58 protein-coding genes (1 of these 58 cut by a window edge) are annotated in these 56,232 nt (G+C 61.9%); 48 read left to right on the forward strand and 10 right to left on the reverse strand.

All coding sequences use genetic code 11. From position 1 onward, the window contains the following. The 20 genes from HU767_RS04270 to flhB form a co-directional block, all read left to right on the forward strand. Positions 1–959 carry the 3' portion of an ATP-binding protein gene (locus tag HU767_RS04270; RefSeq protein ID WP_186728655.1) on the forward strand. Its footprint begins 232 nt before the window's first position, so 959 of the gene's 1,191 nt are visible here — the last part of the coding sequence; its start codon lies off the left edge, out of view; it ends in the stop codon at positions 957–959. Between the two features lie 5 nt (positions 960–964). Beyond that, a complete protein-coding gene (gene fleR, locus HU767_RS04275) occupies positions 965–2,359 on the forward strand; it encodes a sigma-54-dependent response regulator transcription factor FleR (protein WP_186728617.1) in 1,395 nt (464 codons plus the stop codon). A gap of 215 nt (positions 2,360–2,574) precedes the next feature. Continuing rightward, a complete protein-coding gene (fliE, locus tag HU767_RS04280; protein ID WP_003199082.1) occupies positions 2,575–2,901 on the forward strand; it encodes a flagellar hook-basal body complex protein FliE in 327 nt (108 codons plus the stop codon). A 15-nt stretch (positions 2,902–2,916) separates the two neighbouring features. Further along, the gene (fliF, locus tag HU767_RS04285; protein ID WP_186704666.1) at positions 2,917–4,701 is read left to right on the forward strand and encodes a flagellar basal-body MS-ring/collar protein FliF; all 1,785 of its coding nucleotides are present in this window, start codon (positions 2,917–2,919) and stop codon (positions 4,699–4,701) included. Beyond that, the gene (fliG, locus tag HU767_RS04290) at positions 4,694–5,713 is read left to right on the forward strand and encodes a flagellar motor switch protein FliG (RefSeq protein WP_003184041.1); all 1,020 of its coding nucleotides are present in this window, start codon (positions 4,694–4,696) and stop codon (positions 5,711–5,713) included. Before fliF ends, fliG begins: the two co-directional genes overlap by 8 nt. Positions 5,714–5,720: 7 nt before the next feature. Beyond that, entirely contained in the window at positions 5,721–6,560 is an 840-nt protein-coding gene (fliH, locus tag HU767_RS04295; protein ID WP_186728618.1) for a flagellar assembly protein FliH, read from the forward strand. Further along, positions 6,550–7,908 carry a flagellar protein export ATPase FliI gene (fliI, locus tag HU767_RS04300; protein WP_186704668.1) on the forward strand — a complete coding sequence of 453 codons (1,359 nt, stop codon included), beginning with the start codon at positions 6,550–6,552 and terminating at the stop codon, positions 7,906–7,908. Before fliH ends, fliI begins: the two co-directional genes overlap by 11 nt. A gap of 6 nt (positions 7,909–7,914) precedes the next feature. Next, positions 7,915–8,364: a flagellar export protein FliJ gene (gene fliJ, locus HU767_RS04305; protein ID WP_186704669.1), complete on the forward strand. Its 450-nt coding sequence runs from the start codon at positions 7,915–7,917 to the stop codon at positions 8,362–8,364. A 102-nt stretch (positions 8,365–8,466) separates the two neighbouring features. Next, positions 8,467–8,772: an STAS domain-containing protein gene (locus HU767_RS04310; protein ID WP_186704670.1), complete on the forward strand. Its 306-nt coding sequence runs from the start codon at positions 8,467–8,469 to the stop codon at positions 8,770–8,772. A 5-nt stretch (positions 8,773–8,777) separates the two neighbouring features. Then, a complete protein-coding gene (locus HU767_RS04315) occupies positions 8,778–10,484 on the forward strand; it encodes a fused response regulator/phosphatase (protein ID WP_186704671.1) in 1,707 nt (568 codons plus the stop codon). 31 nt (positions 10,485–10,515) lie between these two features. Beyond that, positions 10,516–10,860, forward strand: a complete 345-nt coding sequence (locus HU767_RS04320; protein ID WP_186728619.1) for an Hpt domain-containing protein — start codon at positions 10,516–10,518, stop codon at positions 10,858–10,860. A gap of 89 nt (positions 10,861–10,949) precedes the next feature. After that, positions 10,950–12,323: a flagellar hook-length control protein FliK gene (locus HU767_RS04325; protein ID WP_186728620.1), complete on the forward strand. Its 1,374-nt coding sequence runs from the start codon at positions 10,950–10,952 to the stop codon at positions 12,321–12,323. A 234-nt stretch (positions 12,324–12,557) separates the two neighbouring features. Next, on the forward strand, positions 12,558–13,064 hold the full coding sequence (gene fliL / locus HU767_RS04330; protein ID WP_186704674.1) for a flagellar basal body-associated protein FliL: 507 nt from the start codon (positions 12,558–12,560) through the stop codon (positions 13,062–13,064). A gap of 9 nt (positions 13,065–13,073) precedes the next feature. Beyond that, positions 13,074–14,042 carry a flagellar motor switch protein FliM gene (fliM, locus tag HU767_RS04335; RefSeq protein ID WP_186704675.1) on the forward strand — a complete coding sequence of 323 codons (969 nt, stop codon included), beginning with the start codon at positions 13,074–13,076 and terminating at the stop codon, positions 14,040–14,042. Between the two features lie 59 nt (positions 14,043–14,101). After that, positions 14,102–14,560 (forward strand): flagellar motor switch protein FliN, encoded by a 459-nt coding sequence (fliN, locus tag HU767_RS04340; protein ID WP_053120289.1) that lies wholly within the window; start codon positions 14,102–14,104, stop codon positions 14,558–14,560. Continuing rightward, the gene (fliO, locus tag HU767_RS04345; protein WP_186728621.1) at positions 14,561–14,998 is read left to right on the forward strand and encodes a flagellar biosynthetic protein FliO; all 438 of its coding nucleotides are present in this window, start codon (positions 14,561–14,563) and stop codon (positions 14,996–14,998) included. It abuts the gene before it with no gap. Then, positions 14,998–15,747 (forward strand): flagellar type III secretion system pore protein FliP, encoded by a 750-nt coding sequence (fliP, locus tag HU767_RS04350; protein WP_186704677.1) that lies wholly within the window; start codon positions 14,998–15,000, stop codon positions 15,745–15,747. Before fliO ends, fliP begins: the two co-directional genes overlap by 1 nt. Before the next feature lie 23 nt (positions 15,748–15,770). After that, complete coding sequence (gene fliQ, locus HU767_RS04355) at positions 15,771–16,040, forward strand: flagellar biosynthesis protein FliQ (protein WP_038858957.1); 270 nt, start codon at positions 15,771–15,773, stop codon at positions 16,038–16,040. A gap of 4 nt (positions 16,041–16,044) precedes the next feature. Next, complete coding sequence (gene fliR, locus HU767_RS04360; protein WP_186704678.1) at positions 16,045–16,827, forward strand: flagellar biosynthetic protein FliR; 783 nt, start codon at positions 16,045–16,047, stop codon at positions 16,825–16,827. Positions 16,828–16,830: 3 nt separating this feature from the next. After that, positions 16,831–17,967, forward strand: a complete 1,137-nt coding sequence (flhB, locus tag HU767_RS04365; protein ID WP_186728622.1) for a flagellar biosynthesis protein FlhB — start codon at positions 16,831–16,833, stop codon at positions 17,965–17,967. Positions 17,968–18,028: 61 nt separating this feature from the next. On the opposite strand, the gene HU767_RS04370 is transcribed toward flhB, so the two are convergent. Next, the gene (locus tag HU767_RS04370; RefSeq protein WP_186728623.1) at positions 18,029–19,090 is read right to left on the reverse strand and encodes an RHS repeat-associated core domain-containing protein; all 1,062 of its coding nucleotides are present in this window, start codon (positions 19,088–19,090) and stop codon (positions 18,029–18,031) included. Positions 19,091–19,569: 479 nt separating this feature from the next. Between HU767_RS04370 and flhA the strand changes: the two genes are divergently transcribed. The 14 genes from flhA to HU767_RS04440 all read left to right on the forward strand — a co-directional run bounded on the left by flhA (position 19,570) and on the right by HU767_RS04440 (position 33,964). Beyond that, entirely contained in the window at positions 19,570–21,699 is a 2,130-nt protein-coding gene (gene flhA / locus HU767_RS04375) for a flagellar biosynthesis protein FlhA (protein ID WP_186704681.1), read from the forward strand. A gap of 11 nt (positions 21,700–21,710) precedes the next feature. Beyond that, on the forward strand, positions 21,711–23,060 hold the full coding sequence (gene flhF, locus HU767_RS04380; RefSeq protein ID WP_186704682.1) for a flagellar biosynthesis protein FlhF: 1,350 nt from the start codon (positions 21,711–21,713) through the stop codon (positions 23,058–23,060). 115 nt (positions 23,061–23,175) lie between these two features. Next, complete coding sequence (gene fleN, locus HU767_RS04385; protein ID WP_003184001.1) at positions 23,176–24,006, forward strand: flagellar synthesis regulator FleN; 831 nt, start codon at positions 23,176–23,178, stop codon at positions 24,004–24,006. Next, a complete protein-coding gene (gene fliA / locus HU767_RS04390; protein WP_014337177.1) occupies positions 24,003–24,746 on the forward strand; it encodes an RNA polymerase sigma factor FliA in 744 nt (247 codons plus the stop codon). Before fleN ends, fliA begins: the two co-directional genes overlap by 4 nt. Positions 24,747–24,913: 167 nt before the next feature. After that, entirely contained in the window at positions 24,914–25,285 is a 372-nt protein-coding gene (locus HU767_RS04395; protein WP_064378627.1) for a chemotaxis response regulator CheY, read from the forward strand. Positions 25,286–25,303: 18 nt separating this feature from the next. Then, the gene (locus HU767_RS04400) at positions 25,304–26,089 is read left to right on the forward strand and encodes a protein phosphatase CheZ (protein ID WP_186728624.1); all 786 of its coding nucleotides are present in this window, start codon (positions 25,304–25,306) and stop codon (positions 26,087–26,089) included. Positions 26,090–26,117: 28 nt separating this feature from the next. Then, positions 26,118–28,376, forward strand: a complete 2,259-nt coding sequence (locus tag HU767_RS04405) for a chemotaxis protein CheA (RefSeq protein ID WP_186704684.1) — start codon at positions 26,118–26,120, stop codon at positions 28,374–28,376. A gap of 48 nt (positions 28,377–28,424) precedes the next feature. After that, positions 28,425–29,558: a chemotaxis response regulator protein-glutamate methylesterase gene (locus HU767_RS04410; protein ID WP_186728625.1), complete on the forward strand. Its 1,134-nt coding sequence runs from the start codon at positions 28,425–28,427 to the stop codon at positions 29,556–29,558. Continuing rightward, positions 29,558–30,298: a flagellar motor protein gene (locus tag HU767_RS04415; protein WP_186728626.1), complete on the forward strand. Its 741-nt coding sequence runs from the start codon at positions 29,558–29,560 to the stop codon at positions 30,296–30,298. The genes HU767_RS04410 and HU767_RS04415 overlap by 1 nt, the downstream gene beginning before the upstream one ends. A gap of 15 nt (positions 30,299–30,313) precedes the next feature. Beyond that, positions 30,314–31,198, forward strand: a complete 885-nt coding sequence (gene motD / locus HU767_RS04420; protein ID WP_186704687.1) for a flagellar motor protein MotD — start codon at positions 30,314–30,316, stop codon at positions 31,196–31,198. 49 nt (positions 31,199–31,247) lie between these two features. Then, positions 31,248–32,039: a ParA family protein gene (locus tag HU767_RS04425; RefSeq protein ID WP_053120309.1), complete on the forward strand. Its 792-nt coding sequence runs from the start codon at positions 31,248–31,250 to the stop codon at positions 32,037–32,039. Between the two features lie 96 nt (positions 32,040–32,135). Next, positions 32,136–33,011, forward strand: coding sequence for a CheW domain-containing protein (locus tag HU767_RS04430; protein ID WP_186728627.1), 876 nt, complete (start codon positions 32,136–32,138; stop codon positions 33,009–33,011). A 70-nt stretch (positions 33,012–33,081) separates the two neighbouring features. Further along, positions 33,082–33,567: a chemotaxis protein CheW gene (locus HU767_RS04435; protein WP_003199144.1), complete on the forward strand. Its 486-nt coding sequence runs from the start codon at positions 33,082–33,084 to the stop codon at positions 33,565–33,567. A 1-nt stretch (position 33,568) separates the two neighbouring features. Next, complete coding sequence (locus tag HU767_RS04440; RefSeq protein ID WP_186728628.1) at positions 33,569–33,964, forward strand: DUF2802 domain-containing protein; 396 nt, start codon at positions 33,569–33,571, stop codon at positions 33,962–33,964. 246 nt (positions 33,965–34,210) lie between these two features. On the opposite strand, the gene HU767_RS04445 is transcribed toward HU767_RS04440, so the two are convergent. Both HU767_RS04445 and HU767_RS04450 read right to left on the reverse strand, forming a co-directional pair. Further along, positions 34,211–34,540 (reverse strand): EscU/YscU/HrcU family type III secretion system export apparatus switch protein, encoded by a 330-nt coding sequence (locus HU767_RS04445; RefSeq protein WP_186704689.1) that lies wholly within the window; start codon positions 34,538–34,540, stop codon positions 34,211–34,213. Continuing rightward, a complete protein-coding gene (locus HU767_RS04450) occupies positions 34,537–36,108 on the reverse strand; it encodes a flagellar hook-length control protein FliK (RefSeq protein ID WP_186728629.1) in 1,572 nt (523 codons plus the stop codon). The genes HU767_RS04445 and HU767_RS04450 overlap by 4 nt, the downstream gene beginning before the upstream one ends. Before the next feature lie 200 nt (positions 36,109–36,308). On the opposite strand from HU767_RS04450, the gene ccmA reads away from it, so the two are divergent. From ccmA to HU767_RS04500, 10 genes are all read left to right on the forward strand, one after another. Beyond that, positions 36,309–36,944: a cytochrome c biogenesis heme-transporting ATPase CcmA gene (gene ccmA / locus HU767_RS04455; RefSeq protein ID WP_186704691.1), complete on the forward strand. Its 636-nt coding sequence runs from the start codon at positions 36,309–36,311 to the stop codon at positions 36,942–36,944. Then, positions 36,941–37,609, forward strand: coding sequence for a heme exporter protein CcmB (gene ccmB / locus HU767_RS04460; protein WP_003183957.1), 669 nt, complete (start codon positions 36,941–36,943; stop codon positions 37,607–37,609). Before ccmA ends, ccmB begins: the two co-directional genes overlap by 4 nt. 94 nt (positions 37,610–37,703) lie before the next feature. After that, on the forward strand, positions 37,704–38,459 hold the full coding sequence (locus HU767_RS04465; RefSeq protein WP_081352495.1) for a heme ABC transporter permease: 756 nt from the start codon (positions 37,704–37,706) through the stop codon (positions 38,457–38,459). Continuing rightward, positions 38,456–38,632, forward strand: a complete 177-nt coding sequence (gene ccmD / locus HU767_RS04470; protein ID WP_003199159.1) for a heme exporter protein CcmD — start codon at positions 38,456–38,458, stop codon at positions 38,630–38,632. Before HU767_RS04465 ends, ccmD begins: the two co-directional genes overlap by 4 nt. Further along, positions 38,629–39,084, forward strand: coding sequence for a cytochrome c maturation protein CcmE (gene ccmE, locus HU767_RS04475; protein ID WP_186704692.1), 456 nt, complete (start codon positions 38,629–38,631; stop codon positions 39,082–39,084). Before ccmD ends, ccmE begins: the two co-directional genes overlap by 4 nt. A gap of 3 nt (positions 39,085–39,087) precedes the next feature. Continuing rightward, a complete protein-coding gene (locus HU767_RS04480; protein WP_186728630.1) occupies positions 39,088–41,076 on the forward strand; it encodes a heme lyase CcmF/NrfE family subunit in 1,989 nt (662 codons plus the stop codon). After that, positions 41,073–41,609 carry a DsbE family thiol:disulfide interchange protein gene (locus HU767_RS04485; RefSeq protein WP_186728631.1) on the forward strand — a complete coding sequence of 179 codons (537 nt, stop codon included), beginning with the start codon at positions 41,073–41,075 and terminating at the stop codon, positions 41,607–41,609. The genes HU767_RS04480 and HU767_RS04485 overlap by 4 nt, the downstream gene beginning before the upstream one ends. Next, positions 41,606–42,079, forward strand: a complete 474-nt coding sequence (locus HU767_RS04490) for a cytochrome c-type biogenesis protein (RefSeq protein WP_186704695.1) — start codon at positions 41,606–41,608, stop codon at positions 42,077–42,079. Before HU767_RS04485 ends, HU767_RS04490 begins: the two co-directional genes overlap by 4 nt. After that, positions 42,072–43,274, forward strand: a complete 1,203-nt coding sequence (gene ccmI / locus HU767_RS04495; RefSeq protein WP_186728632.1) for a c-type cytochrome biogenesis protein CcmI — start codon at positions 42,072–42,074, stop codon at positions 43,272–43,274. The genes HU767_RS04490 and ccmI overlap by 8 nt, the downstream gene beginning before the upstream one ends. Before the next feature lie 14 nt (positions 43,275–43,288). Continuing rightward, entirely contained in the window at positions 43,289–43,696 is a 408-nt protein-coding gene (locus HU767_RS04500) for a hypothetical protein (RefSeq protein WP_186728633.1), read from the forward strand. Between the two features lie 104 nt (positions 43,697–43,800). On the opposite strand, the gene HU767_RS04505 is transcribed toward HU767_RS04500, so the two are convergent. After that, positions 43,801–44,022, reverse strand: a complete 222-nt coding sequence (locus tag HU767_RS04505; protein WP_186728634.1) for a hypothetical protein — start codon at positions 44,020–44,022, stop codon at positions 43,801–43,803. A 118-nt stretch (positions 44,023–44,140) separates the two neighbouring features. Here HU767_RS04505 and HU767_RS04510 point away from each other — a divergent pair, with 118 nt between their 5' ends. Next, a complete protein-coding gene (locus HU767_RS04510) occupies positions 44,141–46,234 on the forward strand; it encodes an LTA synthase family protein (protein ID WP_186728635.1) in 2,094 nt (697 codons plus the stop codon). A gap of 63 nt (positions 46,235–46,297) precedes the next feature. Here HU767_RS04510 and HU767_RS04515 read toward each other — a convergent pair whose 3' ends face one another. Next, positions 46,298–46,450 (reverse strand): DUF3309 family protein, encoded by a 153-nt coding sequence (locus tag HU767_RS04515; RefSeq protein ID WP_003183939.1) that lies wholly within the window; start codon positions 46,448–46,450, stop codon positions 46,298–46,300. Between the two features lie 345 nt (positions 46,451–46,795). Here HU767_RS04515 and HU767_RS04520 point away from each other — a divergent pair, with 345 nt between their 5' ends. The 3 genes from HU767_RS04520 (at position 46,796) to csrA (ending at position 48,353) form a co-directional block, all read left to right on the forward strand. Then, complete coding sequence (locus HU767_RS04520; protein WP_186704699.1) at positions 46,796–47,611, forward strand: SDR family oxidoreductase; 816 nt, start codon at positions 46,796–46,798, stop codon at positions 47,609–47,611. A gap of 57 nt (positions 47,612–47,668) precedes the next feature. After that, positions 47,669–48,001, forward strand: a complete 333-nt coding sequence (locus HU767_RS04525; protein ID WP_186728636.1) for a YnfA family protein — start codon at positions 47,669–47,671, stop codon at positions 47,999–48,001. A 151-nt stretch (positions 48,002–48,152) separates the two neighbouring features. Beyond that, entirely contained in the window at positions 48,153–48,353 is a 201-nt protein-coding gene (csrA, locus tag HU767_RS04530; RefSeq protein ID WP_053120338.1) for a carbon storage regulator CsrA, read from the forward strand. Here the strand turns inward: csrA and HU767_RS04535 are convergent. The 5 genes from HU767_RS04535 to mnmC form a co-directional block, all read right to left on the reverse strand. Further along, complete coding sequence (locus tag HU767_RS04535; RefSeq protein WP_003199186.1) at positions 48,342–48,569, reverse strand: YheU family protein; 228 nt, start codon at positions 48,567–48,569, stop codon at positions 48,342–48,344. The two genes, csrA and HU767_RS04535, sit on opposite strands and share 12 nt — an antisense overlap. 229 nt (positions 48,570–48,798) lie before the next feature. After that, a complete protein-coding gene (locus tag HU767_RS04540; protein ID WP_162277323.1) occupies positions 48,799–49,986 on the reverse strand; it encodes an osmoprotectant NAGGN system M42 family peptidase in 1,188 nt (395 codons plus the stop codon). A 182-nt stretch (positions 49,987–50,168) separates the two neighbouring features. Further along, a complete protein-coding gene (gene ngg / locus HU767_RS04545) occupies positions 50,169–51,914 on the reverse strand; it encodes an N-acetylglutaminylglutamine synthetase (RefSeq protein ID WP_186704700.1) in 1,746 nt (581 codons plus the stop codon). Between the two features lie 3 nt (positions 51,915–51,917). Continuing rightward, positions 51,918–53,690, reverse strand: coding sequence for an N-acetylglutaminylglutamine amidotransferase (locus HU767_RS04550; protein WP_186728637.1), 1,773 nt, complete (start codon positions 53,688–53,690; stop codon positions 51,918–51,920). Positions 53,691–54,113: 423 nt separating this feature from the next. After that, positions 54,114–56,096, reverse strand: coding sequence for a bifunctional tRNA (5-methylaminomethyl-2-thiouridine)(34)-methyltransferase MnmD/FAD-dependent 5-carboxymethylaminomethyl-2-thiouridine(34) oxidoreductase MnmC (mnmC, locus tag HU767_RS04555; protein WP_186728638.1), 1,983 nt, complete (start codon positions 56,094–56,096; stop codon positions 54,114–54,116). Between the last annotated feature and the right edge of the window lie 136 nt (positions 56,097–56,232).

Here is a 56,232-nt window from a genome sequence, read left to right on the forward strand (position 1 = left end):
TCGACCTCTTGCCGGGTGGCGTCATCGTCATCGATGCCCACGGTTTCGTGCGCGAAGCCAACCCGGCGGCCTGCGAATTGCTCGGCCTGCCGTTGGAAGGCGAGCTGTGGCGGCACGTTATCGCCCGCTGCTTTGCGCCACGGGAAGACGATGGCCATGAAGTGTCCCTCAAGGACGGTCGGCGCCTGTCCATCTCGACGCGCTCGCTGGATGCCGAGCCTGGACAGTTGGTACTGCTCAACGACTTGACTGAAACCCGTCACCTGCAAGACCAATTGGCGCGCCATGAGCGCCTGTCCTCCCTGGGGCGGATGGTGGCCTCGCTGGCCCACCAGATTCGTACCCCGCTTTCCGCCGCGCTGCTTTACGCCAGTCATCTGACCGAGCAGCAATTGCCAGTGGAAACCCAGCAACGCTTTGCTGGGCGCTTGAAAGAGCGCCTGCACGAGCTGGAACACCAAGTGCGCGACATGCTGGTGTTCGCCCGCGGCGAGCTGCCGTTGACTGACCGCGTCAGCCCCAAGGCCTTGCTGCAATCGCTGCAAGCCGCGGCATTGACCCATGTGCAGCAATTGCCGATCCGCTGGCAGTGCGACAGCCATGCCGGCGAAGTGTTGTGCAATCGCGACACGCTGGTGGGTGCGGTGTTGAACCTGATCGAAAACGCGATCCAGGCCAGCGGCGGCGACGTCCGGCTGAAAGTGCACTTATACACACGAGACAACACCTTGCGCCTGTCGGTCAGCGACAACGGCAGCGGTATCGAGCCGGCCGTGCTGGCGCGCCTGGGCGAGCCATTCTTTACCACCAAGACCACCGGCACTGGCCTGGGCCTGACCGTGGTCAAGGCCGTGGCCCGTGCCCACCAGGGCGAATTGCAGCTGCGCTCGCGGCTGGGCCGTGGCACCTGCGCAACGGTGTGCTTGCCGCTGTTTTCCAGCGGGCCGGGGGTGGAGTAAACGCAATGGCGATCAAGGTGTTGCTGGTTGAGGATGATCGGGCCCTGCGCGAGGCGCTGGCCGATACGCTGGTGCTGGCCGGGCACGATTACGCCGCCGTCGGTTCGGCGGAAGAAGCGTTGCTGGCGGTCGGCCGGGAAGCGTTCAGCCTGGTGGTCAGTGACGTCAACATGCCGGGCATGGATGGTCATCAGTTGCTGGGTCTGTTGCGCGCCCGTCAGCCGCAACTGCCAGTCTTGCTGATGACGGCCCACGGGGCCGTCGAGCGGGCGGTGGATGCCATGCGCCAGGGCGCGGCGGATTACCTGGTCAAGCCGTTCGAGCCCAAGGCGCTGCTGGATCTGGTCGCACGTCATGCCTTGGGCAGCCTGGCGGTGGAGGGCGAAGGCCCGGTGGCCATCGAGCCGGCCAGTGCGCAGCTGCTGGAATTGGCCGCGCGGGTGGCTCGCAGCGATTCGACGGTGCTGATTTCCGGCGAATCCGGTACGGGCAAGGAAGTACTGGCCCGCTACATCCATCAACAATCCCGGCGTGCCGGGGAACCGTTCATCGCCATCAATTGCGCGGCGATTCCTGACAACATGCTCGAGGCGACGCTGTTCGGCCACGAAAAGGGGTCGTTTACCGGCGCCATTGCCGCCCAGGCCGGCAAGTTCGAGCAGGCCGACGGCGGCACGATCCTGCTCGATGAAATTTCCGAAATGCCCTTGGGCCTGCAAGCCAAGCTGTTGCGGGTGTTGCAGGAGCGGGAAGTGGAGCGGGTCGGTGCCCGCAAGCCCATCAGCCTGGACATCCGCGTGGTGGCGACCACCAACCGCGACCTGGCTGGCGAAGTGGCGGCGGGGCGTTTCCGTGAAGACCTCTATTACCGCCTGTCGGTATTTCCGCTGGCCTGGCGTCCATTGCGCGAGCGCACCGCCGATATCCTGCCGCTGGCCGAGCGCCTGCTGAACAAACACGTCAATAAAATGAAGCACGCGGCGGCCCGGCTTTCAGCCGAGGCCCGGGCCTGTCTGATTGCCTACCCGTGGCCGGGCAATGTCCGAGAGCTGGATAACGCCATTCAGCGGGCCCTGATCCTGCAGCAGGGCGGTTTGATCCAACCGGAGGATTTCTGCCTGGCCGGGCCGGTGGCCTGTGCGCCATTGCCGGCACTGGCACCGGTCCCCGCCGCAACCATTGCGCCGCCAGTGGATATGGAGGGCGATTCGGTGGGTGCTTTGGGAGACGACCTGCGGCGCCGCGAGTTCCAGATGATCATCGATACCCTGCGCGCCGAACGCGGTCGTCGCAAGGAGGCGGCCGAACGCCTGGGCATCAGCCCACGCACCCTGCGCTACAAGCTGGCGCAAATGCGCGACGCCGGCATGGATGTCGAGGCTTATCTGTTCGCCAGTTGAATGATGTACACCGAATATCCCTTGTGGGAGCGGGCTTGCTCGCGAAAGCGCTTTATCAGTCACCGTTGCATTGACTGAACCACCGCCTTCGCGAGCAAGCCCGCTCCCACATGCATTTGTTTTTTATCGCCATGGAGCTGGCACCCTTGTTGCTAATACCTACGTACCCGCTGAGTAAGTGTCAAAAAAACGCGGGCCGCCAGAGAGAGTAGACCATGAGCCAAGGTATTGAATTTAATCGGTTGATGCTGGACATGCGGGCCATGCAGATGGACGCCATGGCCCAGCCTAAATCGGTCGCGGTCCCCCAGGTGGGTGGCAGCAGCTTTTCCGACATGCTCGGTCAGGCCGTCAATAAAGTGAACGATACCCAGCAGGCTTCGAACCAGTTGGCCAGTGCTTTCGAGATTGGCAAAAGTGGCGTCGACCTGACGGACGTAATGATCTCCTCGCAGAAAGCCAGTGTCTCGTTTCAGGCGCTGACCCAGGTTCGCAACAAACTGGTTCAGGCCTACCAAGACATCATGCAGATGCCGGTTTAAGGAAATTATTGAGTCATGGCAGAAGCAGCCGTTGATAACGTTCCAGCCAAGGCCACTCCGGTAGACGGCAAACCGCCGTTGTTCGGCCTGTCTTTCCTGGAAAATCTCTCCGAGATGACCATGCTGCGTCAGGTCGGCCTGTTGGTCGGCCTGGCTGCCAGCGTGGCGATTGGTTTCGCCGTGGTGTTGTGGTCCCAGCAGCCAGACTACCGTCCGTTGTACGGTAGCCTGGAGGGCATGGATGCCAAGCAAGTCATGGAGACCCTGGCTTCTGCCGACATTCCTTACACCGTCGAACCTAACTCTGGCGCCTTGCTGGTCAAGGCCGACGATGTCGCGCGTGCGCGCCTCAAGCTCGCCGCCGCTGGCGTGACGCCGACCGATGGCAACATCGGTTTCGAGATCCTCGACAAGGACCAGGGCCTGGGCACCAGCCAGTTCATGGAAGCGACCCGTTATCGTCGCGGCCTGGAAGGTGAGCTGGCGCGGACCATTTCCAGCCTGAACAACGTCAAGGGTGCGCGTGTGCACCTGGCGATTCCGAAAAGCTCGGTGTTCGTGCGCGATGAGCGCAAGCCGAGTGCTTCGGTATTGGTCGAACTGTATTCCGGCCGCTCCCTTGAGCCAGGCCAGGTCGTTGCCATTATCAATCTGGTGGCGACCAGCGTACCCGAGCTGAGCAAGTCGCAGATCACTGTGGTCGACCAGAAGGGCAACCTGCTGTCCGACCAGGCGGAAAATTCCGAACTGACCATGGCCGGCAAGCAATACGACTACAGCCGTCGCATGGAAGGCATGTTCACCCAGCGGGTACATAACATTCTGCAACCCATCCTCGGCAATGGTCGCTACAAGGCCGAAGTCTCCGCGGATGTGGATTTCAGCGCCGTCGAATCGACTTCCGAGCAGTTCAACCCGGATCAACCGGCGTTGCGCAGCGAGCAGTCGGTGAACGAGCAGCGTACCGCCAGCAATGGCCCGCAGGGCGTGCCCGGTGCCCTGAGCAACCAGCCGCCGTCGCCGGCCAGCGCGCCGCAAACCACCGGTGGTGCTACGGCGGCCGCCGGCATGGTGCAGCCAGGCCAGCCGCTGATCGATGCCAATGGCCAGCAAATCATGGATCCGGCCACCGGCCAGCCGATGCTCGCGCCGTACCCGGCCGACAAGCGCCAGCAATCGACCAAGAACTTCGAGCTCGACCGTTCCATCAGCCACACCAAGCAGCAGCAGGGCCGTTTGAATCGCCTGTCGGTCGCCGTGGTGGTGGACGACCAGGTCAAGGTCAACCCGGCCAACGGCGAAACCAGCCGTGCGCCGTGGACCGCCGACGAATTGGCGCGCTTCACTCGCCTGGTGCAGGACGCGGTCGGTTTCGACGCCAGCCGTGGCGACAGCGTCAGTGTGATCAACGTGCCGTTCTCCCTGGAGCGCGGTGAAGAAATCGCTGACATTCCGTTTTATTCGCAACCCTGGTTCTGGGATGTGGTCAAGCAAGTATTGGGTGTGTTGTTCATCCTGATACTGGTCTTCGGTGTGTTGCGTCCGGTGCTGAACAACATCACCGGTGGCGGCAAGAACAAGCAGTTGGCAGGCTTGGGCGATGTCGAGCTGGGAGGCATGGGCGGCCTGGATGGCGAATTGGCCAACGATCGCGTCAGCCTCGGCGGGCCGCAGAGCATCCTGCTGCCAAGCCCGAGCGAAGGCTACGACGCTCAGTTGAACGCCATCAAGAGTCTGGTGGCAGAAGACCCGGGTCGTGTGGCCCAGGTCGTGAAAGAGTGGATTAACGCAGATGAGTGATAATCGAGCCGCTGTTGCCAAATTGTCCCGGGTCGACAAAGCCGCGATCCTGCTGCTGTCCCTGGGTTCGACCGACGCCGCCCAAGTGCTGCGTCACATGGGCCCCAAAGAGGTCCAACGCGTGGGCGTGGCCATGGCGCAAATGGGCAACGTGCACCGTGAGCAGGTCGAGCAGGTGATGAGCGAATTCGTCGACATCGTCGGCGATCAGACCAGCCTGGGCGTCGGTTCCGACGACTACGTGCGCAAGATGCTGACCCAGGCACTGGGCGAGGACAAGGCCAACGGCCTCATCGACCGGATCCTGTTGGGTGGCAATACCAGCGGCCTGGACAGCCTCAAGTGGATGGAGCCGCGGGCGGTTGCCGACGTGATCCGTTACGAGCACCCGCAGATCCAGGCGATCGTGGTGGCTTACCTCGACCCCGACCAGGCTGGTGAAGTGCTCGGCAACTTCGATCACAAGGTGCGCCTGGACATCATCCTGCGGGTGTCGTCGCTCAACACCGTGCAGCCGGCGGCCCTGAAAGAATTGAACCAGATTCTCGAGAAGCAGTTCTCGGGCAACTCCAATGCCTCGCGCACCACCTTGGGTGGCATCAAGCGCGCGGCGGACATCATGAACTTCCTCGACAGTTCGATCGAAGGTCAGTTGATGGACTCGATCCGCGAAGTCGACGAAGACCTGTCCGGTCAGATCGAAGACCTCATGTTCGTGTTCAACAACCTGTCCGATGTCGACGACCGTGGCATCCAGGCGCTGTTGCGCGAAGTGTCGTCCGACGTGCTGGTGCTGGCCCTCAAGGGTTCGGACGAAGGCGTCAAGGAAAAGATCTTCAAGAACATGTCCAAACGAGCGGCCGAACTGTTGCGCGACGACCTCGAGGCCAAGGGCCCGGTGCGCGTCAGCGACGTGGAAACCGCACAGAAGGAAATCCTCACCATCGCCCGCCGCATGGCCGAAGCCGGGGAGATTGTTCTCGGTGGCAAGGGCGGCGAAGAGATGATCTAAGGTCGTTATGTCTGCCAAGAGTGATGAAGCACCCAGCGACCTGATCCGCGGCCGAGACGTCAGTAATTTCGACGTCTGGTCGCTGCCCAGCTTCGACCCCCACGTGCCCGAGCCTGAGCCGGAGCCCGTGGAGGAACTGCCGGAGATGGAGGAGGTGCCGCTGGAAGAAGTCCAGCCGCTGACCCTCGAGGAAGTCGAGAGCATTCGCCAGGAAGCCTATAACGAAGGCTTCGCCGTGGGCGAAAAGGAGGGCTTCCACAGCACCACGCTCAAGGTCCGCCAGGAAGCCGATGTGGCGTTGACGGCCAAGCTTCGTGCGTTGGAATCGCTGATGCTCAACCTGTTCGACCCGATTGCCGAGCAGGACACCCAGATCGAGAAATCCCTGGTGGGTTTGGTGCAACACATCGCCAAACAAGTGATCCAGCGCGAGCTGGCCATCGATTCGACCCAGATCGAAGAGGTGATGCGTGAAGCGCTCAAGCTGTTGCCGTTGGGCGTGGGCAACGTGCGGCTGTACATCAATCCCCAGGATTTCGAACTGGTCAAGGCCCTGCGCGAGCGCCATGAGGAAACCTGGCGCATCGTCGAGGATGCGACACTGCTGCCGGGCGGTTGTCGGGTGGAAACCGAACACAGCCGCATCGACGCCACGGTTGAAACACGCATCAGCCAGATCATGGCCAAATTGTTCGACCAGCTACACGAACAGGCCCTGCACCCGGCCGCCGCCGACCTGAGCCTGGAGTTGCCGGACGAACTCCAGGGTGACGTGGCGACGGTCGAGGAGGAATTGGACGTGCCTGAATTGGATACTTCTGTACTGGACAGCCGCGATGCGCCTTGAGCGAACCAGCTTCGGCAAGCGCCTGGGCAGCTACGCCGAGGCCAGTGAGCTGGCCGGCCAGCCGATCCTGGAAGGTCGCTTGCTGCGCATGGTTGGCCTGACCCTCGAAGCCGAGGGCCTGCGTGCCGCCATGGGCAGCCGCTGCATGGTGATCAACGACGACAGCTACCACCCGGTGCAGGTCGAAGCCGAAGTCATGGGTTTTTCCGGCAGCAAGGTCTTCTTGATGCCGGTGGGCAGTGTCGCCGGCATCGCCCCCGGCGCGCGCGTGGTGCCCCTGGCCGACAACGGTCGCCTGCCCATGGGCATGAGCATGCTCGGGCGCGTTCTGGACGGGGCCGGACGGGCCTTGGACGGCAAGGGCGGCATGAAAGCCGAAGACTGGGTGCCGATGGACGGCCCGACGATCAACCCTCTCAAGCGTGACCCCATCAGCGTGCCGCTGGACGTGGGCATCCGTTGCATCAACGGTTTGTTGACGGTCGGTCGCGGCCAGCGCCTGGGCCTGTTTGCCGGTACCGGCGTAGGTAAGAGTGTGCTGCTGGGCATGATGACCCGCTTCACCGAAGCCGACATTATCGTGGTGGGGCTGATCGGCGAGCGGGGCCGTGAGGTCAAGGAATTCATCGAGCACATCCTCGGCGAGGAAGGGCTCAAGCGTTCGGTCGTGGTGGCTTCGCCTGCGGACGATGCACCGCTGATGCGTATGCGGGCGGCGATGTATTGCACCCGTATCGCCGAGTATTTCCGCGACAAGGGCAAGAACGTCCTGCTGCTGATGGATTCGCTCACTCGTTTCGCCCAGGCCCAGCGGGAAATCGCCCTGGCCATCGGCGAGCCGCCGGCCACCAAGGGTTATCCGCCTTCGGTGTTCGCCAAGCTGCCGAAGCTGGTCGAGCGCGCCGGCAATGCGGAAAAGGGCGGCGGTTCCATCACCGCGTTCTATACCGTGCTGTCCGAAGGTGACGACCAGCAAGACCCCATCGCCGACTCGGCCCGAGGCGTACTCGACGGCCACATCGTGCTGTCCAGGCGCCTGGCCGAAGAAGGGCATTACCCGGCCATCGACATCGAGGCGTCCATCAGCCGGGTCATGCCGTCGGTGATCAGTGCCGAGCATATGAGGCGTGCCCAGCAGTTCAAGCAATATTGGTCGCGCTACCAGCAAAGCCGTGACCTGATCAGCGTCGGCGCCTATGTACCTGGTGGCGACCGCGAAACCGACACCGCCATCAGCCTTTACCCGGCGATGGCTGTTTATCTGCGCCAGAGCCTGAACGACAATATCGGCATGGGGGCCAGCGAGGCGCACCTGCAGACCATTTTCGCTCCGGTCGCTGGCGGATAACCGACCATGGCCACGAGTCGTGCGGCACGCCTGGCACCCGTGGTGGACATGGCGGAAAAGGCCGAGAAGACCGCCGTCCAGCGCCTGGCGTATTTCCAGGGGCAAGTGGCCGTTGCCGAGAGCAAGCTGGCAGACCTCGAGAACTTTCGACTCGAATATCAAGAACAGTGGATCGCCCGTGGCGCCCACGGGGTGTCGGGGCAGTGGTTGTTGGGTTACCAAGGATTTCTTGCGCAACTGGGCACTGCCATCGATCAGCAGCGCCAGAGCCTGGTCTGGCACCAGAACAACCTGGAGAAGGCCCGCCAGAGCTGGCAAGAAGCATTCGCCCGAGTCGAAGGGCTGCGCAAACTGGTGCAGCGCTATATCGATGAGGCGCGGCAACTGGAAGACAAGCGCGAACAGAAATTGCTCGATGAATTGTCCCAGCGCCTGCCGCGGCAGAATCCCTACTGATGGGAAACGAGGATTTTGTCGGATGAACGAGGCAAAACCTTGCTCAGACCTTTACCAGATGCTACACCTTGTACACGTATGTCCATGACAAGGAAGCCGATCATGTCAGTCGTTACCGAAGTATCCCCCGATGGGCATAAGCTGACGATCTCGATCAAGGGTCGATTCGATTTCGGGCGGCATCAGGAGTTTCGTGAGTCCTATGAGCGGCTCCACAAGAAACCTGACTCCATCGTGGTGGATTTGAAAGAAGCCACCTACCTCGACAGTTCCGCCTTGGGCATGCTCCTGCTGTTGCGCGATCATGCCGGTGGCGACCAGTCGGATATCCGCGTCGTCAACAGCAGCAGCGACGTCAAGAAAATCCTCGCGATCTCCAATTTCGACAAGCTGTTCGACATCAGTTGATCGCCATGCAATCGTCGTCGGAGCCACTGACGGTCCTGATTGCCGAAGACAGCGCCGCTGATCGACTGCTGCTGTCGACCATTGTCCGCCGCCAGGGCCACCATGTGCTCACGGCGGCCGATGGCGCCGAAGCGGTCGATGTCTATCTGGAGCAGCGTCCGCACCTGGTGCTGATGGACGCAATGATGCCGGTGATGGACGGCTTCGAAGCGGCGCAGAAAATCAAACAGTTGGCCGGGGACCAGTTGGTCCCGATCATTTTCCTCACCTCGCTGACTGAGAGCGAAGCCCTGGCCCGTTGCCTGGAAGCAGGTGGCGACGATTTCCTGGCCAAACCCTACAACCAAGTGATCCTGACGGCCAAGATCAAGGCCATGGACCGCTTGCGCCGGTTGCAGGCCACGGTGGTGGAACAGCGCGACCAGATCGCCCGGCACCATGATTATCTGCTCAACGAACAACGGGTCGCCAAGGCCGTGTTCGACAAGATCGCCCACTCCGGTTGCCTGAGCGCGCCGAACATCCGTTATTTGCAATCCCCCTACGCCTTGTTCAACGGCGACCTGCTGCTGGCCGCGTTCAACCCGGCCGGCGACATGCACATCCTGTTGGGGGATTTCACCGGGCACGGCTTGCCGGCGGCGGTCGGCGCGATGCCCCTGGCGGAAGTGTTCTACGGGATGACGGCCAAGGGCTATGGGCTGGCGCAAATCCTGCGGGAGATGAATGCCAAGCTCAAACGCATCCTGCCAGTGGATATGTTCTGCTGCGCGACGCTGTTATGCCTGAGCTTCCAGCGTTGCACGGTGGAGATCTGGAACGGCGGCATGCCCGATGGTTACCTGCATGACAGCCTCAGTGGCGTGCGCACGCCCTTACCGGCGCGACACCTGCCATTGGGCGTGCTCACCCCGCAGCTGTTCGATGACCGCACCGAAGTGCATCCGATGTCGCTGGGGGACCGGGTGTTCCTGCTGTCCGATGGCGTCATCGAGACCAGTGACCGCGACGACCAGCCGTTTGGCGTGGAGCGGTTGCAGCAGGTGTTTTCGGCCAACCGTGAGCCCGACCGTCTTTTCGAGGATATCCAGCAGGCGCTGCTGGATTTTCGTGGTGAGGCCCGTGACGACTTCAGCATGGTCGAGGTGCGGCTGGTCGCTCCGACGCAACTCAATCCGCCACCACCGGTCTATTCCGATAGCGGCCAGTCCAGCCCGCTGGATTGGTCGGTGAGCTTCGAGTTCCGTGCGCAGACCCTCAAGCGCTTCAACCCGATGCCCTACCTGTTGCAGTTGCTGCTGGAGGTGCATGGGCTCAGGGCGCAGAGTGGCGCCCTTTACAGCGTCATGTCGGAGCTCTACTCCAATGCCCTGGATCACGGGGTGCTGGGCCTCGATTCGAGTCTCAAGCGTGATGCGGCGGGTTTCGCCCGCTACTACAGGGAGCGCAATACGCGCCTGGATGAGTTGAGCGACGGTTACGTGCGGGTGCACTTGCACGTTTCGCCAAACGGCGAGGGCGGACGCCTGGCCATCGAAGTCGAGGACAGTGGCGAAGGGTTCGATGTCGCCCGGGTGCTGGCACGGCCCGTGGACAGTGATCGATTGTCGGGGCGCGGCGTGAGCCTGGTTCGCCAACTGAGCCATCAGGCCAGTTGGTCAGACGATGGTCGTAGTGCGCGCGTGGAGTTTTTCTGGGAGGCTCTGGCATAATTGGGGCCATTCTTGATCAGGGAGCGAACAAGTGAACGAGATTCATCTGGACCGCGACGTGCTTAGCACGTTGAAGGAAGTCATGGAGGAGGGGTATCCGGAGTTGCTGGATACGTTTCTCAACGACTCCGAGGCTCGCCTGCGCGTGCTGCACGAAGCACGGGACGCTGAAAAACTGAGCGCTACCGCCCACAGTTTCAAGGGCAGCAGCAGCAACATGGGCGCCATTCGCCTGGCCGAGCTGTGCGGCGAGCTGGAGCAGCGTGCCAAGCAGCCGTCCTTGGGCGGCATCGAAAACCTGGTCAACGAAATCGACAGCGAATTCGCCCATGTCCGCAAGCTGTGCCGGGAAGAGCGTGAAGGTTTCCACTGCTGAGATTTGACGGTCGGGTAAAGCGTTGGCCCGTGCCTTGCATTACCTAGTCTCGACTGTACCTATGATTCCAGTACAGCGGAGACCTTTTTATGCCCGTCACCCCTAATTCATTGCTTCAGGCCTCCGTCCAGGCCAAGCCCCAGGCCGCCGTCAATTCACCGGCAGCGGCCCCGGACCTCGGGGATAGAGCCTCCAGCTTCGCTCAAGTCTTCGCCAAGCAGGCACCTGCCAAAGCCGCGGCGGCCCCTGAGCCCGTGGTGAAACCGGCGCGCGACAAGGCCGCTGACAACACCGTCAAAAAAGACGCCGGCAACGAAACCCCTGCCGCCCCGGAACCGACGGTTGCCGATAGCGGCAAACCCTTGCCCGCGGACAAACCCCCGAGCACCGACGACAAAGCGGCCAGCGATAACGATGCCGACGCGGCTGAAGCGCCGGTGGCGGATGCGGCACCGGTCGATCCGAGCCTCGACCCAGGCGCGCTGGCGGACATGGCGGTGCCGGTCGCGACAGCCCCGGCCGAACCTGCCCCCGTAGTGGTTACGGCTGAGGCTCAGGTAACGACTGCGGTCGCGGCACCGGTTGTCCCATTGGCCGCACCGGCCCAGCCTGCGGTTCCGGTCGTCGATCCAGCCTTCGACCCACAAGCCGATCCGCTCGACGCATTGCCCGCCTTGCGCTTGGCGATGGAGCAGAGCGGTCATGTTTCCGCCAGCAGCCAGGCGCAGCCCAAGAGCGCTGCCCCGGCGTCGCTCGACGGCGAGCCGACTTCAGCGCAGACCTTCGCCGCCGGCATGGCCAGCATGCTCGGCGTGCAAGCCGACCAGAACAGCACGGAGTCCGGCAGCCAGGGCGGTGACAAGGCCTTCGGCGGCTTGATCAGCGAGGGCCTCAAGGATTTGGGCGCCGCGTCCAGTGACACCCGCGTAGACGATTTCGCCAACCGCCTGGCTGCACTGACCCAGGCCGCCACGCCCAAAACCGCCAACGCGGTGCCGATCAACCAACCTATCGCGATGAACCAGAGCGGTTGGACCGAAGAGGTGGTGAACCGGGTGATGTACCTGTCCAGCGTCAATCTCAAGGCGGCCGACATCCAATTGCAGCCCGCCGAACTCGGACGCCTGGATATCCGGGTGAACATGGTGCCGGACCAGCAGACCCAGGTCACCTTCATGAGCGCCCACTCCGGCGTTCGCGAAGCCCTCGAAGGCCAGATGCATCGCCTGCGGGACAGTTTTGCCCAGCAGGGCATGGGCCAGGTCGACGTCAGCGTGTCGGACCAATCCCGTGGTTCGCAGAACCAGGAGCAGCAAGCCCAGCAGCAGGCCCGGGCGGGGCGTTCGACCTCTTCCGGTGGACCGGTGGAAGCCGGGGATGAAGCCACTGCGGCCAGCATCGCTGAAGTGGCCGCCAGCACGACCAGCGTCATCGGCACCAGCGCGGTCGACTACTACGCCTGATCCAATGACGTTTTCCCCCTGTGGGAGCGGGCTTGCTCGCGAAGGCGGTGTGTCAGTCGACATAGTTGTTAACTGACACACCGCCTTCGCGAGCAAGCCCGCTCCCACACTGGTTTATGGGGGGTCTGAAGATCGTATCTGCCCGTCATCCCAAGTGCCGACACTTCTGGCATAACACTTGCTCCAGCCTTGCCGTGCAACAGTGAAAACCCCGATTAGTGACGGATTATTGGCATGGCGAAGAGCGAAGCAGCAGCTGTAAAAGACCCTGCAACCAAAGGCAAACTCAAGCTGATCATCATGATCGTGGTGGGTTTGCTCCTGGCGATCGGCGTGTCCGTGGGGGCAACCTGGTATTTCATGCACAGCGCTCAAAGCAAACCGGCGGCGGCAGCGGCCGAAGTCGCGCCAGTGGGCAAGCAGCCGGCGATTTTCGAACCGATGGCGCCGGCCTTCGTGGCCAACTACACCGTGAACGGTCGCCAACGCTACATGCAGGTCAGCATTACGTTGCAGGGGCGCAACCAGGCTGACCTGGAAGCGCTTCGGGTCCACATGCCGCTGATTCGCAACAACCTGGTGATGCTGTTTTCCGGACAGAGTTTCGACACCCTGGCCACCCCCGTCGGCCAGGAAATGCTGCGCCAGAAAGCCACGGCCAGCGTGCAGGAAGTGGCTCAGAAAGAGCTCGGCAAAGTGGTGATCGAACAGTTGCTCTTCACTAACTTCGTATTGCAGTAGGAACACGACATGGCCGTGCAGGACCTGCTGTCCCAGGACGAAATCGATGCGCTGTTGCATGGTGTCGACGACGGTCTGGTACAGACCGAAAACGCTGCTGAACCGGGCAGCGTCAAAAGCTACGACCTGACCAGCCAGGATCGCATCGTTCGCGGACGCATGCCGACCCTGGAAATGATCAACGAGCGTTTCGCCCGGTACACCCGCATCAGCATGTTCAACATGCTGCGCCGCTCGGCCGATGTGGCCGTGGGTGGCGTGCAGGTGATGAAGTTCGGCGAGTACGTGCATTCGCTGTACGTGCCCACCAGCCTCAACCTGGTGAAGATCAAGCCGTTGCGCGGTACTGCGTTGTTCATCCTCGACGCCAAACTGGTGTTCAAGCTGGTGGACAACTTCTTCGGCGGCGACGGTCGTCACGCCAAGATCGAAGGTCGCGAATTCACCCCGACCGAGCTGCGAGTGGTGCGCATGGTGCTGGAGCAGGCCTTCATCGATTTGAAGGAAGCCTGGCAGGCGATCATGGAAGTGAACTTCGAGTACATCAACTCGGAAGTGAACCCGGCCATGGCCAACATCGTCGGGCCGAGCGAAGCCATCGTGGTCTCGACCTTCCACATCGAACTCGATGGCGGTGGCGGCGACCTGCACGTGACCATGCCGTATTCGATGATCGAGCCGGTGCGGGAAATGCTTGACGCCGGTTTCCAGTCGGACCTCGACGACCAGGATGAACGCTGGATCAACGCCTTGCGCCAGGACGTGCTCGACGTCGATGTGCCGATCGGCGCGACGGTCGCCCGGCGCCAACTGCGCCTGCGGGATATCTTGCACATGCAGCCGGGTGACATCATTCCGGTCGAAATGCCCGACGAAATGATCATGCGCGCCAATGGCGTACCGGCCTTCAAGGTCAAGATGGGCTCTCACAAAGGCAACCTGGCGTTGCAGGTGATCGAGCCGATCGAACGCCGCTGAGCGGTGTCGAATTTTTAAGTTTGCGTTTCTAACTGATTTTTGCCCGCCGAGGACAAATGATGGCTAACGATATGAACACCCAGGATGACCAGGCGCTGGCCGACGAATGGGCCGCGGCCCTGGAAGAAACCGGCGATGCCGGGCAGGCTGACATCGATGCCTTGCTGGCCGCCGATAGCGGTAACCACGGCTCCAATCGCTTGCCGATGGAAGAGTTTGGCAGCGTGCCCAAGAGCAATGAACAGGTGACGCTGGACGGGCCGAACCTGGACGTGATCCTCGATATTCCGGTGTCCATCTCCATGGAAGTGGGCAGCACCGATATCAACATCCGCAACCTGTTGCAGCTCAACCAGGGCTCGGTGATCGAGCTGGATCGCCTGGCCGGCGAGCCACTCGACGTGCTGGTCAACGGCACCTTGATCGCCCATGGCGAAGTGGTGGTGGTCAACGAGAAGTTCGGCATTCGCCTGACGGACGTGATCAGCCCGAGCGAACGCATCAAGAAGTTGCGCTGAGTGAAAGGTTTCCTCGCCGCAGCGTCGATGCTGCCCTTGAGCGTGCTGGCGGCCGAACCGGTTGCCACGGCCGCCGTTGCGCCGATGTCGGGCACGGGTATCGCCGGGCAACTGGCGCAACTGGTGCTCGGCTTGCTCCTGGTGCTGGGCTTGATCTTCTTTCTCGCCTGGTTGTTGCGGCGCGTGCAACAGGCGGGGCCGGCCGGCAAGGGCCAGGTCATCGACATCGTCGGTTCCCGCGCGCTCGGGCCGCGCGACCGGCTGGTGCTGGTGCAGGTCGGCAACGAGCAGATCCTGCTGGGCCTGAGCCCGGGCACCATCACTGCGTTGCACGTCCTCAAGGAGCCGGTACAGGTACCCTCCACCGAGTCGGCCAGCCCCGAATTTGCCCAGCGCCTCATGGAGCTGCTGGGGAAAGACCAGAAGGATAAAAAGTAATGCCGTTGCGCATTCTGTTGGCATTGGCCCTGATGCTGGCCGCACCGTTGGCGTTCGCCGCGGACCCGCTGTCGATCCCGGCGATCACCCTGGGAACCAACGCCGAAGGGGCCCAGGAATACTCGGTCAGCCTGCAGATCCTGCTGATCATGACCGCGCTGAGTTTCATTCCGGCGTTCGTCATGCTGATGACCAGCTTCACCCGGATCATTATTGTCTTTTCGATCCTGCGCCAGGCCCTGGGTCTGCAACAGACCCCCTCGAACCAGATCCTCACTGGCATGGCGCTGTTCCTGACCATGTTCATCATGGCGCCCGTGTTCGACCGGGTGAACCGGGATGCGCTGCAGCCTTACCTGGCGGAACAACTCAGCGCCCAGGATGCCGTAGCCAAGGCCCAGGTGCCGATCAAGGACTTCATGCTGGCCCAGACTCGCAGCAGTGACTTGGAATTGTTCATGCGCCTGTCCAAGCGCACCGACATCCCGAGTGCCGACCAGGCACCGCTGACCATCCTGGTGCCGGCGTTCGTGACGTCCGAGCTGAAGACCGCGTTCCAGATCGGTTTCATGATTTTCATCCCGTTCCTGATCATCGACCTGGTGGTCGCCAGCGTACTGATGGCCATGGGTATGATGATGCTCTCGCCGCTGATCATTTCCCTGCCGTTCAAGATCATGCTGTTTGTATTGGTGGATGGCTGGGCGCTGATCATCGGTACCCTGGCGGGCAGTTTCGGCGGTGTTTAGGCCTCTTGTACGGGTAGGACAATATGACGCCTGAAGTAGCGGTAGACCTGTTCCGTGAAGCGCTCTGGCTGACGACTATGATGGTTGCCATCCTGGTGATCCCCAGCCTGCTGGTGGGCTTGCTGGTGGCGATGTTCCAGGCTGCGACCCAGATCAACGAACAGACCTTGAGCTTCCTGCCGCGCCTGTTGGTGATGCTGGTGACGTTGATCGTCGCCGGCCCCTGGATGGTACAGACCTTCATGGAATACATCCTGCAGTTGTACGGCAGTATTCCGCAGTTGATCGGCTGACCCCATGTCGATGCTCGAGCTGACGGACACCCAGATCAGCACGTGGGTGGCATCGTTCATTCTGCCGCTGTTTCGCGTCACCGCGGTGCTGATGAGCATGCCGATCTTCGGCACGACACTGGTGCCAACTCGGGTGCGTTTGTACTTCGCCCTGGCGATCACGGTGGTTATCGCACCTGGGCTGCCACCGATGCCGCCGGTCAATGCCCTGGACCTCAGTGCGCTGATGCTGGTGGCCGAGCAGATTCTCATCGGTGCCTTGATGGGGTTCTCGCTGCAACTGTTCTTCCAGGCCTTTGTGGTGGCCGGGCAAATCATTTCGATCCAGATGGGCATGGCCTTCGCGTCCATGATCGACCCCACCAATGGCGTCAACACCGCGGTGATCGGCCAGTTCCTGACGATGCTGGTGACCCTGTTGTTCCTCGCCATGAACGGGCATCTGGTGGTGTTCGAGGTCTTGACCGAGAGCTTTACCACCATGCCAGTGGGTAGCGCATTGCTGGTCAATCATTTCTGGGACATCGCCGGCAAGCTCGGCTGGGTCCTCGGCGCCGCGATGGTGCTGGTATTGCCGGCGATCACGGCGTTGCTGGTGGTCAACATCGCGTTTGGCGTGATGACCCGGGCGGCGCCGCAATTGAATATTTTCTCCATCGGTTTCCCGTTGACCCTGGTGCTGGGCCTGGTGATTTTCTGGGTCAGCCTGGGGGATATCCTCAACCAGTATCAGCCGCTGGCCACCCAGGCCTTGCAGCTGCTGCGCGACATGGCACAGGCACGCTGAACCATGGCCGAGAGCGAGAGTGGTCAGGACAAGACAGAAGACCCCACGGAAAAGCGCCTGCGCGAATCCCGTGAAAAGGGCGAGATCGCCCGCTCGAAGGAACTCAACACGCTGGCGGTGATGCTGGCCGGGGCGGGTGGGTTGTTGATTTATGGCGGCGGGTTGGCCTTGGACCTGCTGGAAATCATGCGCCTGAATTTCTCCCTGCCTCGCGAAGTACTGCTCTCTCCGGGGTCCATGTCCCAGCATCTGCTGCACTCGGGCAAGATCGCGATCCTGGCGGTGCAGCCGATCCTGATCTGCCTGTTGCTGGCTGCGGTGATCGGCCCGATTTCCCTGGGCGGCTGGTTATTCGCCGCCGGAAGTCTGGCCCCCAAGTTCAGTCGGATGAATCCGGCCGCCGGCCTCAAGCGCATGTTTTCCACCACGGCGCTGATGGAGTTGCTCAAGGCATTCGGGAAGTTCCTGCTGGTTCTGTTCGTTGCGCTGACGGTGTTGCAGGCCGACATCGACGATCTGCTGCGCATCGCTCACGAACCGCTGGAGCAGGCCATTATCCACAGCGTGCAATTAGTGGGCTGGAGCACGTTGTGGATGGCCTGCGGCTTGATCCTGATTGCTGCGATCGATGTGCCGATCCAGCTCTATCAGAGCAAGCAGAAGCTGATGATGACCAAGCAGGAGATACGCGACGAACACAAGGATCAGGAAGGCAAGCCGGAGGTCAAGCAACGGATTCGCCAGTTGCAGCGCGAGGTCTCCCAGCGGCGGATGATGGCGGCGATCCCCGACGCCGATGTGGTCATCACCAACCCGACGCACTACGCTGTCGCCCTCAAGTACGACCCCGAAAAAGGCAACGCTCCCGTGTTGCTGGCCAAGGGCAGTGACTTCCTGGCACTGAAGATCCGCGAGATCGCCGTGGCCAATGAAGTGATGCTGCTCGAATCCCCGGCGTTGGCGCGATCAATCTACTACTCCACCGAACTCGACCAGGAAATCCCTGGGGGGCTGTATTTGGCTGTTGCGCAGGTATTGGCCTACGTTTATCAGATTCGCCAGCACCGCGCCGGCAAGGGCAAACGCCCCGATCCGCTGAGGGATCTGCCCATTCCGCCGGAGCTGCGACGGGATACGTGAGTTAAATTTCGCGTGTGATGACTTCTGGTCATCACCAGAGGTCTTTATACAATTCGCGCTCCTAAACAAAATACTTGTCCTTAATACTCTGGATCTCGGCGTTAACTTCATTGGTTATGGCGCTTCTAATTGATTCCATTTTTTTTGTATATAAAGAAGCTATCCATGGATTAATATCCTTGTGTCTTTTTGTTGCAAAGTAAATATGCTGTGAAATTTGTGTATGCGCTATCCATTTCCTGCTCTCGTCTATTCGTTTAAATAAGGGAGCGTAGCGTGCCAGGTCATCGGTCGCTGCTTTATATACAGCCGTAGATTGAGTTGTTGGGTAGTGGCTTAGCAGCTTGTTTTGCGCCGCCTCATGAACCAGGCGTCTTAGTAGTGAGGGGTCTTGCGGGGGAACATCGATTGAATCTATGAGAAGTTTGTCTTGATTAAAGGCTGCGTGTTGTGCCTCATTTACGCGCCTATAAATACCGCCTTCTAAATCAAGGATGCGTTGATACATCTTGTGGGCCTTATCAGCAGGAACTCCGCGTTTTGACACGTAGAAGTTGTTGATAACGACTTTTTTGCCAAATATCTTAGCAAAAAAATTTGGTAGGTGTCCTGTTGGGTCGATTTTGTTAATTGGATCTCCCAAGCAGTATGTATACGAATTCAATCCCCCCCTCCCAAATGGACTCCAACTATCCGGACTATTAAACCGCATCAAAACCGGATTGAACGCCCGATAACCATTCCCCAGCAAATAATGCCCGGTCACCGGATCCGGTCGCTGTCCATTGAAGCCGAGCAGGCTCAACAAGCCGTTGCCGATAGTTCGATTGCCGTAGGGCGAATAGGCATGGGATTGCGATTCATTGCAGGCAATGGCCTGTAGCACCGAGCGTTGTTGATCGGTCGCCAATAGTGTTGCCTGCCTTAGGTTGCCCTGAGTTTCAGTCAGGGCCAGCAGTTGGTCGCCGTGTTGAACGATTGACCGGTTGATCACACCTTCGATTTCGGTGGCCAGGCGCGATTTACAGTAGAACCGCTGGGTCGGAGCATGCGTCGCCAGCGCGTGGTGGGTGAGGCGGTCCAGTGGGTCATAGCGGTAAGTGCAGAGGCGCGTGGCTGACATGACCGAGGCTCCGTTCGGGTGAGGCTCCGTTGGATTATCGGGGTTGGGATGCAGAGGGGGAACTAGCAGAACTGTTAGGTTTGCCTGGAAAGCGACAGGCCCCGTGGCGAGGGAGCTTGCTCCCGCTCGGTTGCGCAGCGACCGCCATAACGCAGGTGTGCCTGATGTTTCGTATTCGGCTGGTTTCGGGGCCGCTTCGCGACCCAGCGGGAGCAAGCTCCCTCGCCACAAGGTGCGTAGTTTGCCTTAGGTGAACAGCATGACCCTGTGGGAGCGAGCCTGCTCGCGAATGCGGTAATCCAGTCCATGCAAATGTTGACTGACAAATCGCAATCGCGAGCAGGCTCGCTCCCACAGGGTTGAATGTGCGTCAGCCGCTCTATTTCAGTCTTCAAGAAAAGTTGGAAGGCTTCTTGCAATACCCCGTCTGCGCCCCTTCCGGGCGTCAAAAGTTTGCTTCACAGGAACGGGGAATTTTGGTGGATCGCTCTCAGTTACTCAGCTCTGCACGCAGCAATGTCGTAGACCTCAGCCGGGGTAATCTGGGCGTGCCGCTGTTGCTGCTGGTCATGCTCGCCATGATGATGTTGCCGGTGCCGCCGTTCCTGCTGGACGTGTTCTTCACGTTCAACATCGCCCTGTCGATCGTGGTGCTGCTGGTGTGCGTCTACGCCCTGCGGCCGCTGGATTTCGCCGTGTTCCCGACCATCCTGCTGGTGGCCACGCTGTTGCGCCTGGCGCTGAACGTGGCGTCCACCCGGGTGGTGATGATTCATGGCCAAGAAGGCCACGCCGCCGCCGGTAAGGTGATCCAGGCCTTCGGTGAGGTGGTGATCGGCGGTAACTACGTGGTCGGTATCGTGGTTTTTGCGATCTTGATGATCATCAACTTCGTCGTGGTGACCAAGGGCGCCGGGCGGATTTCCGAGGTGAGCGCACGTTTCACCCTCGATGCGATGCCCGGCAAGCAGATGGCGATCGACGCCGACCTCAACGCCGGCCTGATCGACCAGAGCCAGGCCAAGCTGCGTCGCCTGGAAGTGGCCCAGGAAGCCGAGTTCTACGGCTCCATGGACGGTGCCAGCAAATTCGTGCGCGGTGACGCCATCGCCGGCCTGTTGATTCTGTTTATCAACCTGATCGGCGGCATGGCCGTCGGCATCTTTCAGCACGGCATGACCTTCGGCGATGCCGGCAAGGTTTACGCCTTGTTGACCATTGGTGACGGTTTGGTGGCGCAATTGCCATCACTGCTGTTATCCACAGCCGCCGCGATCATGGTGACCCGTGCTTCGGGCTCCGAAGACATGGGCAAGCAGATCAGTCGCCAAATGTTCGCCTCGCCCAAGGCCCTGGCCGTTGCCGCCGGCCTGATGGCGGTGATGGGCCTGGTGCCTGGCATGCCGCATTTCTCCTTCCTGAGCATGGCGGCCCTGGCGGCTGGCGGTGCCTACCTGTTCTGGAAGAAGCAGAACGTGCAGAAAGTCCAGGCCCTGCAAGAGGTCAAGCGCCAGCAGGAACTGCTGCCGTCGCCGGCCCGCGCCATGGAAACCAAGGAATTGGGCTGGGATGACGTGACGCCCATCGACATGATCGGCCTGGAAGTCGGTTATCGCCTGATTCCGTTGGTCGACCGCAACCAGGGTGGTCAGTTGCTGGCGCGGATCAAGGGGGTGCGCAAGAAGCTCTCCCAGGACCTGGGCTTCCTGATGCCCACCGTGCACATCCGCGACAACCTCGACCTGGCGCCGAGCGCCTATCGCCTGACACTGATGGGCGTGATCCTGGCCGAAGCCGAGATCTACCCCGACCGCGAGCTGGCGATCAACCCTGGCCAGGTCTACGGCAGCCTCAACGGCATCACCGCCAAGGATCCGGCTTTTGGCCTGGAGGCGGTGTGGATCGAAATCAGCCAGCGGGCCCAGGCCCAGTCCCTCGGCTACACCGTGGTGGACGCCAGTACCGTGGTGGCGACCCACTTGAACCAGATTCTGTACAAGCACTCCAGCGAGTTGATTGGCCACGAAGAAGTCCAGCAACTCCTGCAAGTACTGGCCAAAGGCTCGCCGAAGCTCGCTGAAGAGTTGGTGCCGGGCGTGGTTTCGTTGTCGCAGTTGCTCAAGGTCCTGCAAGCGTTGTTGGCCGAGCAAGTGCCCGTGCGCGACATACGCAGTATTGCCGAAGCCATCGCCAACAACGCGTCCAAGAGTCAAGATACCGCCGCCCTGGTGGCCGCGGTTCGGGTCGGCGTATCCCGCGCAATCGTCCAAAGCATTGTAGGCACTGAGTCTGAGCTGCCTGTTATCACCTTGGAGCCAAGGTTGGAACAGATATTGCTCAATAGTCTGCAGAAGGCAGGACAAGGCTCGGAAGAGGGTGTTCTGCTGGAGCCAAGCATGGCCGAGAAGCTGCAGCGTTCGCTGATCGAGGCAGCCCAGCGGCAAGAGATGCAAGGCCAACCGGTGATCCTGCTGGTGGCCGGTCCGATTCGCGCGATGCTCTCGCGATTCGGACGCCTCGCGGTCCCGGGGCTGCATGTGCTGGCGTACCAGGAAATACCGGACAACAAGCAAGTGACCATCGTTGCGACAGTAGGGCCCAACGGCTGAGGTAGTGGTTTATGCAAGTGAAGCGTTTTTTCGCCGCAGACATGCGTCAGGCCATGAAACTGGTTCGTGACGAGCTGGGCGCTGAAGCAGCCATCATTGGCAACCGTCGTATCGCCGGCGGTGTCGAGCTGACGGCGGCCCTGGATTACAAATTGTCGGCGCTGGCGCCACGGGTTCCGAACATGGAACTTGAAGACGAGCTGCGCAAGACTCAATCGCGCATCGCCAGCGCCCAGGCCGAACTGAGCCTGCGCAGCAGCGAAGGCGAAGGTGCGCCGGGCACCAATCGTCAATTGTTCGCCGGTCAGCCGCTGACCGCCGGCCTGCCGTTGACCGCCGCCGAACCGCTGATGGAACAGGTCCAGGCCGAACCGCGTCGTCCAGAGCCGGCACCTGCCGCGCCAGCCCGTGGGCTTGACCCGCGCGCCCTGGACTCGATGCGCTTCGAACTCAACAGCCTGCGCGAGCTGATGGAAGTCCAGCTCGGCTCCCTGGCCTGGAACCAGCTGCAAGGCAGCCGTCCGGCCCAGGCCAACCTGTGGCGTCGCCTGCAACGCATCGGCCTGTCCGGCCCGTTGTCCCGCGACCTGCTGGCGCTGATCAATGGTATCGAAGAGCCGCGCCAGGCCTGGCGCATGCTGCTGGCGCACCTGGCACGCATGATTGCCACGCCGGAAGTCGAGCCGCTGGAAGAGGGCGGGGTCATTGCCATGGTCGGTCCTGCCGGCATGGGCAAGACCACCACCCTGGCCAAGCTCGCCGCCCGTTATGTACTCAAGTACGGCGCCCAGAGCATCGCCCTGGTAAGCATGGACAGTTTCCGCATCGGTGCCCAGGAACAACTCAAGACCCTGGGCCGGATCCTCAATGTGTCGGTAACCCATGTGGATCCGGGCCAATCCCTGGCCCAGGCGCTGGAGCCGCTGCTGCGCAAACGCGTCGTGCTGATCGATACCGCCGGCCTGCAAGCCAGCGATCCGGCCCTGCGCATGCAGCTCGAAAGCCTGGCCGGACGCGGTATCAAGTCAAAAAATTATCTCGTGTTGGCAACCACCAGCCAGAAACAGGTTCTAACCGCCGCATACCACAGCTACAAACGCTGCGGGCTGGCCGGCTGCATCCTGACTAAGCTGGACGAAACGGCAAGCCTGGGCGAGGTGTTGAGCCTGGCGATCGGTCATGAACTGCCGGTGGCCTACCTGACCGACGGGCCGCGGATCCCGGATGATTTGCATCTGCCGCGCCGTCATCAACTGGTCAGTCGTGCCGTGAGTGTGCAAATGCAGGAAGAACCCAGCGAAGAAGCCATGGCTGACATGTTCGCTGACATCTACCACAGCCCGACCAAGCAGGTCGGCTGAGGTAATCATGAATATTTTTTGTACCTACATCGATGGTCTGCCATGCATTGTTCCGTATGCGAACGCGCAGCCAGTAATGTGGCCTCCGTCTAAGAAGACAAGGTAAAGAACGAACATGGGCAGCATGCATCCCGTACAGGTGATCGCGGTGACCGGCGGCAAAGGTGGCGTCGGGAAGACTAACGTGTCAGTGAACTTGTCCCTGGCTCTGGCAGAGCTTGGCCGACGGGTCATGCTGCTGGACGCCGACCTGGGCCTGGCGAACGTCGACGTGTTGCTGGGGCTTACCCCCAAACGCACCCTGGCGGACGTGATCGAAGGCCGTTGCGAACTGCGCGACGTGCTGTTGCAGGGGCCGGGCGGGATTCGCATCGTGCCGGCTGCCTCCGGCACCCAGAGCATGGTTCACCTGACCCCGGCGCAGCACGCGGGCCTGATCCAGGCGTTCAGCGACATCGGCGATAACCTCGATGTGCTGGTAATCGATACCGCGGCCGGCATCGGCGACTCGGTCGTCAGTTTCGTGCGCGCCGCCCAGGAAGTGCTGCTGGTGGTCTGCGACGAACCGACGTCCATCACCGACGCCTATGCCCTGATCAAACTGCTTAACCGCGACTATGGCATGAACCGCTTCCGCGTCCTGGCCAACATGGCCCAGAGCCCGCAGGAAGGACGCAACCTGTTCGCCAAGTTGACGAAGGTCACCGATCGCTTCCTGGACGTCGCCCTACAATACGTCGGTGCAGTGCCTTACGACGAAAGCGTGCGCAAGGCCGTCCAGAAGCAACGTGCCGTTTATGAAGCCTTTCCACGTTCCAAATGCGCGCTGGCGTTCAAGGCGATCGCCCAGAAGGTCGATACCTGGCCGCTGCCGGCCAACCCCCGCGGGCATCTGGAGTTTTTCGTCGAGCGTCTTGTGCAACAAACAGCAGGGCCCGTGTTATGACAGCCAGCGGTTACAACCATCTCTACAAAAAATCGGCACGGGACGCCCAATACGAATTGATCGAGCGTTATGCGCCACTGGTCAAGCGTATCGCCTATCACTTGCTGGCGCGGTTGCCGGCCAGTGTCCAGGTCGAGGATTTGATCCAGGCCGGCATGATCGGCCTGCTTGAAGTGTCGAACAAATACGACGCCAGCAAGGGCGCCAGTTTCGAGACCTATGCCGGTATTCGCATTCGTGGGGCGATGCTCGATGAAGTCCGCAAGGGCGATTGGGCGCCGCGTTCGGTGCACCGCAATACCCGCATGGTCAGTGACGCGATTCGGGCAATCGAAGCTAAAACTGGGCGTGACGCTAAAGATCACGAGGTTGCGGCCGAACTCCAGTTGAGTCTCGATGATTATTACGGGATTTTGAACGATACCTTGGGCAGTCGCCTGTTCAGCTTCGACGACCTCTTGCAGGACGGCGAGCACGAAGGGCTGCATGAGGATAACGCGAGTGCTCACATGGAGCCGTCACGTGACCTGGAAGATGAACGTTTCCAGAGCGCGCTGGCGGATGCGATTGCCAATTTGCCGGAACGTGAGCGACTGGTCTTGGCGCTGTACTACGACGAAGAGCTGAACCTCAAGGAAATCGGTGAGGTCCTGGGGGTCAGCGAATCTCGGGTCAGCCAGTTACACAGCCAGTGCGCGGCCCGCTTGCGGGGCCGTTTGGGGGAGTGGCGAGCGCGCTGACAGGCAGTGTGGGGACACTGCGAGCGGGGCTGGCATGGCGTTGCCGGGTCAGTTTCCATCCGTTGTGCTCCAGACCGTTGTCGAGTGTTGTGCCGGAATTGATTGAAATGGCGCGTCCAGGTGCTGGGCGCGTTTAAGACTGCTTGGAGGTCGAATTGGACAAGAACATGAAAATCCTCATCGTTGATGACTTCTCAACGATGCGGCGGATCATAAAAAACCTGTTGCGTGACCTTGGGTTCACCAACACGGTCGAGGCGGATGATGGCGTCACAGCCATTCCGGTCCTCAACAGCGGGAGCATCGACTTTCTGGTGACTGACTGGAACATGCCCGGCATGACCGGTATCGACTTGCTGCGCCATGTGCGCGCCGACGAAAAACTCAAGCACCTCCCGGTGCTGATGGTGACTGCCGAAGCCAAACGCGAGCAGATCATCGAAGCGGCCCAGGCCGGTGTAAACGGCTATGTGGTCAAGCCCTTCACGGCCCAGGCGTTGAAAGAGAAGATCGAAAAAATCTTCGAACGCATCGGTTAACGGCGCCACGGGGGAGCTATGGACAACGAATCTTCAATGGGCGATTTCGAATCGACCCTGAAAAAACATGCCCGCGAACTGGTCGACAGCCTTGAAAAAGGTCGCTTTGGCGATGCGGTTCAAATGATCCATGAGCTCAACCAGACCCGTGACCGTGGTCTGTATCAGGAAGTGGGCAAGCTCACGCGTGAACTGCACAGCGCGATTGTCAATTTCCAGATCGACCCGCACATGCCGCAGGCCGAGGAAGTCTCGCAGATCACCGACGCCACCGAGCGCCTGGGCTATGTGGTCAAGCTGACCGAGGCCGCGGCCAACCGCACCATGGACCTGGTGGAAAGCGCAACACCGCTGGTCAATGGCCTGAGTGAAGAGGCCCAGGCCTTGAGCACCGACTGGGGCCGGTTCATGCGTCGCGAAGTCGGTGCTGAAGAGTTTCGGGAGCTGGCCCGTCGGGTCGACGGTTTCCTGACGCGCAGCAGCGACGAGAACCGCGCCGTGGCCAGTAACCTCAACGACATTCTGCTGGCCCAGGACTATCAAGACCTGACCGGCCAGGTGATCAAGCGTGTGACCCAACTGGTCACCGAAGTGGAAAGCAACCTGCTCAAACTGGTGCTGATGGCTAGCCAGGTCGACCGCTTTGCAGGCATCGAACACGACCGTGAAGCGATACTTGCTGAAAAAGATCCACAAAAACATCTCTCTCAGGGTGAAGGTCCGCAAATTCATGCCGATAAAAGAGAAGACGTTATGTCCGGTCAGGACGATGTGGACGATTTGCTGTCCAGCCTTGGATTTTGATTTAGCCCTATTTTAGGAGCAGCCATTAATGAGCTTCGGCGCCGATGAAGAGATCCTTCAGGATTTCCTGGTTGAGGCCGGCGAGATTCTAGAGCAACTGTCCGAACAGCTGGTCGAGCTGGAAAGCCGACCTGATGATGCGGATCTGCTCAATGCAATTTTTCGCGGTTTCCACACTGTAAAAGGAGGCGCCGGCTTCCTCCAGCTCAACGAGCTGGTGGAGTGCTGTCACATTGCCGAGAACGTGTTCGACATCCTGCGCAAGGGTGAGCGTCGCGTTGATTCGGAATTGATGGACGTGGTGCTCGAAGCGCTGGATGCGGTCAACAGCATGTTCAGCGAAGTGCGCGAGCGCTCGCCGATTACCCCGGCCACCCCCGAGCTGCTCGCCGCGCTGGCACGCCTGGCCGAGCCGCAATCGGCTGACGAAGCCGCGCCGGTTGCCGAGGCTGTGGTTGAAGAACCGGTCGCCGAAGAATCGGGCGACATCACCGATAATGAATTCGAACAGTTGCTGGACTCCCTGAGTGCCGTCAAGGCCCAGGCCGAGGCACCGGCCGCTCAGGTTGCGCCGGCTGCACCGGCCAGCAATGGGGCTGGCAGCGACGAAATCACCGATGCCGAGTTCGAGTCGCTGCTCGACCAGCTTCACGGCAAGGGCCAATTCGCGCCAGATGCCGTTGTCCCGCCAGCAGCCCCGGCCGCCGCGAAAGCGGCGGGCGACAGCTCGGACATCACCGACGACGAATTCGAAGCCTTGCTCGACCAGTTGCATGGCAAGGGCACCTTTGCCGTTGACGCCCTGGATTCGGCCATCGCTTCGGCACCGACGCCGGCCAAACCTGCTGCCGCTGCCGCAGGCAGCGACCTGATCAGCGACCACGAATTCGAATCGCTGCTCGATGAGCTGCACGGCAAGGGCAAGTTCAGCGAGGTCGGTACCGCTTCCGCCGCGCCTGCCGCCGCCAAGACGGCCGCACCGGCGGCCAAGGCCGCGCCCAAACCCGCCGCCAAGGCACCGGAACCCAAGGCCGAGCCCGCCAAGCCTGCCGCTGCCGCCGCCCCGGCGCCAGCCCGTGCTCCAGCGGCTGCGCCAGCGGAAAAACCGGCCAGCGAAGCCGAGACCACTGTTCGGGTCGACACCGCGCGCCTGGACGAGATCATGAACATGGTCGGCGAACTGGTGCTGGTGCGTAACCGCCTGGTGCGCCTGGGTCTCAACAGCCAGGACGAAGCCATGTCCAAGGCCGTGTCGAACCTCGACGTGGTCACGGCGGACCTGCAGACCGCGGTCATGAAGACGCGGATGCAGCCGATCAAGAAAGTTTTCGGGCGCTTCCCGCGCCTGGTTCGCGACCTGGCTCGCCAGCTCAAGAAAGAAATCAACCTGGAACTGGTGGGTGAAGAGACCGACCTCGACAAGAACCTTGTCGAGGCCCTGGCCGACCCGCTGGTCCACTTGGTGCGCAACGCGGTCGACCACGGCATCGAGTCGCCGGAAGAACGCGAAGCCTCGGGCAAGGTCCGCAGCGGCAAGGTGATCCTGGCCGCCGAGCAGGAGGGCGACCACATCCTGCTGTCGATCTCCGATGATGGCAAAGGCATGGACCCGAATGTGTTGCGTTCCATCGCGGTGAAACGCGGTGTGATGGACAAGGATGCCGCCGACCGCCTGAGCGATACCGAGTGCTACAACCTGATCTTCGCCCCGGGCTTCTCGACCAAGACCGAGATCTCCGACGTGTCGGGCCGTGGCGTGGGCATGGACGTGGTGAAAACCAAGATTTCCCAGCTCAACGGTTCGATCAATATCTACTCGACCAAGGGCCAGGGCTCGAAGATCGTCATCAAGGTCCCGTTGACCCTGGCGATCATGCCGACGCTCATGGTGATGCTGGGCAACCAGGCCTTCGCCTTCCCGTTGGTCAACGTCAACGAGATTTTCCACCTCGACCTGTCGCGCACCAACGTGGTCGACGGCCAGGAAGTGGTCATCGTGCGGGACAAGGCGCTGCCGCTGTTCTACCTCAAGCGCTGGCTGGTCAGCTCCGCTGCTCACGTCGAGCAGGGCGAAGGCCACGTGGTGATCCTTTCGGTGGGCACCCAGCGGATCGGCTTTGTCGTCGACCAGTTGGTGGGCCAGGAAGAAGTGGTCATCAAGCCGTTGGGCAAGATGCTCCAGGGCACCCCGGGCATGTCCGGCGCCACCATCACCGGCGACGGCCGCATCGCGTTGATTCTCGATGTGCCGAGCATGCTCAAGCGTTACGCCGCCCGGCGTATTTGATTCTGGAGGGGCGTGGCCCAGGGCCGCGTCTCGTCTAACGGAGTGTTTATGGTAGTTAAAGTCCTGGTGGTGGACGATTCGGGTTTTTTCCGTCGCCGCGTCTCGGAAATTCTTTCAGCGGACACGAGTATTCAGGTCGTCGGTACCGCGACTAACGGCAAAGAGGCGATCGATCAGGCCCTGGCACTCAAGCCGGACGTGATCACCATGGACTACGAGATGCCGATGATGGACGGCATCACGGCCGTGCGGCATATCATGCAGCGCTGCCCGACCCCGGTCTTGATGTTCTCCTCCCTGACTCATGAAGGCGCCCGGGTGACCCTCGATGCGCTGGACGCCGGGGCGGTGGATTTCCTGCCGAAGAATTTCGAAGATATTTCGCGCAACCCGGACAAGGTCCGGCAGTTGCTGTGCGAAAAGGTCCACAGCATTTCCCGCAGCAATCGCCGTGTCAGTGCCTATAGCGCGCCGGCACCCGCCCCGGTGGCGGCGCCAAGCCCTGCGCCTGCGCCGACGGTTTCGAGCAGCTTCAATCCTGCACCGGTGCGTAGCGCCCCGGCACCTGCGCCGACGCGTTCGGCGCCTGCCAGTGCATCGTCGCCGGCACCCAAGCGCAAAGCCTACAAGCTGGTGGCGATCGGCACGTCCACCGGCGGCCCGGTGGCGCTGCAACGGGTCCTGACTCAGTTGCCCGCCAACTTCCCGGCCCCCATCGTGCTGATCCAGCACATGCCGGCGGCGTTCACCAAGGCATTTGCCGAGCGCTTGGACAAGCTCTGCAACATCAGCGTCAAGGAGGCCGAGGATGGCGACATCCTGCGTCCCGGCCTGGCGTTGCTGGCACCGGGTGGCAAGCAGATGATGATCGACGGCCGCGGCGCGGTGAAAATCCTGCCGGGCGATGAGCGTCTGAACTACAAGCCTTGCGTGGACATTACCTTCGGTTCCGCCGCCAAGTCCTACGGTGACAAAGTTTTGGCAGTGGTGCTGACCGGCATGGGCGCCGACGGTCGCGAAGGCGCGCGCCTGCTCAAGCAGGGCGGCAGTGCGATCTGGGCCCAGGACGAAGCCAGTTGCGTGATCTACGGCATGCCCATGGCGATCGTGAAAGCTGATCTTGCCGACGCGGTGTACGGGTTGGATGACATCGGTCGACACCTGGTCGAGGCCTGCCTGTAATGGATGTGCTCAGCCTGATTGGCATCACCATGGCGTTCGTCGCCATCATTGGCGGCAATTACCTGGAAGGCGGTCATCTCGGCGCGCTGGCCAACGGTCCGGCGGCGTTGATCGTGATCGGCGGCACCATTGGCGCGGCGCTGTTGCAATCACCCATGAGCGCTTTCAAGCGCGCCATGCAGGTGCTGATCTGGATTCTGTTCCCGCCCCGTGTCGACCTGGCTGGTGGCATCGACCGCGTGGTGAACTGGAGCCTGACCGCTCGCAAGGAAGGCTTGCTGGGCCTGGAAGGGGTGGCCGATGCCGAGCCTGACAGCTATTCGCGCAAAGGCCTGCAATTGTTGGTGGACGGCGCCGAGCCGGAAGCCATCCGCAGCATCCTGGAGGTGGACTTCTACACCCAGGAAAGTCGCGACATCGAGGCGGCCAAGGTCTTCGAAAGCATGGGCGGCTACGCGCCGACCATTGGCATCATCGGTGCGGTGATGGGTCTGATCCATGTAATGGGCAACCTGGCCGATCCGTCGCAACTGGGCAGCGGCATCGCCGTGGCCTTCGTCGCGACGATCTACGGCGTGGCGAGCGCCAACCTGGTGTTGCTGCCGATCGCGGCCAAACTCAAGTCCATCGCGTTGCGCCAGTCGCGCTATCGCGAAATGCTGCTGGAAGGGATCCTGTCGATCGCCGAGGGTGAGAACCCGCGCTCCATTGAATTGAAGCTCCAGGGCTTCATGGATTAATGGGGGATATGGAGCATGGCACGTCGCAGGCATCGTGAAGAACACGTCAACCATGAACGCTGGCTGGTTTCCTACGCCGACTTCATCACGCTGCTGTTCGCTTTTTTCGTGGTCATGTATTCGATCTCGTCAGTCAACGAAGGCAAGTACAAAGTCATTTCCGAGGCGTTGATTGGGGTCTTCACTGATTCCGACCGGGCTCTCAAGCCCATTCCGATCGGCGAGGAGCGGCCCAAGACCACCACGCCGGCCAAACCCTTGGTCAAGGACAGCGAGCAGGTCGACGCCGGTATCGCCGGCAGTAGCGATCCGTTGAAAAGCATCGCCGACGACATCAGCGCGGCGTTCGGCGACCTGATCAGCTCCAACCAGATGACCGTGCGCGGCAACGAGCTGTGGGTCGAGATCGAACTCAATTCCAGCCTGTTGTTCGGCAGTGGCGATGCCATGCCCAGCGACATGGCGTTCAACATCATCGATAAGGTCGCGGCGATCCTCAAGCCGTTCGACAACCCGATCCACGTCGAAGGCTTCACCGACGACCAGCCGATCCGTACCGCGCAATACCCGACCAACTGGGAACTGTCCTCGGCCCGCTCGGCGAGCATCGTGCGCATGCTGGCGATGCAGGGACTCAATCCCGGGCGCTTGGCATCGGTGGGGTATGGCGAGTTCCAGCCGGTGGCCAACAACGCCACCGCCGAGGGGCGTGCGCGCAACCGTCGCGTAATATTGGTGGTGTCGCGCAACCTCGATGTGCGTCGCAGTCTGACCGGTACCGGTACGGCCAAAGCAACCCCGGACGCGGCATTGAAGCGGGCTGGCACACAAACTGCACCGGCTCCGGTCAAGTCGCCGGGAAGACAGAGTGCCGTCAATTCTCCGTCACCCGCTTTATAACCGAGCTATTTCTCGGTCGAGCCAGTTTCGGCCGGGAGGAACGATCCGAATGAGAGTCTGGGCAGTCGCCAATCAAAAAGGTGGTGTGGGCAAGACCACATCTTCCATCGCTTTAGCCGGGTTGCTGGCCGAGGCGGGCAAGCGCGTGGTCATCGTCGACCTGGACCCCCACGGCTCGATGACCAGCTATTTCGGCTACGATCCCGACAGCCTGGAGCACAGTAACTACGACCTGTTCCTGCACAAGGGCGTGGTGCCCGAGGGCCTGCCGGGGCAGTTGCTGTTGTCCACCAGCGACGAGCGCATTTCGCTGTTGCCGTCGAGCACCGCACTGGCCACCCTGGAGCGACAGTCGCCTGGGCAGAGCGGGCTGGGCCTGGTGATCGCCAAGAGTCTGGCGCAGCTGTGGCAGGATTTCGATTACGCGATCATCGACAGCCCGCCGTTGCTGGGTTTGCTGATGGTCAATGCCTTGGCAGCCAGCCAACAACTGGTGATCCCGGTGCAGACCGAGCATTTGGCGGTCAAGGGCCTGGAGCGCATGGTCAATACCCTGGCGATGGTCAATCGTTCGCGCAAGCAGACGCTGGCCTTCAACATCGTGCCGACCCTGTTCGATCGTCGCACCCAGGCGTCCCTGGGCACCCTGCGCGTCTTGCGGGACATGTACCCGGAGGACATCTGGCAAGGCTATATCCCGGTTGATACGCGCCTGCGCGATGCCAGCCGTGCCGGTGTGACCCCTTCGCAATTCGATGGCAAGAGCCGTGGCGTACTGGCTTACCGGGCGCTGCTCAAGCACCTGCTCGCCCAACAGCTTGTTCCGCAGCAGGTGGCTTAAGGTGACGAGGCTTTCCACTGGCATCGTGTTCGCTTGCGAGCACTCAAGTCCTAGCGCATTCATGCCGATAACCTCTTCAAGTGGCGCACTGTTCCCATGAGCCGCCCGATAAAGACAACCTCGCGTCCGCAAATGGCCCTGCAGTCCTATCTGGATGGGCTGTTGCAGGAAGCGACCGAAGAACTACCACCGCCGCCAAGCGTGATCGAGGCGTTGCCCGAACCCGTCGAAGCCGAGGGTGTGCTGGATGAATTTCAAGCGGCCGTGCTCGAAGAGCAGGCCCGTGATGCACGCAAATCAGTAGTGGCTGCGGCGGTCGAAGCACCGTTCATCAAGCCGCAACTGGCGGTCATGGACGCACCTGCGCCGATCCTGGCCCCGGTCTCGACCGTCGCCCCGTTGCTGCAGGGCCTGGTGACGCCGGTGGTGGAAGTCCACTTGCCGCCGAGCAGTCCGCCGCCACCGGTGCCGGGCGACGACCGTCCGGCCTGGGCGGCCGAGCCGTTCGAGTGTTTGTTGTTCGATGTGGCCGGGTTGACCCTGGCGGTGCCGCTGGTCTGCCTGGGATCGATCTACTCCCTGGCCGGGCAGGAATTGACGCCGTTGTTTGGCCAGCCGGAATGGTTCCTCGGGATCCTGCCGAGCCAGGCCGGCAACCTGAAGGTGCTGGATACGGCGCGCTGGGTCATGCCGGACCGTTATCGCGATGACTTTCGCCAGGGCTTGCAATACGTGATTTCGGTGCAAGGTTATGAATGGGGATTGGCGGTGCATCAGGTCAGCCGTTCGCTGCGCCTGGACCCGAACGAGATCAAGTGGCGCAGCCATCGAGGGCAACGGCCATGGCTGGCCGGTACGGTGATCGAGCACATGTGCGCCTTGCTGGACGTTTCCGAACTGGCGGAGCTGATCGCCAGCGGCGGGGCAAAACACCTGGGTGGCAGCAAGAAGCCAGCCCAGAAACCGAAATAAGACAACCGGTGGCGCACAGTCGCCGGACAGAATACACGCCGCCACAGGCGGTTTTTCGAGGGGTCAGGGTATGAATGATAAGGCGTCGTCTCAAAAGGGTTCTGAAGATCCGATTCTGCAATGGGTGACCTTCAAGCTCGATAACGAAACCTACGGCATCAACGTGATGCGCGTTCAGGAAGTGCTGCGCTATACCGAGATCGCCCCGGTACCGGGTGCACCGAGCTATGTGCTGGGCATCATCAACCTGCGCGGCAACGTGGTCACCGTGATCGATACCCGCCAGCGCTTCGGCCTGATGAACGCCGAGATCAGCGACAACACCCGGATCGTCATCATCGAAGCCGACAAGCAAGTGGTCGGCATCATGGTCGACAGCGTTGCCGAAGTGGTTTACCTGCGCCAATCGGAAATCGAAACCGCGCCAAACGTGGGTAACGAAGAATCCGCCAAGTTCATTCAGGGCGTGTGCAACAAGAACAACGAGTTGCTGATCCTGGTTGAACTGGACAAGATGATGAGCGAAGAAGAGTGGTCGGAACTGGAGAGTATCTGATTTGATTCTTGAGGTAGCAGTCATTGTCCTGTTCCTTTTCTGGGCAGGCACGCTGACGATGTTCTTGGCGTACATACGTGGCCAGCGGCAGATCGCCGCTCAGCAGGCCCAGGGCGATGCGCTGCGCGACCAGCGCATCAAGGACCTGGCCAAGCGCGTCGACGATTACCAGAACGGCACCGTGCGCATGGGCGAAGCGCTCCATGAGCTGCGTGCCGTGGTCGCGCCGTTGCCGGACAAACTCGCCCAGTTGGAACAGCGCGACCCCTCCAGCCTGTCCTTCGCCCAGGCCGCCCGCCTGGTGGGCATGGGCGCCAGCGTCGACGAACTGACCCAAGCCTGCGGCCTGACCCAGGCCGAGGCGGAGTTGATGAGCAAGCTGCACAAGGGCGGCTGATCTTTAGCTATCACCCAAGACCAATGTGGGAGCGAGCCTGCTCGCGATAGCGGTGTGGCAGTCGATAGAAATGTCGGGTGTGATTCCGTCATCGCGAGCAGGCTCGCTCCCACAGGTTTTTCTGGCGCGCCAATCTTTCCAGCCCAGCCCCTGTGGCGAGGGGATTTATTCCCCGCTCGGGTGCGCAGCAGCCGCAAAAATGGGGTCGCTGCGCAACCCAGCGGGGATAAATCCCCTCGCCACTGATCAGTAATCGTCACCGCGGTCGGTCACATCCTTTTCGACACTCGGTGCGTGCGGGTCAAACCCTTGCGGAAACTTGCCCTTGAGGTTCCAAGCAAACGCAATGATCTCGGCAATCGTGCGGTACAGTTCCTCCGGGATGCTGTCCCCCAACTCCATCCGTGCCAACAGCTTCACCAGTTCGGCATTTTCATAGATCGGTACTTCGCTTTCGCGGGCGATGCGCAGGATTTCCTCGGCCAGGGCCTCGTCGCCCTTGGCGGTGAGGGTCGGGGCGTGGTGGCCGTCGTACTTGAGGGCGATGGCTTGGCGGGGTTCAGTGTGGGTGGTCATGCGGTTTCGTCCACCCAGCGCTGTTCCAGGCGAGTCTTGGGGCCTTGGGGCGGGGTACCGAGGTGGCAGTCCAGGTCACCGACGTTCAGGCCACAGGTCACAAGGCGTTCACGCAAGGCGGTCAAGTTGCTTTCGATCAGGCTCGCGGTATACGGCCGTTCTGCCCATAACTGGCTGGACAGGCTGCCGCTGAGCAACTGGGCCTGGACCTGCAAGGGGCCGAGCGGTTCCACGTCGAACGCCAGTTCCACCCGCCAGAGCTGCTGTTTCGGCTCGCGTTCTTCCCGGCGTTTGTCGGGTTGTTCCCGGGGCGGGGTTTCCTCGCGCTGGAACTTGACCTGCAATGGCACGATGTCCTGCAAGTTGCGCATCGGGATCTCCAACTGCCAGGTACTCATCAGTCGGCCGTCGTCGGTCAGGCCGGTCTGTTCAAGGCTCGACAACTGATGGCTTTGCAGGCGCGACACGGCCGCGGCGGCCAGGCGCAGCAGGTGTTCCAGGTCGCCTTCTTCGTCCTGCTCTTTCAGCTGCCGGGAGGGCAGCGGAAAGCTGGTGGGCGACGGTTTGGCGCTGACCTGGCCGAGCATCCCCAGGGCACTGCGAACGAAACTCGGCAGGGCCTGGGCCAGCGTGTTGGCGGCAATGATGGCGCCGAGGTTGGTCGAGGCGGGCAGGGCCGGTGTCAGCTGGGCAATCAGTTTCAGCAGGTCGCCCTTCATGTCCGGCGCCAGGCTCGGTGGCTGTCCGGCGAGCAGTTTGCTTTCCAGGAACACACCGCTGGCGATCATGGCCTGGGCCACGCCCTTGGGCGTGCTCAGTTGCTGGACATCCGGCAGGCCTGCCAGCAAGCGAGTCACCGCCGCGCGCAGCTGTGTTTCTGTGTCGTCAGTGACGGGAAGGTTTTGCAGCGCAGTGATCAGACTGTCCAGCGAGCCCTGGCGGCTGACTTGGGTAACCAGTTGCTGGCTTACCGCCAGTTGCTCCTGACGGTTGCTCAGGGGTACGAATTTCAGCGTCTGGGCATCTTGCACCTGGGCGCTCAAGAGTGTGCCGATGCGCAGCGGTTGGGGACTGTCGATGTCCAGGGTGCTGCCAGCCTGGGCGGTGTTGAGCAGGCTCACCAACGACCGGTAGACCACCGGCTGTCCGGGCAAGGAGGGCAACGCCTGGCTGGTCAACACCTTGCCTTGCAGCAACGTGCCCACCGGCATCTGCGCGGTGTCGATGCGCGTCAAGGTGGCAACGCTGGAGGCAACGGCCTGTTGCACGGCAATCGCCAGGTTGCTGGCGGACGGCTGGGTCACGGCCAGGCTGGTGCCCTGGGGCAGTGGCTGGGTGCTGGTGGCCTGCACGGTGGCCTGTCGACCGCTCTCCAGGGTGACCTTGAGCAGTAGCTGAAAAGTCTGGTCCGCCTGCTTGAGCGACAGCACCTCGGCCTTGGCGGTCTGGCCGGGCCCGATCAGCCCTTCGGCTGGTGCCAGCAACTTGAGCAGCTCCCCCGTCACCGTTGGCATACGCGTCGTTGCCGTGGCCTGGGGCAGCGGCAGGATGTTCATGTCGCCTGTCATTTGCGGTCTTACCTTGGGGAAATAAGCTCTCTTGAGAGTAGGTCAGGGCATGTATAATGCCGCCCGTCTTTCAGGGAGTGGCGAAAACCTTGCAATTGTTTGACGCAGCTCTGTGGAACAGGCCGTCAAAGCATCTATGCTGCACCTCTTTAACGGCCGCTGCACCGCCGACTTGAACACCGTATAAGGCCCGCGATCCCTTGACCAGTCCTCTCCTGCAAACCGTTGGCCTCGCCTGTGAGCGAGACTTGCGGCTGCTTTTCGAACATCTGGAATTGAGACTCTCGCCTGGCGACATGGTGCAGATCAGTGGCCCCAACGGCAGTGGCAAGACCAGTCTGTTGCGCCTGCTCGCCGGGTTGATGCAGCCCACCGCAGGGCAAGTGTTGCTCAATGGCCAGCCCTTGCACAGCCAGCGCAGCGAACTGGCCCGTAACCTGCTCTGGATCGGCCACGCCGCGGGCATCAAGGATTTGCTGACCCCCGAAGAAAACCTCAGTTGGCTCTGTGCGCTGCATACGCCGGCCGAGCGCGAGGCGATCTGGCAAGCGTTGGCGGCGGTCGGGCTGCGCGGCTTCGAAGACGTGCCGAGCCACACCCTGTCCGCCGGCCAGCAGCGCCGAGTGGCCTTGGCCCGGTTGTACCTGGACGGCCCGCCGCTGTGGATTCTCGACGAGCCGTTCACTGCCCTGGACAAGCAGGGCGTCGCGCAACTCGAGGAACACCTGGCCCGGCACTGCGAGAACGGCGGCATGGTCCTGTTGACGACCCACCACACGCTGGCGCGGATGCCGTCCGGTTATCGCAATATCGATCTGGGGAATTGGGCCGTATGAGTGTGTTTGGCCTGCTGCTTGCCCGCGAGGCGCGCCTGCTGTTTCGTCGTCCGGCCGAATTGGCCAATCCGCTGGTATTCTTCGCGATTGTCATCGCGCTCTTCCCGTTGGCGGTCGGTCCGGAGACTCAATTGTTGCAAACCTTGTCTCCAGGACTGGTCTGGGTGGCCGCGCTTTTATCGGTCCTGCTCTCGCTGGACGGGCTTTTCCGCAGTGATTTCGAAGACGGCTCACTGGAACAGTGGGTCCTTTCGTCGCACCCCCTGGCCCTTCTGGTTTTGGCCAAGGTACTGGCACACTGGGTTTTTTCCGGGCTGGCACTGGTGCTGCTCTCGCCGCTGCTGGCGATGATGCTGGGCTTGCCCGCCGCGTGCATGCCGGTGCTGCTGGTGTCGCTGCTGCTGGGCACTCCGGTGCTGAGCTTGCTCGGTGCGGTGGGCGCGGCGTTGACGGTGGGTTTGAAGCGCGGCGGCCTGTTGTTGGCGCTGCTGATCCTGCCGTTGTATATCCCGGTGTTGATCCTGGGCAGCGGTGCCTTGCAAGCCGCATTGCAAGGCATGCCCGCGACCGGTTATCTGCTGTGGCTTGGGAGCCTGACCGCCCTGGCGATAACCCTGACACCCTTCGCAATAGCCGCTGGCCTGAAAATCAGCGTCGGCGAATAATAACGAGGCCTGGTCAAAAATTGACCACTTCCCTGGAAGTAAAGGCAGCCCCGGCGGTTCGTGATGGCGAACCGCAACCGTGATGGAAACAGCAATGAACTGGACCTGGTTTCATAAGCTCGGCTCACCCAAGTGGTTCTACGGCATCAGCGGCAAACTGCTCCCCTGGTTGAGCCTCTTCGCGCTGCTATTGATGGGTTCTGGCGTGGTGTGGGGCCTGGCCTTCGCCCCGCCGGACTACCAGCAGGGCAACAGCTTTCGCATCATTTATATCCACGTGCCCACGGCCCTGCTGGCCCAGTCCATCTATGTGATGCTGGCGGTGTGCGGTGTGGTCGGGCTGGTGTGGAAGATGAAACTGGCCGACGTGGCGCTGCAATGCGCCGCCCCCATCGGCGCCTGGATGACCGCCGTGGCGCTGGTCACCGGGGCCATCTGGGGCAAGCCGACCTGGGGTTCGTGGTGGGTCTGGGATGCGCGGCTGACGTCGATGCTGATCCTGCTGTTCCTGTACTTCGGTCTTATTGCGCTGGGCAACGCCATCAGCAATCGTGACAGCGCGGCCAAGGCCTGCGCGGTGCTGGCGATTGTCGGCGTGATCAACATCCCGATCATCAAGTATTCGGTGGAGTGGTGGAACACCTTGCATCAGGGCGCGACCTTCACCCTGACCGAAAAACCGGCGATGCCCGTCGAAATGTGGCTGCCGCTGTTGCTGACGGTGCTGGGCTTCTACTGTTTCTTCGGCGCGGTGCTGTTGCTGCGCATGCGCCTGGAAGTGCTCAAGCGCGAGTCCCGGGCCAGTTGGGTGAAGGCCGAAGTACAGAACAGCCTGGAGGCCGCTCGATGAGTTTCGCTTCATTCGGCGATTTCCTCGCCATGGGCCATCATGGCCTATATGTCTGGTCAGCCTATGGCATTTGCCTGGTGGTGCTGGCCCTCAACGTGGCGGTGCCGATCCTGGCCCGCAAGCGGTATCTGCAACAAGAGGCGCGTCGTCTGCGCCGGGAGAACGGTCAGTGAATCCGCTGCGCAAAAAACGTCTTGTCATCATTCTGGCGATCCTGGTGGGTGTCGGTGCCGCGGTCGGCCTGGCTCTCAGCGCCTTGCAGCAGAACATCAACCTGTTCTACACCCCAACCCAGATCGCCAATGGCGAAGCGCCGAAAGACACACGCATCCGCGCCGGTGGCATGGTGGAGCAGGGCTCGCTGGTGCGTTCCGGGGATTCGCTGGACGTGAAATTCAATGTCACCGATTTCAGCAAGACCGTGACCATCACCTATCGCGGCATTCTCCCGGACCTGTTCCGCGAAGGGCAGGGCATCGTCGCCCTGGGCAAGCTCAACGCTGACGGCGTTGTGGTCGCCGATGAAGTGCTGGCCAAGCACGATGAGAAATACATGCCGCCGGAAGTGACCAAGGCCCTGAAAGACAGCGGCCAGTCGGCACCCGCGCCTGTGAAGGAGGGCTGACCGATGACGGCTGGTATCTTTATTCCCGAGTTGGGCCACCTGGCGATGATCCTGGCCCTGTGTTTCTCCCTGGTCCAGGCCGTGGTGCCCCTGCTCGGTGCCTGGCGTGGCGACCGGTTGTGGATGAGCCTGGCACAGCCGGCGGCATGGGGGCAGTTCGCGTTCATGCTGTTCGCCTTCGGTTGCCTGACCTACGCGTTCATGGCTGACGATTTCTCCGTGGAGTACGTCGCCAGCAACTCCAACAGCGCCTTGCCCTGGTATTACAAGTTCAGCGCGGTGTGGGGCGCCCACGAAGGGTCGCTGTTGCTCTGGGCTTTGATTCTCGCCGGATGGACCTTTGCGGTCTCGGTGTTCTCCCGGCAATTACCACGCGTGATGCTCGCCCGCGTACTGGCGATCATGGGCATGATCAGCACCGGTTTCCTGCTGTTCCTGATCGTCACGTCCAACCCGTTCGAGCGCATCCTGCCGCAGATGCCGATGGATGGCCGCGACCTCAATCCATTGCTGCAAGACATCGGCCTGATCGTTCACCCGCCGATGCTCTACATGGGTTACGTCGGTTTTTCCGTGGCCTTCGCCTTCGCCATCGCCGCGTTGCTCGGCGGGCGTCTCGATGCCGCCTGGGCGCGCTGGTCGCGCCCGTGGACCATCGTCGCCTGGGCCTTCCTCGGTGTCGGTATCACGTTGGGCTCCTGGTGGGCCTACTACGAGCTGGGCTGGGGCGGCTGGTGGTTCTGGGATCCGGTGGAAAACGCATCCTTCATGCCTTGGCTGGTGGGGACCGCGCTGATTCACTCCCTCGCCGTCACGGAAAAGCGCGGTGTGTTCAAGAGCTGGACCGTGCTGCTGGCCATCGCGGCGTTCTCGTTGAGCCTGTTGGGCACGTTCCTGGTGCGTTCCGGCGTGCTGACGTCGGTGCATGCCTTTGCCTCGGACCCTGAGCGCGGTGTGTTCATCCTGCTGTTCCTGCTGTTCGTCGTTGGCGGTTCGCTGACGCTGTTCGCCCTACGGGCGCCGGTGGTCAAGAGCCAGGTCGGCTTCAACCTCTGGTCGCGGGAAACCCTGTTGCTGGGCAACAACCTGGTGCTGGTGGTGGCGGCTTCGATGATCCTGCTGGGTACGTTGTACCCGCTGGTGCTCGATGCACTGTCCGGCGCCAAGCTGTCGGTGGGTCCGCCGTACTTCAATGCGTTGTTCATCCCGCTGATGGCGATCCTGATGGTGGTGATGGCCATCGGTATGCTGGTGCGCTGGAAAGACACCCCGGTCAAGTGGCTACTGGGCATGTTGACCCCGGTGCTGCTGGGCACGGCCGCCCTGGCCGTGGTGGCCGGCGTGGCCTACGGCGATTTCAACTGGGCGGTGCTGGCGACGTTCGTGCTGGCGGCCTGGGTGTTGCTGGCCGGCGTCCGGGACATCTTCGACAAGACCCGCCACAAAGGCCTGATCAAAGGCCTGCCATCCCTGACTCGCAGTTATTGGGGCATGCAGATCGCCCACCTGGGCATCGCCGTCTGCGCCTTGGGCGTGGTGTTGTCCAGCCAGAACAGTGCCGAGCGCGACCTGCGCCTGGCGCCGGGGGAGTCCATGGACCTGGGGGGCTATCAGTTCGTGTTCGAAGGCGCCAAGCATTTCGAAGGGCCGAACTTCACCTCTGACAAAGGCACTGTGCGGGTCATTCGCAACGGCCAGGAAATCACCGTGCTGCACCCGGAAAAACGCCTCTACACCGTGCAGAACTCGGTCATGACTGAAGCCGGGATCGATGCCGGGTTCACTCGCGATCTCTACGTGGCCCTGGGCGAGTCCCTGGGCGACGGCGCGTGGGCGGTGCGCGTTCATGTCAAGCCGTTCGTGCGCTGGATCTGGTTCGGTGGCTTGCTCACCGGCCTGGGCGGGATGCTGGCGGCGCTGGATCGGCGTTATCGAGTCAAGGTGAGAACCCGGGTGCGTGAAGCCCTGGGCGTGACGGGAGCCACTGCATGAAACGTTGGTTGATGCTGTTGCCGTTGGCGCTGTTCCTGTTGATGGCGGTGTTCTTGTACCGGGGGTTGTACCTGAACCCGAGCGAGTTGCCCTCGGCGATGATCGGCAAGCCATTCCCGGAGTTTTCCCTGCCTTCGGTGCAAGGCGACAAGACCCTGACCCGTGCCGACCTGCTGGGCAAGCCGGCGCTGGTCAACGTGTGGGGCACCTGGTGCATTTCCTGCCGGGTCGAGCACCCGGTGCTGAACAAGCTGGCCCAGAACGGCGTGGTGATCTACGGCGTCAATTACAAGGACGTCAACGCCGACGCCTTGAAGTGGCTGGCCGAGTTCCACAATCCGTATCAACTGGACATTCGTGATGAAGACGGCTCCCTGGGCCTGAACCTGGGCGTCTATGGCGCGCCGGAAACCTTCTTCATCGATGCCAAGGGCGTGATCCGCGACAAGTTCGTCGGCGTGATCGACGAACAGGTCTGGCGCGAGAAACTGGCCGCCAAATACCAGTCCCTGGTGGACGAGGCCAAGCCATGAAGCGCTGGTTAGCCGCCGCCATCCTGGGGTTGAGCCTGGTCGGTGTGGCCCAGGCGGCCATCGACACCTACGAATTCGCCAACGACGGCGAGCGCGAGCGGTTTCGCGAACTGACCAAGGAACTGCGCTGCCCCAAATGCCAGAACCAGGACATCGCCGACTCCAACGCCCCGATTGCCGCCGACCTGCGCAAGGAAATCTTCCGCATGCTCGGCGAGGGCAAGGACAACCAGCAGATCATCGACTTCATGGTCGATCGCTACGGTGAGTTCGTGCGCTACAACCCCGCCCTGTCCTCCAAGACCGCGGTGCTTTGGTTCGGCCCCGCCGGGCTGTTGCTCGGTGGTCTCGTGATCATCGCAGTCATCGTGCGCCGGCGCCGGGTCCAGCGCACGGCCGCACCGGACACGCTTTCTGTCGAAGAGCGCCAGCGCCTCGACCAACTGTTGGATAAAACCAAGCATGATTGATTTCTGGCTCGCCGCAGGTCTGCTTCTTCTGGTTGCCCTGAGTTTTCTGTTGATCCCTGTACTGCGTGGTCGTCGCGCTCAACGCGAAGAGGACCGCACCGCACTCAACGTGGCGCTGTATCAGGAGCGCGTGGCCGAACTGCAAGCCGAGCGGGAGGAGGGCGTGCTCAACGCCGCGCAACTGGACACCGGTCGTGCCGAAGCCGCCCGGGAGCTGCTCGCCGACACCGAGGGCGCCGATGCTCCGCGCGAATCCCGGCTAGGCAAACCGTTGCCGTTGCTCGCCGCCGTATTGGTGCCGGTGCTGGGCCTGGCGCTGTACATGCATTTCGGTGCCAGTGACAAGGTCGAGCTGACGCGCGAATTCGCCCAGGCGCCGCAGTCGATGGAAGAGATGACCCAGCGTCTGGAACGCGCGGTGGCGGCACAGCCAGACTCGGCCGAAGGCCTGTATTTCCTCGGGCGTACCTACATGGCCCAGGATCGGCCCGCGGATGCGGCGAAGATTTTCGAGCGCACCGTGGCGGTCGCCGGTCGCCAACCGGAACTGTTGGGCCAGTGGGCCCAGGCGCAGTATTTCGCCGATGGCAAGAAATGGTCGGATAAGGTCCAGGCCTTGACCGACGAAGCGCTCAAGCTCGATCCGAAGGAAGTCACCAGCCTCGGCCTGTTGGGCATCGCCGCGTTTGAAGGCGAACGCTATCAGGAGGCGATCGATTACTGGGGGCGCCTGCTCGCGCAACTGCCGGAAGGCGACAAATCCCGCGAGGCGCTGCAGGGCGGCATTACCCGGGCCACCGAGAAGCTGCAGGCCAGTGGTGGCAAAGTCGTCCAGGCCCCGCCGGCCAAGACCGGGGCAGTGCTCAAGGTTCGCGTCGACCTGGCGCCGGAGCTCAAGGCCAAGGTGCAGCCTGGCGACAGCGTGTTCATCTTTGCCCGCGCCGTGTCCGGCCCGCCGGCACCCCTGGCCGCCAAGCGCCTGACAGTGGCCGATCTGCCGGTCACGGTTGAACTGGGCGATGCAGACGCCATGATGCCCCAGTTGAAACTGTCGAACTTCCCCGAAGTCCAACTGATGGCGCGCGTCTCCCGGGCCGGCCAGCCGACCGCGGGTGAGTGGATCGGCCGCAGCCAGCCCCTGGCGAGCAGCACCACGGCGCAACAACAATTGACCATCGACAGCCCGGATAAATAACAGGAATTCGCACCATGACCGCCATCGCTCGTATCACCCTGCTCACGCTCGTCATGGGCCTGAGCGCTTGCGCGGTCCAGCGTCCGCCGGAGCCCTCGGCGCCACTGCCACCGATTCCACCGTCGACCCCGACCACCAAGCCGGCCCCGTCCACGCCTCCTGGCAAGCCAGTCATCCCGAACAAACCGGCCAAGCCGGTGCCACGTACCTCCGCCAGTTTCGCCCCGCCACCGGGTGGCAACAGCCATTGGGACGCCAAGCTGGGGGTCTATGTGCTGGATAACCAGACCAATACGTTCTACCGCCAGCGCACCTATTTCCGCTGGAACAACGGTTGGAGCCGTTCCGTCAGCCCGAACGGCCCGTGGGAAGAAACCACCATCGAAGGCGTGCCGGCGGGGCTGGGGCGCAAGTTCCACTGAAAGTGATCGTTTCACACTGATCTGGAAGTGATCGGCAACCCTGTGGCGAGGGAGCTTGCTCCCGCTGGGCTGAGAAGCAGCCCCAATCCAGCCACCGCGGTCTGTCAGGCATATTTCGCTATCCAGATTTTACGACTGCTGCGCAGCCGAGCGGGAGCAAGCTCCCTCGCCACAATCAAGTCCTCCACCACAATGGCGTTCGGCACAACCGTGCAGTAGGCCGGGCTTTTTGTGTTTCCGAATATTCTTTGAACGAAATTTTCACCAAATCTTGCGGACAATCCCCCGCGCTCATATCGCCGCCGGTTATTTAATGGCAATGCCATAGCCGTTCGTGCAACATTTGCGCACTCGCGCAAGCCCCGGGGCCAGGCTTTGGCCAACAGAGGGCGCGCCGTTGTTTCTTTTTTTGACACTCCAACTCCAATAGGGTCCTTAAACGACATGGCAATCCCGGACGCCCTGAGTCAGCAGCGCACCACGCATCGCCTGCTGCAACCGACCGTCAAATCGCACCTGGCCTACACGTTGCTTTGCGCCCTGGTAATGATGGTCATGCTGAGCCTGCTGCGCGTGGCGCTGCTGGTCTACAACCGCGAGATGATCCTCGACACCCCGGCCTCGACCTTCGTTGAAGCGTTTTTCAATGGCCTGCGCTTTGACTTGCGCCTGGTGGTCTACCTCAGCATCCCGTTGCTGCTGGCATTGTTCAGCGCAAGGGCCATGGCCGCCCGTGGCTTCTTTCGTTTCTGGCTGACCATTACCTCCAGTGTTGCGCTGTTCCTCGGCTTGATGGAGATGGACTTCTACCGTGAATTCCACCAGCGCCTCAACGGCCTGGTCTTCCAGTATGTGAAGGAAGACCCGAAAACCGTGATGAGCATGCTCTGGTACGGTTTCCCGGTAGTGCGCTACCTGCTGGCCTGGGTGGGCGGCACCCTTATCCTGAGCCTGGCGTTCAAGGGCGCCGACCATGCCACCCGCCCGCGTGGGCCGTTCAGCGGCGGCAGCATCGGCACGCGTCAGCTCGCCCCGTGGTACGGACGTGTCGCGGTGTTCATGGTTTGCCTGCTGGTGGCCGTGGCCGCTGCGCGCGGTACCCTGCGCCAAGGTCCGCCATTGCGTTGGGGCGACGTCTACACCACCGATTCGAACTTCGCCAACCAGTTGGGCCTCAATGGCACCTTGTCATTGGTGGCGGCGGCCAAGAGCCGGCTGTCCGAAGATCGTGACAACATCTGGAAAGCTACCCTGGCGCAACCGCTGGCACAGCAGACCGTGCGCGACATGCTGGTGATGCCTGACGACAAACTCGTGGACACCGAGACAGCCGCCGTGCGCCGCGACTACACGCCGCCAGCGGACAAGACCCTGCCGATCAAGAACGTGGTCGTGATCCTCATGGAGAGCATGGCCGGTCACTCGGTGGGCGCCCTGGGCGCGCCGGGCAACATCACGCCTTACCTGGACAAACTGTCCAAGGAAGGCCTGTTGTTCGACCGTTTTTTCTCCAATGGCACCCACACCCACCAAGGCATGTTCGCCACCATGGCGTGCTTCCCGAACCTGCCGGGTTTCGAATACCTGATGCAGACGCCGGAGGGCAGCCACAAGCTGTCGGGCCTGCCGCAACTGCTCAGCGCCCGCAACTATGACGATGTGTATGTCTACAACGGCGATTTTGCCTGGGACAACCAGTCGGGTTTCTTCAGCAGCCAAGGCATGACCACGTTCATCGGGCGTAACGACTTCGTGAACCCGGTGTTCTCCGACCCGACCTGGGGCGTGTCCGACCAGGACATGTTCGACCGGGGCCTGATCGAACTCAAGGCGCGGGAAAACGGCAAGCCGTTCTATGCGTTGCTGCAGACTCTGTCCAACCATACGCCTTATGCGCTGCCGACGCCGTTGCCGGTGGAGCCGGTCACTGACCGTGGCCGCCTGAACGAACACCTGACCGCCATGCGTTACGCCGATTGGGCGCTGGGCCAGTTCTTCGAGAAGGCCCGCAAGGAACCTTACTTCAAGGAAACCCTGTTCGTCGTGGTCGGTGACCATGGCTTCGGCAACGAGCGCCAGATCACCGAGATGGACCTGGGCCGCTTCAATGTGCCGATGCTGCTGATCGGGCCGGGCGTCCAGGAGAAATTCGGCCAGCGCAACCACACCATTGGCACCCAGGTCGATATCGTCCCGACCATCATGGGCCGGCTTGGCGGGGAAGTGCGCAACCAGTGCTGGGGCCGCGACCTGTTGAATCTGCCGCCAGGCGACACCGGTTTTGGCGTGATCAAACCGTCGGGTAGTGATCAGACCACCGCACTTATCCACGACGACAAGATCCTGGTGTTGCCAGAGGAAAAGGCAATGGCACCGAAACTGTTCCGTTATCAACTGGGCGCCAATCCACATGCAGAGGTCATCCCGGATGCACCGGAGACGGCTGAGATGAAACTCAAGCTCGAGTCGTTCCTGCAAACCGCGACCAAGAGCCTGCTGGATAACACCGCCGGCGTGATTGACGGCAAGCCGGACTGAGAAACGACGAGCATAAAAAAGAGGCCTGCAGAGGCCTCTTTTTTTTTGCGCTTACTTAGTGGTTTATATCTTGCCCAGTAATAGCAGGACCAACAGCACCACCAACACTACACCGATGATACCGGACGGACCGTAGCCCCAACTTCTGGAGTGCGGGAAGACCGGAAGACCACCGATCAGCAGGAGGATCAGAATAATGATAAGTATTGTGCCCATTGTAGATTTCCTTATTGGTCAGTTTTGGATTGATGCAACTTCCAACTACCAGCACGCATGCGTTAAATCCGGGCGGCTTAATAAGTCCGACCGTAACGTCCTGTAAAAAATTCAAAGTTTTTGTAGGCGCCGGTAGGAGCTGGTAGGAGCTGTGTAGGAGCTGTCGAGTGAAACGAGGCTGCGATCTTTCCCCAGACACTTGAATCCCAAGCGAAAGATCAAAAGATCGCAAGCTTCGCCAGCTCCTACAGTTTGCCCTCGCCATTCAGCAATCTGATGGAGCGTGGGTCTGGCAGGCGCCTTCGCTACACTCGGCCTATCTCTCCCGGAACAAGGCTGTTTGCTATGCAAAATCGCATGATGATCACTGGGGCCGGCTCCGGCCTGGGTCGCGAAATCGCGCTGCGCTGGGCTCGTGAAGGCTGGCGCCTGGCCTTGTCGGATGTCAGCGAGCCAGGCCTGGTGGAAACTCTGAAATTGGTGCGCGCTGCCGGTGGTGAAGGCTTCATCCAGCGTTGCGATGTGCGCGACTACAGCCAATTGACGGCGTTCGCCCAGGCTTGCGAAGAAAAGCTCGGCGGTATCGATATCATCGTCAACAACGCAGGCGTAGCTTCGGGCGGGTTCTTCAGCGAACTGTCCCTGGAAGATTGGGACTGGCAGATCGCGATCAACCTGATGGGCGTCGTCAAGGGCTGCAAGGCTTTCCTGCCATTGCTGGAAAAGAGCCGCGGCAAGATCATCAACATCGCCTCCATGGCGGCCTTGATGCAGGGGCCAGCCATGAGCAACTACAACGTGGCCAAGGCAGGCGTCGTGGCGTTATCGGAGAGCCTGCTGGTAGAGTTGGCGCAGCAGGAAGTCGGCGTCCACGTGGTGTGCCCGTCGTTTTTCCAGACCAATCTGCTGGACTCCTTCCGCGGGCCGACCCCAGCCATGAAGGCTCAGGTCGGCAAGTTGCTGGAAAGCTCACCGATCAGCGCCGCTGACATTGCCGACTACATCTACCAGCAAGTGGCCCAAGGGCAGTTCATGATCCTGCCCCATGAACAGGGGCGCATGGCCTGGGCGCTCAAGCAGAAGAACCCACAGTTGCTTTACGACGAAATGACCGCCATGGCCGACAAGATGCGCGCCAAGGCCCGCCAGAACCTGAATTGACCTGGCTGCGCGATGTCCTCAGGATGGCGCCATTCGGCCCTCTTGATGGACATCTGCATGCTCAACTACCTGTGGTTCTTTCTCGCCGCGCTGTTTGAAATCGCCGGTTGCTACGCCTTCTGGATGTGGCTGCGCCAGGGCAAGAGCGCCTGGTGGATCGCCCCGGCGCTGCTCAGCCTGACCTTGTTCGCGCTGTTGCTGACCCGCATCGAAGCGACCTACGCCGGGCGCGCCTACGCCGCTTATGGCGGTATCTATATCATTGCCTCGATCGGCTGGCTGGCCGTGGTGGAGCGGGTCCGGCCACTGAGTTCCGACTGGATTGGCGTGGCGCTCTGCGTGTTGGGGGCGAGCGTGATTCTATTCGGCCCACGGCTCTCAGCTTCCTGAAATAACCTACGGTTCGCCAGGTTTTTGCAGGACGTTTCCTTCAGTCGCAAGAACTTTGCTTGTAGGGCCTTACTGAATTCTCGCTGGTGTCTTGAGAACGGAAAGCAGGCCGGGCATGGTCAGGGTCCAGACATTCTTAAGGACAAGAACCATGCTCGTATTAAGCCGTGCTGTGGGCGAGTTGATTTCCATCGGTGACGATATTTCCGTCCGGGTGCTGTCGGTCAGTGGCACCACCGTGCGTTTTGGCGTCGAAGCGCCACGGCACGTCGATGTCCATCGCTCCGAAATCTATGAAAAGATCCAGAGGAAAAAGGCTAACGCCGCCCGCAAGGCCTGTTCAGTCGAATAGGTGCTTGGGCACGTCGTGCTTGAGCATCAGTTGGCACTGTTCGCTTTCCGGGTCGAAGACAATCAAGGCCTGGCCTTTGGTCAGGGCTTGCCGGACCCGCAGCACCCGCGTCTCCAGGGGCGTGTCGTCACCGTTGTCGGTGCCGTCGCGGGTCACGAAATCTTCGATCAGGCGAGTGAGCGTGTCGACTTCGAGTTGGTCGTGGGGGATGAGCATGGGGGACCTCGGCTAGACAATAGGGCGATGCTACGGCCAATGGGCTTTTGCGGCTAGCCTGGGTTTTGACCATTGCGAATCCTTGTGGGAGCGGGCTTGCTCGCGAAAGCGGTGGGTCGGCTAGCATAGAGTTTGAATGTACCGCCGCCTTCGCGAGCAAGCCCGCTCCCACAATTTGATTTGTGTAGACTCCGAAAGCGTCATGTGTCAGCCGACATCGCGAGCTGGATCAGCTGTCCGACCGCTGCCCCACCAGGCTGTCCACCGACGGCACCCGGGTATCGCTTTCCATCTGGGCATCGTGCTCGATCTGGTGGCTGAAGCGATCCAGGGAGCCTTGGGCCGGTTGCGCGTCGCTGGCGAACACCGGTGGGCTGAGGATGTAGGCGCCGAGCAGGCGGCTGAGGGCGGCCAGGCTGTCGATGTGGGTGCGTTCGTAGCCATGGGTGGCGTCGCAGCCGAAGGCGAGCAGGGCGGTACGGATATCGTGGCCAGCGGTGATGGCCGAATGAGCGTCGCTGAAGTAATAGCGGAACAGGTCGCGGCGTGCCGAGATGTCGTTCTCCTTGGCCAGTTTCAGCAAATGCCGCGACAGATGATAGTCGTAAGGGCCTCCGGAGTCCTGCATCGCCACGCTGACCGAATGTTCGCTCGAGTGCTGGCCAGGGGCGACGGGCGCGATGTCTATACCGACGAATTCGCTGACGTCCCAGGGCAGTGCGGCCGCTGCGCCGCTGCCGGTTTCCTCAGTGATGGTGAACAGGGGGTGACAGTCGATCAGCAGTTCCTCGCCACTGTCGACAATCGCCTTGAGCGCCGCCAGCAGTGCCGCGACCCCGGCCTTGTCGTCCAAGTGCCGGGCGCTGATGTGACCGCTTTCGGTGAATTCCGGCAAGGGGTCGAAGGCCACGTAATCGCCGATGCCCACGCCCAGGGTTTCGCAATCGGCGCGGGTGGCGCAATAGGCGTCCAGGCGCAATTCGATGTGGTCCCAACTGATGGGCATTTCATCCACGGCGGTGTTGAACGCGTGACCGGATGCCATCAATGGCAGCACGCTGCCACGAATCACGCCGGTGTCGGTGAACAAGCTGACCCGGCTGCCTTCGGCAAACCGGCTGGACCAGCATCCCACCGGAGCCAGGGTCAGGCGACCGTTGTCCTTGATGGCCCGCACCGAGGCACCGATGGTATCCAGATGCGCCGACACGGCCCGGTCGGGGCTGCTCTTGCGGCCCTTGAGCGTGGCGCGGATCGTGCCACGACGGGTCATTTCGAAGGCGATACCCAACTCTTCGAGCCGCTCGGCGACGTAGCGCACGATGGTGTCGGTGAAGCCGGTCGGGCTGGGAATGGCGAGCATTTCCAGCAGGACCTTTTGCAGGTATTCGAGATCCGGTTCGGGAATTTTGCTGATCATGGAAACTCCTCTCGGAACATTCAGTTGAAGTAGGGGAACCCTGTGGCGAGGGAGCTTGCTCCCGCTGGACCGCGAAGCGGTCCCTTTGAGCTCCAGGTCGATGCACAAACCCGGATGGCTACGCAGAGGGGCCGCTTCGCAGCCCAGCGGGAGCAAGCTCCCTCGCCACGGAAGAAGGGCTAAGCCACCGTCTGGCTATGAGGAAACAACAGATCCACAAAACGCTCGGCGGTGGGCTGGGGTTCGTGGTTGGCTAAACCTGCGCGTTCGTTGGCTTCGATGAACACATACTCGGGTTGATCGGCCGCCGGCACCAGCAGGTCAAGGCCGACCATGGGGATGTCCAGCGCCCGCGCGGCACGCACTGCCGCATCGGCAAGGGTCGGATGCAGGATACCGGTGACATCTTCCAGGACGCCGCCGGTATGAAGGTTCGCTGTACGGCGTACGAACAGGTGCTCTCCGGCCGGCAGGACGCTGTCGTAGTCGTACCCCGCCGCATTGAGGGTGCGCAGGGTCTCGGCGTCCATCGGTATCTTGCTTTCACCCCCCGTAGCGGCCTGCCGTCGGCGGCTCTGGGCTTCGATCAGGGCACCGATGGTGTGCCGGCCGTCGCCGATCACCTCCGCCGGGCGCCGGATCGCCGCGGCCACCACTTCAAAGCCGATCACCAGGATGCGCAGGTCCAGCCCTTCGTGGAAGCTCTCCAGCAGCACCCGGCTATCGAACTGCCGAGCCGCTTCAATGGCGCTCTGCACCTCCTCGATGGTGCGCAGGTCCACCGCCACGCCTTGGCCCTGTTCACCGTCCAGCGGCTTGACCACCACCCGTTCGTGCTCATCGAGAAACGCCAGGTTGTCATCGGCGTTCCCCACCAGCTGTTGCGCCGGCAGGTTCAGGCCGGCGTTTTTCAGCACCTTGTGGGTCAGGCTTTTGTTCTGGCACAGGGTCATGCTGATGGCGCTGGTCAGGTCGCTCAGGGACTCGCGGCAGCGCACCCGGCGGCTGCCGTGGACCAGGGTGAACAAGCCGGCCTCGGCATCGTCCACCTGCACTTCGATGCCGCGCCGGTGAGCTTCTTCGACGATGATCCGCGCATACGGATTGAACTCCGCCTCGGGGCCGGGCCCAAGGAACAACGGCTGGTTGATGCCGTTCTTGCGCTTGATGGCGAAGGTCGAGAGGTTGCGAAAGCCGAGTTTGGCGTAGAGATTTTTTGCCTGGCGATTGTCGTGCAGCACCGACAGGTCGAGGTAGCTCAAGCCACGGCTCATGAAATGCTCGATAAGGTGACGCACCAGCACTTCGCCGACACCGGGTCGCGGGCATTGCGGATCGACGGCCAGGCACCAGAGGCTGCTGCCGTTTTCCGGGTCGTTGAAGGCCTTCTGATGATTCAGGCCCATGACGCTGCCGATCACCGCACCGGTATCGTCGTCTTCAGCCAGCCAGTACACCGGTCCGCCTTCGTGACGCGGGGTCAGTCGCAGCGGGTCGATGGGCAGCATGCCCCGGGCCTGGTAGAGCTGGTTGATGGCCTGCCAGTCGGTCTCGCTCTGGGCGCGGCGAATGCGGAAGCCGCGAAACACCCGGGTGGACTGGCGATAGTCGCTGAACCACAGGCGCAAGGTGTCGGACGGATCGAGGAACAATTGCGCCGGTTCCAGCCCCAGCACCTGCTGGGGCGCGGCCACGTACAAGGCAATGTCGCGTTCGCCGGGTTGTTCGTTGAGCAGTTCCCGGGCCAGGCACGCCGCGTCCGGGAAGGTGTGGCCGATCAGCAGTCGGCCCCAGCCGCAATGCACCGCGATCGGGTCGGCGCCCAATTCGCTGCCGTCTTCGGCCAGGCGTGCCTGCAGGCGTTCATAGGAGGGCGCCTGGCCGCGCAAGAGGCGTTGGTTGTGAACAGTTGCGTGAGGTTTCATCGATCAGATTCCTTGCTCGCTGAGCCACAGGTTCAGCGCCGCCAGTTGCCATAGTCGCGAACCGCGCAACGGCGTGAGTTGCCCGTTGGGGTCGGTGAGCAGGCGGTCGAGCATGGCTGGGTTGAACAGGCCGCGATCCTGGCTCGGATCCAGCAGCAGTTCGCGAACCCAGGCCAGGGTGTCGCCTTCCAGGTGCTTGAGGCCCGGCACCGGGAAATAGCCTTTCTTGCGGTCGATCACTTCGCTGGGAATCACCCGTCGGGCGGCTTCCTTGAGCACCTGCTTGCCGCCATCGGGCAACTTGAATTTCGCCGGGACCCGGGCCGAGAGTTCCACCAGGCGATAGTCGAGGAACGGTGTGCGCGCTTCCAGGCCCCAGGCCATGGTCATGTTGTCGACGCGCTTGACCGGGTCGTCCACCAGCATCACGGTGCTGTCCAGGCGCAGGGCCTTGTCCACCGCGGCATCGGCGCCGGGTTGGGCGAAATGCTCCTTGACGAAGTCCCCGGCCGCGTCGTTGGCCGTCAACCAGTTGGGCTGCACAGTGGCGGCGTATTCTGCGTAACTGCGGTCGAAGAATGCCGCGCGATAGGCGGCGTACGGATCGCTGGCGCCATCGACCTGCGGGTACCAGTGATAACCGGCGAACAGCTCATCCGCGCCTTGGCCGCTTTGCACCACTTTGCAATGCTTGGCGACTTCCCGCGACAGTAGGTAGAAGGCGATGCAGTCGTGGCTGACCATCGGCTCGCTCATGGCGCGGAACGCGGCGGGCAGTTGCTCGATGATCTCTTTTTCGTCGATGCGCAGTTGGTGGTGGCGAGTGCCGTAGTGCTTGGCGATCAGGTCCGAATATTGGAATTCGTCACCGCGCTCGCCGCCGGCATCCTGGAAACCGATGGAGAATGTCGACAAGTCCTCGACGCCGACTTCCCGCAGCAGGCCCACCAACATACTTGAGTCGACGCCGCCGGACAGCAGCACGCCGACGTCGACGGCGGCGCGCTGGCGAATGGCAACCGCTTCGCGGGTGCCGTCGAGAACGCGATCGATCCAGTCTTCCAGATTCAGGTGCTGTTCGTCGGCGCGAGGGCCGTAGGGCAGGGTCCACCAGGTTTTCTGCTCGGTGGTGCCGTCGGCTTCGATGCGCATCCAGGTGGCGGGCGGCAGTTTTTCAACACCGGCCAGCAAGGTGCGGGGCGCCGGGACCACCGCGTGGAAATTCAGGTAATGGTTGAGGGCCACCGGATCGAGCATCGGATTGATGTCGCCGCCCTTGAGCAGCGCCGGCAATGCTGAGGCGAAGCGCAGGCGCTGGCCGGTGCGCGACAGGTACAGCGGCTTGACGCCGAGGCGGTCGCGGGCGATGAACAGCCGCTTGGCATCACGCTCCCAAATGGCGAAGGCGAACATGCCGTTGAGTTTGGGCAGCAGCGCTTCGCCCCAGGCGTGGTAACCCTTGAGCAGCACTTCGGTGTCGCCACCGGAATAGAAGGTGTAGCCCAGGCCTTCCAGCTCGGTGCGAAGCTCCGGGTAGTTGTAGATTGCGCCGTTGAAGGCCAGCGACAGGCCCAATTGATTGTCGATCATCGGCTGGGCCGAGCCGTCCGACAGGTCCATGATTTTCAGGCGTCGGTGGCCGAGGGCAATCGGTCCCTGGCTATGAAAACCCCAGGCATCAGGGCCGCGAGGGGCCAGGTGATGGGTGATTCGCTCTACGGCCGCAAGGTCCGCAGGTTGTTGATCGAAACGTAACTCTCCAGCTAATCCGCACATAAGTCCTTACCGGTGTTTCCGTTGGGGAGGGGTCAAGCAGCACGCGCCGAAAGGGCGGGTACTCTGAAACTGACCGGAGGGATTGCTGTGAGTTTTAGATCGATGCGTTATAAGCCGGCGGGGTGGGGCCCGTTTGGTCTGCTGCATGACTGAAGAGTAGAGCGAAACCTGTGGGAGCGAGCCTGCTCGCGATTGCGGTAGATCAGTTGGTATCTAAGCGACTGACACACCGCAATCGCGAGCAGGCTCGCTCCCACAGTTGATTTTCATCGACCGCAGAAATGATGCGTCTGGCACAGGCTCTTTGTGGGAGTGGGCTTGCTCGCGATGGCGGTGGATCAGTCGGCATCTTAGTTGGCTGACACATCGCTATCGCGAGCAAGCTCAGCTCCCACAGGATTTGTGGCGGGTCATCCATCTGTGTCAGGTCTTGCCCCGAATCAAGGCCCGCAACGCGAACCGGTTCGGATGGCAGGCCTCGGCCACGCTGCGGGGCAGCGGCAGGGGTTCGTTGTCCAGCCAGGCGGCGATCAGTTCGCCCGACAGGGGCGCGGTGATCAGGCCGCGGGAACCGTGGCCGCTGTTGATGTACAGGCCATCGAGCCATGGGCAGGGGGCGTCCGGCACTTGGCGCGCATCTTTGCCCAGGGCAGCGTAGGCCTCGGTGAAGGCCTGGCGCCCGGCCAGCGGTCCGACAATCGGCAGGTAATCGGGGCTGGTGCAACGAAACGCCGCGCGGCCTTCGAGGTGGTGCGGGTCCAGGGTGCCAGCATCCAGGCGCTCCACCAGGTCGTGGGAGATCTCTTCGAGCATCTGCAGATTGCCGGCATGCTCGGCAGCGGTGGGGGTCAGGTCGTCGCTGTTGAAATCGAAACTGGCGCCCAGGGTATGTTCGCCCAGCCGCGGCGGCGCCACATATCCTTCGGCGCAGACCACCGTCGCCAGGCTCTGGCTGCGGCGGGTTTGCGGCAACCGCGTGATCTGCCCGCGAATGCGCTTGAGCGGCAAACCAGCGGCAGGTTCGAAGCGTTTGATCTCGGCAGCGCTGGCGAGGATCACCACTGGCGCACTGGCCAGGCAGCGTTCGCCGTCCCATGCCGACCATTGGCCGTCGACTCGGCGCAGGTGCAGCACGTCATGATGGGGTCGCACATCAATTGCCGGCCCCGAGGCTTGCCAGCGACACAGCGCCGGCGGATGCACCCAACCGCCTTCGGGATAAAACAAGCCGCCACAGGCCAGGCCGATGCCGGCGCGAACCTGGGCCTCGGACTGATCCAGTGAATGCAGCAAGTCCGCTGGGAACGCCTCGGCCAGTTGCGCCTGGCGCTCGGCTTCCTTGCTGTTGAAGGCCAGTTGCAAGACGCCGCAGGCATCCCAGTCAACGCCGCGTTGCAGTTGCTCCAGCACGCGTCGGGTGTAGCCGAAGCCGCTGAGGATCATCTGCGACAACGCCGTGCCATGGGCCGACAATTTGAGGTACAGCACGCCTTGGGGATTGCCGGACGCTTCCTCGGCCAACCCGGCATGACGCTCCAGCAGCGTCACCTGCCAACCACGGGCGGCGAGGCTCGCCGCGCTGGCGCAACCGGCCAGGCCACCGCCGATGACCAAGGCCCGACGCTCGCCGGTGGGCGGCAAGGGGCGGGCGTACCAGGGTTTTGCCAGGGACGGCGCGGGTGTCTGCTCGGGCCAGCCAAGAAACACGCCGCGCAGGATTTCCCATTTATGGCCAATGCCGGGCGTGCGCTTCATCTTGAAGCCCGCCGCGTTCAGCAACCGCCGAACCCAACCGGTGCTGGTGAAGGTACTGAGGGTAGCGCCGGGTGCGGCCAGCCGGGCCAGTTCGGCGAACAGCTCGGCGGTCCACATCTCGGGGTTCCTGGCTGGGGCAAAGCCGTCGAGGAACCAGGCATCGATCTGCCCGTCCAACTGCGGCAACTGCTCCAGGGCATCGCCGATCAACAAGGTCAGCGTCACCCGGCCATTGGCCAGGACCAAGCGCTGGAAACCCTGGTGGATCGCCACGTACTGCTCAAGCAATTGTTCCGCTTGAAGGCTCAGTTGCGGCCACAGGGCAAGGGCCCGGCGCAAGTCTTCGGGGCTCAAGGGATACTTCTCGACGCTGACGAAGTGCAGCCGAGCGCCTGCTGGCGCGCACTGTTCGAACAATTGCCAGGCGCAGAGAAAATTCAAGCCGGTGCCAAACCCGGTTTCGCCGATCACCAGCCGCCCGCCAGCGGCCAGCGCAGCGAAGCGCTCGGCCAGGTTGTTCTGCTCGAGGAACACATAACGGGTTTCATCCAGGCCCGACTGATCGGAAAAATACACATCGTCGAACACCCGCGAACGCGGGCGCCCCTGATCATCCCAGTCGAGCTGGGCGTGTTGCTGGATGGGCGTCATGGCAGGCTCGGTCAAAACTGAGCGGCCATTCTAGCCGATCGGTATCGGCTTGCTTGACCCATCGCAACAGAGCGCGCATCTGAATGGAATCTGCTGCACAGGGCCGCATCCAATCCGCTAGTCTTGAGCCATCCCC

The organism is Pseudomonas sp. SWRI179, from assembly GCF_014268705.1.
Classification (GTDB): Bacteria; Pseudomonadota; Gammaproteobacteria; order Pseudomonadales; family Pseudomonadaceae; genus Aquipseudomonas; species Aquipseudomonas zanjanensis.

Coding starts and splice junctions, on each gene's coding strand:
- ccmI (WP_186728632.1), top strand. CDS start 42,072: ATGATTGATTTCTGGCTCGCCGCAGGTCTGCTTCTTCTGGTTGCCCTG.
- HU767_RS04490 (WP_186704695.1), top strand. CDS start 41,606: ATGAAGCGCTGGTTAGCCGCCGCCATCCTGGGGTTGAGCCTGGTCGGT.
- fliR (WP_186704678.1), top strand. CDS start 16,045: ATGTCGATGCTCGAGCTGACGGACACCCAGATCAGCACGTGGGTGGCA.
- HU767_RS04325 (WP_186728620.1), top strand. CDS start 10,950: ATGCCCGTCACCCCTAATTCATTGCTTCAGGCCTCCGTCCAGGCCAAG.
- HU767_RS04510 (WP_186728635.1), top strand. CDS start 44,141: ATGGCAATCCCGGACGCCCTGAGTCAGCAGCGCACCACGCATCGCCTG.
- fliL (WP_186704674.1), top strand. CDS start 12,558: ATGGCGAAGAGCGAAGCAGCAGCTGTAAAAGACCCTGCAACCAAAGGC.
- flhB (WP_186728622.1), top strand. CDS start 16,831: ATGGCCGAGAGCGAGAGTGGTCAGGACAAGACAGAAGACCCCACGGAA.
- fliA (WP_014337177.1), top strand. CDS start 24,003: ATGACAGCCAGCGGTTACAACCATCTCTACAAAAAATCGGCACGGGAC.
- ccmB (WP_003183957.1), top strand. CDS start 36,941: ATGAGTGTGTTTGGCCTGCTGCTTGCCCGCGAGGCGCGCCTGCTGTTT.
- HU767_RS04500 (WP_186728633.1), top strand. CDS start 43,289: ATGACCGCCATCGCTCGTATCACCCTGCTCACGCTCGTCATGGGCCTG.
- HU767_RS04315 (WP_186704671.1), top strand. CDS start 8,778: ATGCAATCGTCGTCGGAGCCACTGACGGTCCTGATTGCCGAAGACAGC.
- HU767_RS04430 (WP_186728627.1), top strand. CDS start 32,136: ATGAGCCGCCCGATAAAGACAACCTCGCGTCCGCAAATGGCCCTGCAG.
- HU767_RS04525 (WP_186728636.1), top strand. CDS start 47,669: ATGCTCAACTACCTGTGGTTCTTTCTCGCCGCGCTGTTTGAAATCGCC.
- HU767_RS04395 (WP_064378627.1), top strand. CDS start 24,914: ATGAAAATCCTCATCGTTGATGACTTCTCAACGATGCGGCGGATCATA.
- ccmD (WP_003199159.1), top strand. CDS start 38,456: ATGAGTTTCGCTTCATTCGGCGATTTCCTCGCCATGGGCCATCATGGC.
- flhF (WP_186704682.1), top strand. CDS start 21,711: ATGCAAGTGAAGCGTTTTTTCGCCGCAGACATGCGTCAGGCCATGAAA.
- HU767_RS04310 (WP_186704670.1), top strand. CDS start 8,467: ATGTCAGTCGTTACCGAAGTATCCCCCGATGGGCATAAGCTGACGATC.
- HU767_RS04450 (WP_186728629.1), bottom strand. CDS start 36,108: ATGACAGGCGACATGAACATCCTGCCGCTGCCCCAGGCCACGGCAACG.
- HU767_RS04445 (WP_186704689.1), bottom strand. CDS start 34,540: ATGACCACCCACACTGAACCCCGCCAAGCCATCGCCCTCAAGTACGAC.
- HU767_RS04415 (WP_186728626.1), top strand. CDS start 29,558: ATGGATGTGCTCAGCCTGATTGGCATCACCATGGCGTTCGTCGCCATC.
- fleN (WP_003184001.1), top strand. CDS start 23,176: ATGGGCAGCATGCATCCCGTACAGGTGATCGCGGTGACCGGCGGCAAA.
- mnmC (WP_186728638.1), bottom strand. CDS start 56,096: ATGACGCCCATCCAGCAACACGCCCAGCTCGACTGGGATGATCAGGGG.
- fliP (WP_186704677.1), top strand. CDS start 14,998: ATGCCGTTGCGCATTCTGTTGGCATTGGCCCTGATGCTGGCCGCACCG.
- HU767_RS04515 (WP_003183939.1), bottom strand. CDS start 46,450: ATGGGCACAATACTTATCATTATTCTGATCCTCCTGCTGATCGGTGGT.
- fliQ (WP_038858957.1), top strand. CDS start 15,771: ATGACGCCTGAAGTAGCGGTAGACCTGTTCCGTGAAGCGCTCTGGCTG.
- ngg (WP_186704700.1), bottom strand. CDS start 51,914: ATGAAACCTCACGCAACTGTTCACAACCAACGCCTCTTGCGCGGCCAG.
- HU767_RS04400 (WP_186728624.1), top strand. CDS start 25,304: ATGGACAACGAATCTTCAATGGGCGATTTCGAATCGACCCTGAAAAAA.
- fliI (WP_186704668.1), top strand. CDS start 6,550: ATGCGCCTTGAGCGAACCAGCTTCGGCAAGCGCCTGGGCAGCTACGCC.
- fleR (WP_186728617.1), top strand. CDS start 965: ATGGCGATCAAGGTGTTGCTGGTTGAGGATGATCGGGCCCTGCGCGAG.
- HU767_RS04405 (WP_186704684.1), top strand. CDS start 26,118: ATGAGCTTCGGCGCCGATGAAGAGATCCTTCAGGATTTCCTGGTTGAG.
- HU767_RS04480 (WP_186728630.1), top strand. CDS start 39,088: ATGACGGCTGGTATCTTTATTCCCGAGTTGGGCCACCTGGCGATGATC.
- HU767_RS04505 (WP_186728634.1), bottom strand. CDS start 44,022: ATGGCATTGCCATTAAATAACCGGCGGCGATATGAGCGCGGGGGATTG.
- csrA (WP_053120338.1), top strand. CDS start 48,153: ATGCTCGTATTAAGCCGTGCTGTGGGCGAGTTGATTTCCATCGGTGAC.
- fliG (WP_003184041.1), top strand. CDS start 4,694: ATGAGTGATAATCGAGCCGCTGTTGCCAAATTGTCCCGGGTCGACAAA.
- HU767_RS04485 (WP_186728631.1), top strand. CDS start 41,073: ATGAAACGTTGGTTGATGCTGTTGCCGTTGGCGCTGTTCCTGTTGATG.
- fliM (WP_186704675.1), top strand. CDS start 13,074: ATGGCCGTGCAGGACCTGCTGTCCCAGGACGAAATCGATGCGCTGTTG.
- HU767_RS04410 (WP_186728625.1), top strand. CDS start 28,425: ATGGTAGTTAAAGTCCTGGTGGTGGACGATTCGGGTTTTTTCCGTCGC.
- fliE (WP_003199082.1), top strand. CDS start 2,575: ATGAGCCAAGGTATTGAATTTAATCGGTTGATGCTGGACATGCGGGCC.
- fliF (WP_186704666.1), top strand. CDS start 2,917: ATGGCAGAAGCAGCCGTTGATAACGTTCCAGCCAAGGCCACTCCGGTA.
- HU767_RS04550 (WP_186728637.1), bottom strand. CDS start 53,690: ATGTGCGGATTAGCTGGAGAGTTACGTTTCGATCAACAACCTGCGGAC.
- motD (WP_186704687.1), top strand. CDS start 30,314: ATGGCACGTCGCAGGCATCGTGAAGAACACGTCAACCATGAACGCTGG.
- HU767_RS04435 (WP_003199144.1), top strand. CDS start 33,082: ATGAATGATAAGGCGTCGTCTCAAAAGGGTTCTGAAGATCCGATTCTG.
- HU767_RS04535 (WP_003199186.1), bottom strand. CDS start 48,569: ATGCTCATCCCCCACGACCAACTCGAAGTCGACACGCTCACTCGCCTG.
- HU767_RS04520 (WP_186704699.1), top strand. CDS start 46,796: ATGCAAAATCGCATGATGATCACTGGGGCCGGCTCCGGCCTGGGTCGC.
- fliJ (WP_186704669.1), top strand. CDS start 7,915: ATGGCCACGAGTCGTGCGGCACGCCTGGCACCCGTGGTGGACATGGCG.
- fliN (WP_053120289.1), top strand. CDS start 14,102: ATGGCTAACGATATGAACACCCAGGATGACCAGGCGCTGGCCGACGAA.
- HU767_RS04370 (WP_186728623.1), bottom strand. CDS start 19,090: ATGTCAGCCACGCGCCTCTGCACTTACCGCTATGACCCACTGGACCGC.
- fliH (WP_186728618.1), top strand. CDS start 5,721: ATGTCTGCCAAGAGTGATGAAGCACCCAGCGACCTGATCCGCGGCCGA.
- HU767_RS04465 (WP_081352495.1), top strand. CDS start 37,704: ATGAACTGGACCTGGTTTCATAAGCTCGGCTCACCCAAGTGGTTCTAC.
- HU767_RS04425 (WP_053120309.1), top strand. CDS start 31,248: ATGAGAGTCTGGGCAGTCGCCAATCAAAAAGGTGGTGTGGGCAAGACC.